Genomic DNA, 40,772 nt, shown 5'->3' with positions numbered 1-40,772 from the left:
TAGTTAATAAAGCTACGAGCGCACTAAGAACAAACGAAATAATAATCAGATTTTTACTTTTACTTGTTGATACTATATAAAGAAGAAGAATTAATAAGTTGGCGGATGCCTGTAAAGAACTCTTAAAAAAACCTGCGTATCGGGTATAGCCACCGCTGCTGCCTATCTGAGATGAAGAAACGTCCATCCCGGCAATTTCATATGATACATTATACCAAGGGTAGTTAAAAAACCCGTTACAAATAACACCAAAGCATGACAATATAAAAATAAATAATATTATACGGCTTGTTTTTTTTTCCTTAATGTTTTCCATGATTATCCTTACCCCGTGATAACCCAGAAACAGAGGAAGAATAGCCCAAACACCGACAAATATTGCTGCCGGTTGGGATGATATCATGCTTATAAAAAGCAAATAGAATATAGTCACTGAAGCAATCATGCCATTTACGGTTATTTTTCTATAATACAAAACTAATATTATTGAGTAAATTTGAGTCAGTAAGATAAAGAGCTTTGGTATGGAAAACAAAAACTCCACGCCAACCATATGAAAGACCATCCTAAGAGGTCCTGCAAAGCATTCAAAAAATATAAAAATTAACAATGTTAGTCCAATGAGATTTTTCTCTACCCCCTTCATTGTCATTTTACACACTCATTTTACCGTTATAAACACAGAGATATTGGTCAGCTATTTCCCTGGGTTTAAAACGTTCTATAAGTGAGGAGTCAATAGCTTTTATTTCAGCAGTTACCATTTTATCGGCGAAGTCACGTTCAATATTATCAGTAATAATGATGTTAGGCAGGAGCATGGATAGCTCTGTCATTGCCCCAACCGGATTAGTGAGAACCAATTTATCAGCCAGTACACATTCAACCACCGTGCGCCCAAAGGGTTCATTCCACTTGATAGGAAGAACGACAGCATCAACCTGATTCAGAAAATCGTCCAGTTTCATAAAGCCCTTCACGGTCACATCAGATTTATTTGCCAGTCCAATTAGTGATTGCTGCTCTTCATTATTGATGAAGTTACCGGCAGCAATAAATGAATACTTTATTTTATTTTCACCCGCTATATTGCAGAAAACATCAAATCCTTTCTCTATTGATAACCTACCGATGAAACCGATTCTTTTAATATCTTTAACTTTACCTGAGTCTATTTTCGAGACAGCATTATAAATAACATGATGACCCGATTTTTTAAAGAAATCGCTATCGTAATGTTGCTTTTGGATAAATTGACTAATACCGACATACTCATCAACATTCCGGCTATATACTCTCTTTATCGCAGACCAAAATACAATGCTTTTATCTTTTGAACTCATCGTCTGGCCATGACTAAATAACGTGCTATTAGGATGAAAAAGATAATAGTCTCTTGAGGTGTGTATGAGTCTGACATTGCATTTTTTCACGGCCTTCCACAAAAGCACTGAGAATCCTGATATATTATTTGTATGAACAATGTCAGGAGAAAATGCTTTAATTTCTCTTAAAGCCTTAAAATACATTTTCACATTCAAATAATCAAACAGATGCCAGATTGCCTTTTTTAAAAAACTTTTATTTTCATTCGAAAATGGCCAATAGATATTAGATAAAGGTAACTTAATAAGCTCTACCCCATTAAGCATAGTAACTTCCCTTTGCCCCCCTTCGGTAAGACTTACGACTCTCACTATATGCCCTTGCAGCGCGAGTTCTTCAGCAAGAAGCTGAACGGAAACCTCAGCACCACCAATTCTGTAGGGGAAATACAATGTGTTGAATATCATTATTTTCATTTTATTTCCCATTCCTTCGAAGGTGCTGCATATTTATTAATCGGTAAATTATTTCATGATGAACATTCCGCATGAGAAAATTATCTCCTAGACGGGGATCAAAAAACCTATTTTCCTTTCTTATCGGCGTAAAAGTAATCATATTGACTATAACCATAACCATAGTAGCTACTCGCCTTTTTCAGCACGCCATTGAGAATGCAGCCTTTTATTTGTATGCCAACTTGCTCAAAACGCCTGATACTGACTTCCACTTCTTTAACCGTATTGGCTCCATAGCGAGCAACTAGCAATGATGTGCCGACGCAACGACCAATTATGGCTGCATCTGTTACGGCTAAAATAGGTGGTGTATCGATAATAACAAAATCATAATTATCTGAAGCCCAATCCAGTATCGAAATTAAGCGTTTTTGCATCAGTAATTCTGAAGGGTTAGGCGGTATTTTCCCTCTTGAGATAAAATCAAAGCCGATCTCCGGCACATGTTTCTCTATCTCGTTTATTTTTATTCTGCCGGAAAGAATATCCGACAACCCTTGCTCTCCTGTAAATCTGAAAAGTTTATGTGAATACCCTCTCCGCATATCTGCATCTATAAACAGTACTTTTTTCCCTGACTGCGAAATGGCCGCTGCCAGGTTACTGGCAATAAATGTTTTACCTGCGTTTTGGCTGGCACCTGAGATCATCAGGATATTATTTCTTGCCTCCATCATGGCAAAATGCAAGCTAGTTCGCAGACTTCGTATGGCTTCAATGGCTAAGTCTGCTGGGTTTTCTACTGCCAGGAATTTCATTTCAGATTGTATCTTCCTTCCCCCTCTCCTTTTTGTACTCCCTGATTTATTTTTCTTATTTAACCACTCAGAAAGTGGAACACTTGCATAAACACTGACCCCAACTTCTTCCAACTGCTCCGGAGATTCAATTCCACGGCGCACAAAAACCTTCAGTAAAACGAGTGCAAAAGAAACAAATAGCCCCGCGACAATACCGATTAAAACAACCAGCGTTTTTCTTGGTTTTACCGGTTTAGGTTGTGTTATTGCGTTGTCGATAATACGAACATTACCGATTGCACTGGATTTGGCGATGCTGAGTTCTTGCTGACGATTGAGCAACTGCATATAAATAGCTCTGCCAGAGTCGACATCTCGACTTAAACTTTCTACTTCTTGTTGAGTTGCCGGCATTGCCGTCACACGTTTATTTAGACTATCTCGCTCATGCCTTAAGGTCTGACGTTTTTCCAGCAAGGCCTTATACGTCGGATGGTTTTTAGTATAAAGTTGCGAAACCTCGGCCTCGCGAAACGTTAGTTCATTAAGCTGGCTGTCTACATTAACGATTTGCTCAAGTACCGATTTCGCTTCAAGCGATAAATCAACTGAATCCTTCTGGCGGCGGTACAGATTAAGTCTATCCTCAGCATCATTCAATTCACTACGTACAAGCGGTAACTGCTGATTCAGAAACTCCAGGCTTTTCGCATCTTGCGCAGCCTGACGGGCAATATTCTGATCCAGATAGTTTTGGCCAATATCATTAAGGACTGACGTTGCCAGCGCCCGGTCATCACTATTGAATGACAGGTTTAGGATTCCCGTATCTTTACCCTGTTCGTCGACAGTAAGCGCACTGGATAAACCGTTGATAGCATCTAATCGCGTTATATAGTTGACCGTGAATTGTGTTCCGGGTTCAGCATCCATACTTTGAACGTTCAGAGCAATGCCATCTTGTGTAATTAAGGTCCCCACTTCTCCATCCAGTTTGAAATTATCGCCTTCGACCCGGAAACGATGTTTATCGATAACGGTCAGCGTAATATTCGGCACATCATTACTGGTTTTAGGTATATACAGACGACTAATGCTCAGTTTTCCCGGGATCTCGCCGGTCATTCTTGCCCAGCCTCGCCCAAATACCGGAAAGTAATTCTGAGTAATCACAGCCTGCAAATTAAGATCATCAACGGTTTTGCCTAAAATCATCCTGGATTGCAACAATGCAATCTCAGGTTCAGAAACAGGCTGAGAATCCGGTAACATCTTGCTGATGCTATCGAGGATAGCATTACCTTTTTTTTGTTCAATCTGTATCATCGCTGTTGCCTGGTAAACAGGTGTGGCGAATAATGCATAGGTTACAGCCACAAGGGTGATAATAATTGTCAGAATAATGATCAGTTTACGGTGATCGAGAATTTCCCCATAAAGGCGTCCCAAATCGATTTCGTCAGAGTCTGGTGTTGCAGTTTTTTTTGAAATAGCTGATGACATGCGATGATTTCCTGAGAGATTAGGCGGTGAACTTCTGTGCCCAGCGTTGACAGGCCTGATCAATAAGCTGATAAACGGATTCAAATGCTTCCTGGCTTTTGCGATAGGGATCCGGAATTTCCCGATGTTCTGACCAGTGCCCCAGTAGCATGATTTTGCCTCTGGCATGGGGGACCATTTCGCTGATTTGTTCCAAGTGGCTATTTTCCATTACCAAAATAAGGCCGAACTCTCCGGCCATCGAAGACCGAAACTGTGTGCCTTTATGTCCCTCTAATGACACACAGTGCCGCCCGGAAACAATCACGGCAGTATCATCAGCCGGTTGATTAACCATTGCCATCAAACCAGCGGAACGGATCTTTTTTTCAGGAAAATATTGCTTCATGATCCGTTCGGCCATTGGCGAGCGACATATATTGCCGGTGCACACAATAAGAACTGAAGAGAACATAGTTAGTTCCACTGGTTGATGTAACGTGTGCCTTCAATCATGTCATGCACACCCGCAATGGTCGGGACGATCTGCGAGATCACACGGTTCCAGCGGACGATTGGTGCCGTGGTGACATAAACAATGTCGTAAGGTTGCAGCTGGAATTCGGTGCTCATCACCATCGAAGCGGCATCCTTCGCATTCAGTTGATAAATGTCCGCGATTTTGCCTTTGTTACTGCCCTTAAGCGGACGAATAACAAATATCCCGGAGGCATCTGCCATACTCTGCGCAATACCGTCGGAATTACCCAGCGCTTCGGCCAGCGTCATCCCGCTGCGGTCCATCTTCAGGGTGCTCTGCTTAGTGACTTCACCCATCACAAACACCTTCAGATCGTCGTTACGCGGTACGAACAAAATGTCACCGGGATACAACAACCGGTTCTGCGTCAGGTCGCCTTTTTGCATCAGGGCATGGAGTGAGATCTGCGTATCCTGGCCGTTGTGATTGAGCACTACGTTACGCCAGTCGGCATCCGGCGCTAATCCCCCGGCCGCATTGATGGCATCTATTACCGTCAGCGGAATGTTAGTAATGGCTTGCTGTCCGGATTTAACGACCTCGCCGGTGGTATAGATTTTTTGCGAACGGAATGCCGCGATGCTGACATCAACCTGCGGACTTTCTATATAAGTTGCCAGCCGCGAGCTGATTTCCTCACGAACCTGGGTGACCGTCTTGCCGGTCACTTTTAATTTTCCGATGTAGGGATAGAAAATCGTTCCGTCAGAATTTACCCAGTTGCCGGTATCGCTGGCACTTCTGTACTGGCCTGCGGGCGTGGTCAGCTCAGGGTGATCCCAGACGGTCACCATGAGGACATCCCCGACGCCAATGTGATATTCGTAATGTTTTAACTGCTCATCTAACTCTGGGTTAGGACGAGCCATGACGGTTGGCGACCTTAAACTGTCTACCAGCCAAGGAGTCAGTGGATAAATATTAACAAGTTTATCAATGTCATAATTATTGTCTGGCTGTTCAACGATTGCCTTTCCGGTGGTATTTAAACTCTGCCCCGGAATTATCGTACATCCACTTAATATCCCAAGTGTGGCTATCATTACAGAAATATTCAAAAAGCTTTTATTCATCATTTTATATCATCTGTAGTTCAGTTAAATATCTGAAATGGACAGGAAATACCTTCCATCAGACGGTGGAAATAATCATTCTGGCGTGACGAAAAATACCAATAAATACAATACCTTTAACGACAGCGAGAATTTCGGCTTACACCGAAACTCAGGTTGAAGATAAAGGGATTAATGAAAACGATGTGTGATTTTTAGAAGGAAAACTGATGCTTTATATAGCCACTACTTTTTCAGATAATTCATCAGTATGAACTAGTAAGCTCCTTCTTTTTTAAGTACAACGTTTACAGTTTTAAATAAAATGACTATGTCATTCCACATTGACCAGTTTTTTACATACCAGGAATCAAGGTATACCCGGGTAGAGTAATCGACCTCACTTCGTCCGCTCACCTGCCAAAGCCCGGTCATTCCCGGTTTACTGAGCAGGTAATACTCCACTTCATCGTAATAACGGTCGAGCTCGGCGGTAATAATCGGCCGCGGCCCCACCAGACTCATTTCGCCTTTCAGGACGTTAAAAAGCTGCGGCAACTCATCAAGGCTGGTCCTGCGCAGGAAATTACCGATGGCAGTAATGCGCGGGTCATATTTCAGTTTGAACGTCAGATCCCACTCCTGCCGCGCCTGTGCATTCGTCGCCAGTAATTCCTCCAGAACTTCCTTAGAATTAATGACCATCGAACGGAATTTCAGGCATTTGAAAGGCTTGCCATTATGGCCAATACGTTCATGGCCATAAATCGCCGGGCCACCGTCTTTTCTCACCTTACGGCTGATATAAAGGAGTAAAGGCGCGAGCAACACGATGATTGCCAGTGAGCCTGCAATATCGAACATTCGTTTGGCAGCGCGTGAAGACCATTTCGCCAGATTCTGATGCACCCTGAAAATCATTACTTCCTGGCTGAAGATGAATGACATATCGGTGTTGTCCAGTGGCATGCCGCGAAGACTCGGAATAACCGAGACAGAACGGTAGCCGTTAATCATAAACACCCGCAGCCAGGCGTTGCGGATACCGCTCTGATGCGACTCAACGGCCACAATAAACTGGGTCTTCTTATTGACGTTTTTGCGTACCCAGTTCTCGTCAGAAGGCATCACAGGTATGCCTTCAATCATATCTCCGGGCTGATCACCGCGTTCGCTGGAAATAAATTTAATGACCCGCAGACCGAGATTCCTGTCACTTTTAATCGCGTTGTATCCTTCCCGCGCATTATTGCCACTGCCAATAATAATCGCATCGCGTTCCCACAGGCCCAGTGAATCAAGTGCATGCTTGGTCATCATTCTTGCAACCGGCACCAGAATAAGAACCAGGGTCCAGGTCAGAACCCAGAGGTAACGGGAAAAATACCACTTAGCAAAAGCGATCACTGCAATTTCAAAGAGCGCAAAGATAAGCAGCGTACGCAGGATTTCTTTCAGCTCAAACCAGAAGGTTTTGCGATAATAATAATGCCGCAGACGCAGGTGGAACCATGCAACACAACAAATAGCCAGCAAGCCGTGAAGGGCAATCCACCCGGAAATCTGTGCAATCGGGATCCGTTGTTCAAAATTCGTCATGACCCCGCTGAGTATCCATTTAGCCAGATACAGAGAAAGAGTGAAGCTAAAAAAATCGGATAAAGCGAGTAATAAACTTGACCAAAGGTTCCTGGTGAGAAATGTCATATACACCTCACAACAATTAAAGATAATAATTCTCCCTCATGCGTTTGCCTGAAGGAATTTATTGATGATGAATAATGTGAAAACTGCATGAGTCAGATATCGAATAGTATAAGAATAAACAAAACGCATTGCGCGTAGAAAGGGCTACAAAGATTTATTTAATAAAAATCGAAATTCATAAAATAGCGGAGACTCACTAAATTTTTGCTATGCTACCGCCCTTGATTTACGGCCACCAATTTGCCAAATTAACTACCCGATAATATTGAACACAGTCAGTCCTCGCCATAACTCATTAAGCGATAGGACTCATATAGATTTAATAAAATTAAAATATAATTAGCAACTCATGCCAATAACACTATTTTAATTAACAAATATAGTTTAGGGAAAGGATTACATAAACGACTCCTGTCCATAGAGTGTCACAACGCTCCTTGCATTGACTTAATTTTTCTCTCTCTTAAATTCTCAATTTTTTGCTCATTTCCACCGCTATCAACGATGAGACCTGTACAATAAGGCCATAAGTGCTCAGTAGTTTTCTTAGTAAAAGGGTTCACTGGTGCTGACAAAACATTCTGTTATTTTCACCCAGATCTCTTGCTGATCACTTTAAGAATGATTTAGATATTTTAAAAATACTCTTTGATTCCATAATCAATAGCTATACATAAAATAAAACCATCAATAATAAATATACTTTCGCTAGTATAAAAACAGAACCAGTTGATCATTAAGTTTTTGTATCTTTTCAATAACATTCAACAAATGATGGCAACACATTGAAAAACAGACAGTTTTTGTTATTGATTTTTCTTAAAAAACTCCAAGCAAAGAATAGACTTAGAGGACGAAATAATAGGCCTATTAATATAACCTGTAAAGCCCCCTCTGCCGGATTCATCTTCTTCCCAGACCTTGCATCACACACATAATGAGTCGCAAACTCATCTGAGTTTAATTAAGAAATAGTGATATTTTATCTGTTAATGCTGCGTCCCACTGCGTGCTTATGCAGGAAAAACAAAGCTGAACTGCTGTTGGCGTCAACGCCTATTTTTCTTAAAGAATTGCACTTATGGACACTTATCGTCTTCACACTCAGTTTCAGAATATTTGATATGCTTGTCACAGACAGGCCGGACATCATCATCACCAAGACCTTCTCTTCCATCTTGGTGATATTATAATTAAAAGACTCCTTGTTAATCGTTATGCCCTGTAGCTGGATAAGCTGCTCCACCGTTGTTACCACTGCAGACAATTCTTTTTTATTTTTAAGAAATTTAAATTCTCTCTTAAGCAGAAGCTCCAGCATCAACATATCGACCGCAGATGACATAACCAGGATCCTTATCGGGTCCAATATATTCAGATTCTCCCGCAAAAACTCATAGCACCGATGGAAGCCGCCGCCTGATGGATCAATGATCAGATAATCCTTTGCATACAAATCCACCTCATCGCCCTGGTCATAAGAGATGACATCGTCAACGTAAGGTAGCTCCTTGGAGATTATTTCTTTCAACGCCAATTTTGTGTACTGGCACTCACTCCAAATTATTACCCGAGGCATTAGGCCGCCTAATTGTGAGGTTTTAAAAACACTGAACCTGCCCTGTCAAACCGGGGAAGAATAAAGCACTCTCATAACGCCATAAGAAAAAAGAATGTTAAAATTCGGTCTGAATCATATTTGAATCTTTTCAGTAACCGTAGGTAGAGTAATACGCAGCGAAAACTCTTCAAATCGTTTTTCTCGCTCATAATCACTCGCAATAATAGGTTTCACCGATCGATTTACATATTCTTATCGTTAATTTCATAGCTATTTTCTAGGCAAATTCTTACGAACATTCCTAATTACCGACGAAAGTGTGAGCTATACTACGCTTTAGCCCAGAATAACGGGCAGGGTCTAAGAATTTTCTCATTAAGGATTAGTCGCATTGATACATTTTTATCAGCACTTCTTTTATCTGAGTATATGTATTAATACAGAACATTAATCTATTTTAATGGATAATTTAGTTTTTATTTTTTACTGAAACTAATCTTAATTTTTCATTAGTGGGTGATTTTCTGAAAATTAAATTACGAAATATAAATTATTGGTTTTTCATGCACATTTATGCGTAGCAATTTGCATTCACAATTCAATTTTGTTTTTTTTAAAAGACCATTCCCAATAACGGGACAAATAGCCTTATTGCTTTAATTTCAGACAAATACTGGTAAGTGTCTGATTTTTATCTGATGGCAATGTATAGAGTATTCTTAAATAAATCCCCCGATTCGCGCCAGCTCTCTGTATGAAATACAGACGCGCTTTCCTTTAACGGTGGGTGGCAATCAGATATCCAGATGAAAATATAAAAAAGCAGGTTCTATATTCTGGAAGGGTTGCAGACAATAAACAGGATTTTCTGGCCAATAAAAACCCCACCTTGTGGCTGGTTTCAGAATGGATTATTTTTTAGCTTTGCTCTGATACCAGAACCGCCATGGTGTCATGGTTCCAGCGCGCGGAGGATGAGTTCAACGTCGGCGGGATACGAAATGTAATCACCAGCGTTCAGTTCGACCGGCGAATCTACGGCGCTGTTTGACGGCCCGCATTTTGGCGGATACGCTTGGGTTATTGGCGTCGGTGCGGCGCTGTTTTTAGCGTGGCGTAAAGCGCCGCAGATTGTGATTATTATTGTGGCAGCCGTCGTTACGGCACTGATGCGCTGGCTGGGTATTCACTAGCAGAAACAAAAATGGCTCCTGCGAAGGAGCCATTTTCAAATCAGCGTGAATTACGCCACGTCTTCGTATTGCGGTACCGGATTGCGGAAACTTTTGGTCATGCAGGCCAGGTAAATAAAGCCGATTGATCCCCAGATAAGCCCCAGCACCATCGAGCCTTCTTCCAGATTAACCCACAATGCGCCGACCGTCAGCGCGCCACACAATGGCAGCAGCAGATAATGGATATGATCCAGCACGGTTTTGTTGCGCTTCTCGCGGATCCAGAACTGCGAAATCACCGACAGGTTCACGAACGTAAACGCCACCAGCGCACCGAAGTTAATCAGCGCCGTTGCGGTGACCAGATCAAAGTTAATCGCCAGCAAAGCAATCGCACCGACCAGAATCACGTTAAAAGAAGGTGTGCGCCATTTCGGATGGATATAGCCGAAGTAACGTTTCGGGAATACGCCGTCGCGCCCCATCACATACATCAGACGGGATACGCCGGCATGTGCCGCCATACCGGAAGCGAGCACGGTGATACTGGAGAAAATCAGCGCGCCAAACTGGAACGCCCTGCCCGCCACCTGCAACATGATTTCCGGTTGTGAAGCGTCCGGGTTTCTAAAGCTGGAGATATCCGGGAAATAGAGTTGCAGGAAATATGTCGCCGCAATGAATATCACGCCGCCAATTAATGCCGTCAGGAATATGGCCCGCGGGATCACACGCTCTGCATCTTTGGTTTCTTCCGACAAGTTACTGATGCCATCAAAACCGGTAAAGGAGAAACACAGAATAGTCGCACCGGTAATCATTGGCACGGTATGCGCATTCTCGCCCCAGAAAGGTTTGGTGCTGGCGAGCGTACCGTAACCGGTGCCGTGATCAACGCCATAAATCACCATGCCGGTGATCACGGTGATCAGCACAATCTGTAAGATCACCACCAGCGTATTAATGTTGGCGACGGTTTTAATACTGCGCAAATTCGACAGCGTCATAAATCCGACCAGCACGACCACAAATATCCACGAGGGAACCGAAGGCACCAGCGCTTCAAAATAGATTTTTGCCAGCAGGATGTTAATCATCGGCGCGAATAAGTAATCGAGCAGCGACGACCAGCCGACCATAAAGCCGACTACCGGATGAATCGCTTTTTGCGCGTAAGTGTAAGCCGAGCCCGCAGAAGGATAGCGGCGCACCAGCTTACCGTAACTCAGCGCGGTAAACAGAACGGCGATCAGCGCAAACGCGTACGCCGTCGGCACATGGCCGTCAGTCAGGCCGGAGACAATACCGAACGTATCGAACAGTGTCATGGGTTGCATATAGGCCAGGCCTATCATGACAACCGGAATCAGCGTAAGAGTCTTACGCAATTCCACGCGGGAGGCGGTACCCGTAACGACGTTATCCGACATGATGTGTAATTCCCATGATAGATAACGCGGCATAGTGAGAGTGCTGCACCATTAATGTTTCCTTGCGACATGACTGTCGGTATCTGAAAGTAAATATCTATCCGGTACTAAGCCCGGCCTCTGTTTTTGAATGTTTTCTTGTACGAAGAATACCTTCGCCAATGAAGAAATAACGGTTAATCCCCGGTTTGCGGGGGCGCATATTTTGCCCTATTACGTAATGAAATGACAAGGCAGGGAAGAATAAACAGAGGCATTAAATAAAATAACCAGCAAAAACTGGCACGTATTGTCAAAACGGGTTTCAGGGAGTTTTAGAAATTGTTCTCAGCATGTGAAACAAACATGAATTACAGGTTATTGCCGTTATTAATATTCGAATTCTGGCGCATAAATATAACCTTCAGGCCTGTTTTGTAACATTCAGACCGTTCCCCGTTCTACTCCAGACGACGGACCCCGCTCAGAACGCACCTATGGGCAAAATCCGAAAAAATCGCCCCCGGAAGTCTTTTTCTATCAGACTGTTTACAACGCCGGATGAGTAACGCTTCGTCTGGAGCCCGCTGGGAGGTCTGCCAGCATGGCAGACAGAGATTGTGCCATGATGAAAGTCATTCGCTGTTGTTGTTTAAAGTTTGTGCTATAAATTTTGCATAAGAAAAAAGTAATGTGAGCTTTCTTTCGCGCAGCAATGATTTATGGGGTGGAACGTGTCTCTTTCTATTTCTGAATGGACGATGGCTAACGACATTGAGTGCTCGCATCTTACCGCGAGTAATTCTTCATTTCCGCGCCATACTCACGATGAATACGTCATCAGTGCCAATCTGACCGGCACGGAAGAAATCTGGTTGCATGGTAAAACCGAGCTGGTGCGCGGCGGCGAGATAACGATTTATAATCCGGCCACCATTCAGTCCTCACTGTTTGGCGAAGATAAAGTCGAATTCCTCAGCGTACATATTCCGCAGTCGTTACTGCGTCAGGTATCGGTCGATCACAATCTGCGTTCAGACCACTGTGCACCGGTACTCAAAGAAGGCGTGCTGAATAATCCGGCGCTGTTTTCCGCGCTGTGCCATTACAAACGCACGCTCAACGACGACGATCAGGAGCAAAATTTACTGTGGCTGCTCGGCGCGTTGCTGGAGGAACCGGCCAGAGAACAGGAACAATCGCAGCGCCCTGTCCAGCTCGCTCTCGATTTTATGCGTGAGCATCTGACGCGGAAAATTCATCTTGATACGCTGGCTCAGGTCAGCGGACTGAGTAAGTTCCATTTTGTCCGCCTGTTCCGCCAGCACATCGGCATGCCGCCGCTGCAATACCATATGCAGCTACGTTTACTCGAAGCCCGCAATCAGCTGCGCAAAAACGACAATGCGCTGGACGTGGCGATCCGCCTGGGTTTTTACGATCAAAGCCATTTCATTAACACGTTCCGCAAGATGATGGGGATCACTCCCCATCATTATTCGCTGTCGCTCAACGCCTCACAGCCCATGAGTCAGGCGCTTACACGATAAATTCGCGATAACCGGTGATCACGACATACAACGCGAAGTAAGAGAAAATCACCGCAGAGGCCATGTAAGAATATCTGAGCATTTTGGTACCCAGCATTTTTCCGCCCAGGCTGCCGACCGAGCAAATCACCACCGTCCAGAATACGCCGGCGATGAAAAAGCCGCCCAGAAACCATGACGCATCTGCCGTCCCGCCCTTTCCCATACGGGAAATCAGCGCCCCGCCGACGGCAGCAAACCACAAAATTGCCGTCGGTGAGGACATCGCCAACACAATGCCGCGTCCGAAATTACGCAACACAGATCGTTGCTGAACGTTGTCCCCCGAACTCAGGTCTTGTGCCGGAGCCAGCGCAGCGCGGATCATTTTGTAGGTAAACCACATCAGCATCAGCGAGCCGCCGACCCACAACACCCAGCGCACGCTCTGGTATTGCAGCAAAATTGTCATCCCTGCCAGCGCCAGAACAGCGTAAATTAAATCGCCGATGCAGGTGCCGATACCCAGCCAGAATCCGTGAAAATAACCGCGTTGCATCGCAAGTGTCATCATGGCGATATTGGCAATCCCGATGTCCAGACACAGCGACAGACTGAGCATAAATCCATTTGAAAACGGCATCATAGCGGGACTCTCTTGATTAGCTGGTTGTATTCGATCATGTCATTGGTCGTGCCCAGACGGGCCATCAGAACCTCAACATCTTCAGGATTGTTATGCGGACAATGTTGCTGCATGAAAGCCTGTGCGCGCTCAGTATCACCGCCCAGCAGCTCTTCGCTCATCAGTCGGGTCAGGCCCGCCATCTGGGTAAAGAACAGCTCAGGATGGAAATCTATTGAACCGGCTTTCAGTTCAATGCAACCGTGCTCCCGCAGATAATTGAACTGGATCCATGCCGCGCCGGCATCGGGATAACTTGACGGGCCGCGGCGCAGATAGCGCAGCATTTCGAGAAAATAAATGCGCGCCAGCACCGTGCGGTCGAGCTGCAATCCGTCCGCAACCTGCGGAGTCAAACACATCAGCAGGCCAAACTGATCCGCCAGCGCTTCCTGCACCATCATTGAACCCCAGCGGTCAATTTTGCTGAGTTTCGGGAAGACGTTTTCATTACGCACCAGCGAATGTCCAAGGTCATGCCCGCGGAACCAGGCAATCAGATAACGCTGACACACCTGACTGTCCGGCAACCATTCTTCTGCCCAGCCCATTTTGGCGGCTTCGGTGCGCGAAAACAGTTCGAACAATTGCTGATAGGTATTGGCAAATACCACGGTGCGTTTCACCGGGGAATATTTCAGCCCTTCGTCTTCTGGGAAGAAATACGCGAAGTGTTTCGGATACGTATTGGCCTCACCCGCAATGCCGAACAAATTGATAATTTTGTACGCACAGCCCGGCATCGCCAGTAAATCCGCAGCGATTTCATTTTGCAGATACAGCAGACTTTCCGGAAACAGACTGTCCATCACATCCGAGATTTCCTGCAATACCGGCGCGGGTTCGCCAAACCAAGAGGAATAAAAACTTTGTTTGGATTTACCGACCCAGGTCGACGTATTCCCGATCCCCAGCACCAGTTGCTGCTCGTTCAGACCGGCGATCTGCGGCAGAACTGTTTTCCACAACTGTCATCCGCGAGGATCTCCGCGCGAAGAAACAGACCGCGGCGTGTGTCCGGATCGTCAAACATCGGCGCCAGACGAAAACACTGAATCGACATCTCCTCACGCAGCGCATCCAGCAAACGGCTTTCACAGGCTGCTTCCAGCTGATTTATCGCCTCTGTCAGGCGCAGGCAATAGTGAATGGTTTGCAGAGCTTTGGGATTTAAATGGTCCGGAGCATCCAGATCCATCATTGAAACCTGGTATGCCGCAGCAGCTGGCCAAAATGACGTAGTAAACATAGTTTCAGACCCTTGAGCGCAATGGAGTAAACCTACTAAATCACTCCGCTGCTAACGGGTATTGGAAGAAATTGCGCATAAGTCTGAACGCGTGATATTGCTCCCAGCGACTACAGTTAACGTATCCGTCTTTTTCTGCCAGGTATTTGACATCATGAGTTTATCTTTGCGCCATTATCTGCACGTGCGTGGCCGTTTACTGATCTCGATAATGGCCGGTCTGATTTGCTTCTTTGCGCTTCCCGCGCATCTGGGGATTTTGCAGCGCCTGATGACCGGCTGGAACGTGCTGGCGTGGATTTACCTGTTTTTCCTGTGGTTTCGCATGCTGCGTACCGAAGCAAAAGATATTCCGCATATCGCGAAAACTCAGGATGAAAGCGCCACCCTGGTACTGACGCTGGTCACACTGACCTGTCTGGTGAGTATTCTGGCGATCCTGATGGAACTCGGTTCTCTCAAAGAGCTGACGGGAACCGCAAAAACTCTGCACATTCTGCTGACCGCGACCACGCTGATTGCCTCCTGGGCGCTGCTGCCGACGTCGTTCGCTATGCATTACGCCCATCACCACTATCTGCGGCGGACGAAAGACGTAACACCGATGATCTTCCCGGAAAAGCCCGCCGAACCCGGCTACTGGGATTTCCTCTATTTCTCCTTCACCATTGCCGTCGCCTCACAAACCGCCGACGTCGCCACCGGCACCACAGATATGCGCCAGATTGCCCTGTTGCAGTCGGTTATTTCCTTTGTCTTTAATCTGGCGATTTTAGGCTTTTCGATTAACGTCGGGGCGGGATTACTGAGCTAGTGATTGAAGTAATGCACTGCTATTCATAGGATTTTCCGCAGAGTTCACTGTAACGGGAAAATAAGTGGGAAAACACCGAATTTAGACTTCTATACGTCTAAAACTTAGTGTAGGTTTTTACAATATTTTCCCAATCTGGTTACGTTTAAGGAACTCCATTTATGCGCACTCCGTTAGTTGCTGTGACACTCCTTGCTGCCACACTGTTTTCTGCTGCCTCTTTTGCCGGTGCGACGCTTGATCGCGTGACCAAAACTGGCGTACTGCGCAATGCCATCGTGAACGACTATCCGCCATTTGGTTTTATTGATGACAATAACCAGCTGGCCGGTTTTGACGTGGATGTGGCGAAAGCCGTGGCGCAGCGCATGGGCGTAAAACTCGAAATCATCGCGCCGGGCTGGGAAACCATTGTCGGTGGAAAATGGCAGGGGCGCTGGGACACCTGTATCTGTTCGATGACGCCAAATACCGAGCGCGCCAAAGTGCTGGATTTCCCGACAGCGTATTACAGCTCACCTGCGGTGCTGGTGGTCAATAAGAAAGATGACCGCATTAAATCGGCAGCCGATCTGAGCAACAAAAAAATTGGTGTCGGCATCGGTTCATCCTACGAAACCTACCTGCAAAAAACGCTGGTGATCCCCGGCAGCAAGCCGATTGTCTTCCCGTTCGATAACGTTCAGGTTATTCCAAGTGATGAAGAAGTGGCCTTCCAGAATCTGGCGCTCGGACCGGGCGTTCGCCTTGATGGCGTGGTATCGGATTTAGCCACGGCTAACGCCCGAATCAAACGTGCACCGGTATTTAAAATTGTCACTGAACTCTACGCAGAACCGAACTGGGTCGCGACCGACAAAGGCGACGCAGAGTGGGATAAGAAAGTGGCGGACACCATTAAATCGCTGCGTGACGACGGCACGCTGGCAAAAATCTCCCAGCACTGGCTGGGTGAAGATATTACGCACGAGGTACCGTGATGCCGCAAATCCCGGACAGCCAGCCGAAAGTGGAAGCCCCGGAGCGCTGGCACCACGCACACGCGTTTAAATTCAAAACCGGGCTGACGTGGCTGATTTTACTCAGTCTGCTGCTCGGCGCGTTCAGCAAAATGGGGCTGGACTGGAGCCTGATCAGCCAGAAACTGCCTTTCCTGCTGGGTCTGCGTCTGTCACCGGACGGCTTTATTCAGGGCGCGGCGCTGACCATTATGATCACCGCCTGCTCGATGTTTTTCTGTCTGCTGATTGGGCTTATTACCGCGCTCGGGCGGATGTCTGAAAATGCGCTGGCCTTTGGCTGTGCGACGTTTTACGCCTCGCTGTTTCGCGGGACGCCGCTGCTGGTCCAGGTGCTGATTATCTATCTGGCGCTGCCTCAGGTAGGTATTGTGCTCGGTGCGCTCAGTTCCGGTATCATTGCATTATCCATGAACTACGGTGCTTATCTGGCGGAAACTATCCGCAGTGGCGTGCTTTCGGTACCGCGTGGTCAGCAGGAAGCCGCACTGGCGCTGGGCGTGTCACGCTGGACGGTAGCCGTTCACGTGACGGCACCACAGGCCCTGCGCATTATTATTCCACCTGCCGGATCGATGTTTATATCGATGCTGAAAGACTCCTCTCTTGTCTCGCTGATGGGGCTGTGGGAGCTGAATTTTCTGGCACAATCGTACGGGCGCAGCACTTACCGTTATATGGAAATGCTGGCGACCGCGGCGGCGATATACTGGATTATGTCGATCGTACTGGAGCTGTTGCAAAGCCGCCTTGAGCGCCGTTTTGCACAAGGGCAGCGCCGATAATGTTATAGTTTTCAATCACTTTTGGATTTTTCATCAACGGGTACGCCATGTCTTTTCCTGAAGATTTTCGTTTAATCAGCTATCTTTCGCGCCTCGAGCACGCCGTCCGTTTTCCGCTGTCGTCGTCTTATCCGGAATCGATGAGCATCGATACCCTGTTTGAGCTTGCGGGAAAACAGCATCGTGCGCCGTTCATGCAAACCATTCTGGATTACCCGCCGCTGCGCGGAACGCCTGAGTTGCTGGACGCCATCGCCTCGACCTATAAAAATGTGACCGCACAGGACGTCATCAGTTTTGCCGGTGCCGACGAAGCGATTTATGCCAGCTTCCAGATGCTGCTCAAATCCGGCGATCACGCGGTGGTGATCACCCCCAACTATCAGTCGCTGGAGAGCGTGCCGTTATCGCGGTGTGAAGTCACCGGCGTGGCACTTGAGGAAGATAACGACTGGGCACTGGATACCGGTAAAGTGCGCGATGCGTTACGGGACAACACCAAAGTGCTGGTGATTAACTTTCCGCACAATCCGACCGGCGCGCTGATCGGCCGCCAACAGCTTAATGATCTGGTTGAGATGTGCCGCGAGCGCGGGATCTGGATCTTCTCCGACGAGGTGTACCGTCTGACGGAGTTCGATCCGGCCGATCGTCTGCCGCAGCTGGCGGATATTTACGAACGCGGGATCTCCCTGAATGTGACCTCCAAGGCTTACGGCTTACCGGGCCTGCGCATCGGCTGGGTGGCGTGTCAGGATAAAGCGTGGATGCTGGAACTTGAGCGCATGAAGCAATACCTGTCGATCTGCAATTCCATGCCCGGCGAGTTTCTCACTACGGTAGCACTCAATGCCCGTGCACCAATACTGGAGCGGGTCATGGAGCGCTCACGCCGTCAGCTCATAACGCTCACCAAATTCCTGGCGAAATACCCGCATCTTTTCCGGCTCTCCGTGCCAAAAGCCGGTGTGCTGGCATTCCCGCGGTATACCGGCACAGAAGGTGCAGAAGCTTTTGCCACGCAGCTGGTGGAAGAAGCCGGTGTGATGGTGATTCCTTCCATCGCCTACGCGTCAGAGCTGAATACCGTGTCTGAAGATTTCCTGCGTATCGGTTTTGGCCGTGAAAATCTCGATGAAGCGCTGGGTGAAATGGGTAAATGGCTGGAGAAACACTGATGCAAAAGCTGAGATTGAAATTGCTCAGCCCAGCACCTGTTTTTCGGTCAGAAAATCGATAAATACCCGCACTTTTGGCAGCATATGGCGGCTGCTCGGCCACACTACCGAGAATTTGCCGCCCTCTTTCAGATACGGTGATAACACCGAAATCAGCTCGCCGGACGTCAGATAATCCCGCACGATAAATTCCGGCACATACGCCAGTCCTAATCCCTGCAACGTCGCCTGTAAAATCGACTCCAGATTATTGCTGCTCAGTGCCAGCGGCAGCTCCGGCGGCGTCAAGCCTGTCATCTCCCATTCCTGCCACTGACCGTTACCCGGAAACCGGTAGCGCAAACAGGCGTGCTGATAAAGGTCATCAGGATTAAGCGGCACCGGATGCTCAGCAAAATAGTGCGCAGCGCCCACTATCGCAAAGCGGAACGGCCCGAGACGCCGCGACATCATCTGCGAACTGCTCAGCTCGCCGCTGCGAATGGCAATATCAAAACCTTCATCAATGACATCCACCATCCGGTCGCTGAAATCCAGATCCAGCTCCACGTCAGGATAACGCTGGCGGAATTCCGGCAGGTGCGGCAGCAGCATGCGGTAACCGATGGCCGGTGCGGTGATACGCAATTTTCCACGCGGTACGGCGGAAATCCGCACCAGTTCCTGCTCGGCATCTTCCAGTTGCGAGACGATATTCTGGCAGCGTTCGAAAAACAGCTGGCCTTCGTCGGTCAGGCTGATACGCCGGGTGCTGCGGTTGAACAGCCTCACACTGAGTTTTTCTTCCAGGCGCGCCACGCTTTTGCCGACCGCCGAGGCAGAAATGCCCATCCGTTCTGCGGCTGCGGCAAAACTCTGACTCTGCGCCGCACGGACGAATGCCAGCAGACCGTTGAGGTTTTCCATTTTCGATTTCCGTTTATTCAAGCGTTTTAGTCCTTAATCATCGGACTTATGGCCTGTTTCCGCAAGATTGCTGACATTTTATCATCGTCATTATCATCAACTGCCGGAAGAAGCCATGAACTCAACAACAATACAGTCAGCGGGCAGCCTGCGGGTTTTATTTACCGTGTGTCTGGCGGCGGTCATTTTGCCGCTCAACTTTGTCAGCGGCGCGGTAGCCACGCCCGCCATTGCCCGTGAACTCGGCGGCAGCGCGCAGGCGCTGAGCTGGATAACCAATTCATTTATGCTGACCTTCGGCTGCTTTCTGATGGCCGCCGGCGCGCTGGCCGATGAACTGGGACGTAAAAAAGTGTTTATCAGCGGCGTCTCGCTGTTTGCATTGCTGTCGTTATTGCAGGCTTTCAGCAGCAGTTTGCTGTGGATCGATCTGCTGCGCGCGGCACAGGGCATTGCCGCCGCTGGCGCACTGGCAGGCGGCGCAGCGGCTCTGGCACAGGAATTCGACGGTGCGGCGCGCACCAGGGCGTTCAGTTTGATGGGCAGCAGTTTTGGCATCGGGCTGGCCTTCGGCCCTTTACTGGCTGGTGTACTTATCGCGAATTTCGGCTGGCGCTCGGTGTTTTTCTCCGCCACGGTAATTGCCGTGCTTTCGCTGATAACAGGCGCGACCCGGATGCGTGAAACCCGCAATCCGCAGGCGACGGGTATTGACTGGCCGGGCACAGTCACCTTTACCGCCATGCTGGCGCTGCTGACTTGGGCGCTGATGGAAATCCCGCAATCCGGTCTGCACAGTCCGCTGGTACTTTCGCTGCTGGCTGCTGCGGCTTTTCTGCTGGCGCTTTTTGTGGTCGTGGAGCGGCGGGTAAAAAACCCGATGCTCGATTTATCGTTGTTCCGCTACATCCGTTTTATCGGTGTGCAGGCGCTGCCGCTGGCCACCGGTTTCTGTTTTGTGGTGCTGCTGGTGATTTTGCCAATGCTGTTTATCGGCGTTGAAAATCTTAGTGAAGAACGCGCCGGACTGATGATGATGGCGCTTTCCGTGCCAATGCTGGTGGTTCCGCTGCTGGCGGCATGGCTGACGCGCTGGGTGTCCGCAGGCCTGTTATGTACATCAGGTTTAGTAATTGCCGCCGCCGGTTTAGGCTGGCTGAGTCAGGCGGTGCTGGCGCAGAATATGACCGCGATGATTGCGCCGATGGTGATCATTGGCATCGGTACCGGTCTGCCGTGGGGGCTGATGGATGGATTGTCGGTGAGCGTGGTTCCCAAAGAGCGCGCGGGCATGGCGACCGGGATTTTCAGCACCACGCGTGTGGCCGGAGAAGGCGTCTCGCTGGCGATCGTCGGAGCCATTCTTTCGGCATTAACGCACAGCGCACTGACGGCGAATTTTACGGCGGGTGACATCAGTCAGGCCGCGCAGCGGCTGGCGACCGGTAATCTCGCCGTGGCACAGCAGCTTATTGCGCAGGCCAGCACGGCGCAGCTTCAGCAGCTTTATGCCGCTGCACTGCACCCGCTGTTGCTGTGTCTGATGGCCATTACGCTGGTTTCGGCGCTGGTGGTACTGCTGGCACTGCGGGGCAATCATCAGGAAGCACCTGACACGGTGCCCGCCGCTTGTCAGAAGGACCTGTCGCCGTAATCCGCTTCCAGCACCGGACGCAGCCGCGCATAGATTTCCTCGATCTCTGCCGGGATCTCCACTTCTGCAATAAAGCCCGCACCCCGCGGGCCATAACCGCCCGGCGCATTGCGCAGACGTGGGATTTCACCGAGCAATAACGACACAAATCGTGGCAGAGACCACAGGCTGTGATTCCCTTCTCCGGCAAAGCGCAGCCCTTCGCCTTCGCGTTCCAGCTGAGGAACCAGCACCGGCCAGTTCAGGAATGTCACTTCAGGACGATCGCGCCAGACATGGCGGAAACTGGCGTCGGTGCGCAGTTGCATCAGCGGATCCTGCACCAGCGTGATGTGGGTGTCGTGGTTATCGACCAGATCCAGCACCCGCCGCGCCTGTAACGCATTGTCGCCGCAGTTAGTTGAGCCGGTTTCCAGCAAGATCTGCTTTTGTGGCACTGCGCAGCACTGCACGGCAATATCGTTGAGCACTTCAGCTTCACTGCGACCCGATGTATGGATGTGCCGGTAGCGCGGATGCGTTTGCACCGCCTGATACAGTAAACCGGTCGAGTGCCCGATCCCTCCGGCAATCAGCAACCGGGAAACTGAACCCTGCACCACCGCCTGAAACGCCGCTTCGGCGGTCGGCAGAATCGCGTTGCCCAGCAGGATAGCCAGAGAAGGTTCACCCACCGGCCCCTTTCCTGAAGTCTGATCAAAAGCCAGAAAATGCGCCAGCCGGTTCATATCGTTAATCACGGACTCAGTAAACATTCCGGTCTCCGGTTAAAAAATTCTGATATCAGAAGAGCTTATGACCACACAAAAAATGGTTAATTAATCTCATCCTTTCCACGTCATAAGACAATCATAAATAAAATTAAACGCAAATTAACAGAGTAAAACTCCGATAATTTTCTGTTAATGGAATTTTTGTCCTTATTGGCGTAAATGCCAAAAAGATCCGCTTAAGGTAAATTTATTAACTTATATTTAACCATAACGGCGTTTTTCATCATGTGGTTAAGGTCAGGGATGTCTTCAGTAGTGACTGAAAAACATAAGTCCCGGCCTGAACGCTGTTTGTTACCCGTATTTCTTGCAGTCTTTTAGCATCGATTACTGACCACCAGAGGATTTCCACATGCAACCTGGTTGCATGAATACACAGCTGTGTACGTTGTTATTGGGAGTCATCATGGGCGATAAAAATTCATTATTACTGGCTGTTCTTGCTGCTGCAACGCTAGCGTTAGCCGCAGGCGCACAGGCCGCCGGAACCTTAACAGGGCAAGTGGGTGTTCAGTTGACCATCAGCACCGGTTGTACTGTCGGTAACGGTACATCAACCGGGGGCACCAACCAGTGGGGTACCCTGAACTTTGGTAATTACGCTGACCTGACCAGCGTCATCAACGGGACAGTATTTGGTGCCAACGGCACGGGTGCGGTCACCATCACCTGTAGCACCGGGCTGACACCGACGCTTTCACTCAATGGCGGGCTGGCGGCAACCGGCGGGCTGCGGACCATGACATCGAGCGGCAACAGCATTCCTTACCGCCTCTATTCTGACACTGCGCGTACGACAGAAATTGCGATCAACACGCCGATTACTCTGACGACGGGCACCACTGCGCAAAATATCCCAATTTATGGTCGTGTGCTGCCTGCTGACCAGACCAGCACTACGCCGGCTGCGGGGACATATAACGATACCGTTGTTGCCACTCTTTCCTGGTAAGGCTTTATTCCATCAGGGTCGGTTTCGCCTCTGACTGGCTTTTGTTTCAAGGAAGGAAAGATCATGGACATCAAGGTACTGCTGCTACTGCCAGCTATCCTGCTGGTGTCGATGCAGTTGCGCATTCCATTCAGTCAGGCGGCAACGATAGGCATCAGCGCCACGTTGCTGCCCGCCTGCAATGCGGGAACCACGACGTCCGGGAGCACCAGCTTCGGTACGCTGAATTTTGGCAATTATGCGTCGCTCACCAGCGCAATTAACGCCACCAGCGCGCAGCTGGCGGGGTCGATTCGCGTGAATTGCGTGAACGGGCTGACGTATAAAATTGTCATGGATGGTGGCAGCAGCGGCATGGTCACCGCCCGCAGGATGGTCAATACCACCAACAGCGCGCTGACCTTGCAGTACAACCTTTACACCACGGCGGCACGCACCACTGTCTGGGATAACGTGACCGGCGTGAGCGGCACCGGCAACGGCGCAGATCAGTGGAGCACGGTTTATGGCCGCGTTCCGGCACAGACCACGCCTGGTGCCGGTGTTTATCAGGATACGGTGAATGTCACCGTATCCTGGTAGAGGTTTTTATGCCTGCCCGTTTGCGGGTGCCGCCGGTGCTGCTCATGGTGCTGCCGCTCATACTGATGCCGGTAATAATGTGCAGCTCAGCGCGTGGCGCCACGGCCACTGCGACATTTACCGTGACGGCCACCCTCACCAATGGCTGCGTTTTCGGCAGCTCGCTTTCCAGCCCGACGACCAATCTCGGCACCATCAACTTCGGCTCGTTTCCTTCCGTTCCCACCAATGTCGATGTGGTCAGCACCTCGGGCGCAGGCTCGGTCGTGGTCACCTGCACGCCGGGCACAACGGTGGCGATTGGCATGGATTACGGCATACACGGCGGCTCCGCCACCCAGCGATATATGGCCAACAGCGGGGCCACCGCGACGCTGGGCTATCAGCTTTATCAGGACGCTGCGCGCACCGTGGTTTGGGGAACCGGCGCGCAGGCGATGACCATCAGCAGTTTCCCCTCGACAACACAAACTTACCCGGTCTATGGCCGGTTGTTTTCTTTCACGACGTCACCCACTGCGGGCACTTACACCGACACGGTAACCGTGACTCTCACTTATTGAATCATCAGGATATGAGCTATGACGACGACGTTCTCACGCATGATTGCTACCACCGCCCTGGCTGCGGCTCTGTTTTCCAGCATGGCGGTTCAGGCCGCCAGTTCGGTGCTGGTGTGGCCGGTCTATCAGATTATCGAATCGGATCAGAACGGATCGGCCCTGTGGCTGGAAAACCGCGGCGCGGATCCGGTGTCTTTACAGGTGCGCGTGCTGGCCTGGAAGCAGGAAAATTTTAATGAGAAGTATGCAGATCAGACCAACGTGGTCGCCAGCCCGCCATTCGCTACCGTGCCGCCGGGCCAGCGCCAACTGATCCGTTTGATCCGCAACACGCCGGTGCCCGCCAATACCGAACAGGCGTACCGCATTATCATCGATGAGATCCCCTCTCCACTCAACAGCGCCGGTGAGGGCAAAGACAAAGCCGTGGTCGGCCTGCAATTGCAGATGCGTTATCTTCTGCCGCTGTTTATGGATGGCGGCAGTTTATGGACCAACGATCGCCCTGATATGAAGCGCGATGCGTCAACGGCAACACGCCCGATCCTCACCTGGCGTTCGGTATCCGAAGGCGGCAAAACGTATTTGCAGGTGCGCAATACCGGCATCGTCCATGCGCGTCTGAGCAATGTGTTCTGGTCATCCGCAGACAACCAGAAGCAGGGCGTTAAAACCATGGTCGGTGGCTTTATGGGGTACGTGTTGCCGGGACAGCAGATGCGCTGGCCGGTACCGGCAGGCGTGACGCCGGGCGCACAGCTCAATGCTCAAATTGCGGATAACACCAAACCTATTGTTATTCCACGCGGCGAATAACAGCAGGAGCCGCAACGGATGCCAAAAAGACGTCTTCCCGGAGCAGGTTATCAGCCTCTGCTGATTTTCCGGGGAAGCCTGTGCCTGTTATACCTCAGTGCCTTTGGCGCGCAGGCACAGGAATACTCTTCACTGCCTGAAGCCCCGAGAGCGGCACCGGTGGTGACCGATGCCATGTTTTATCTGTCGATTGTGGTCAACGGCCAGACGGATAATCAGGTGGTGCCGGTGACGTATCGTAATAACGCGTATTTCGTCGAAGCCGGTGTACTGGCAAAAAATCACATCCACATTAACGGCCAGCAGGGGCTGATCAATGTCGGCGAACTGCCGGACGTGAAAGCGAAATACGATTCAGGCACGCAGCAGCTTATTTTAACGGTGCCGGACGCCTGGCTGCCGAACCAGAAGGTCAGCGGCGATCCGCTGATGAACTACACGCCGTCGCAAAGCAGCACCGGTCTGCTGTTTAACTACGATTCGTACTACACCGATCCACCCGGCGGTTCGAAATCCATCGCCACCTGGATGGAACAACGTTTATTCAGCAGCCTCGGGCTTTTCACCAATACCGGGACTTACCGCTATAACGTCGATAGTTCGGGCAATAACGAAAATGGCGGCAGCACCGCGCAGGACGGCTATCTGCGCTACGACACGTTCTGGCGATTCACGGACGAGAGGAACCTGATCAGCTATCAGGTCGGGGATTTCGTCAGCGATTCCCTGACCTGGAGTAATTCAGCGCGCATGGGTGGCTTGCGTATCAGCCGCAACTTTGCCGTCCGCCCGGATCTGGTGACCTACCCGCTGTTGCAATACAGCGGCACAGCGGCGGTACCGAGCACCGTTGACCTGTTCCTCAACGGCTACAAAGCCAGCAGTAACAATCTGAATTCCGGGCCGTTTACGCTGACCAACGTGCCGTATATCAATGGTGCCGGTGAAGCGACGATTGTCACCACCGATGCGGTCGGACGTCAGATTTCAACCAGGGTGCCGTTCTACGTTTCCAACACTTTACTGCGCAAAAATCTCAGCGATTTCGATTTCTCGCTGGGGGCGGTGCGCAACAATTATGGCGTCACCAACGGCGACTATTCAGATGCCGCATTCAGCGGGATTTACCGTTACGGGCTGAGCGATTATCTGACGCTGTCCGGACATACCGAAATTGTGCAAGGTCTGGCGCTGGGAGGTTTAGGGGCGGATGTCGCGGTGGGAACATGGGGGACGCTGAGCGTGTCCGGCAGCCAGAGTAAGGCCGATCACCCGCCGGTAAGCAGCGATAACCAGATAATTACGCAGGATAATTACAATAACGGGCTGACGCCGGGCATCCCGAATTCCAGCGGCGAAATCGACAATCCGCTGGGTGAGAATATCACTGATAAAAAGGATGGCAGTCAGTACACGCTGGGGTATTCCTACTATTCGACGATTTTCAGCCTTTCGGCGCTGCGCTCAAAACGCACGGTGGGATATCAGGATCTGACGTCATACACCAGCGACACGCGGCTCAGCCGTCAGGCCGATCAGGTGACGTTCAGCACCTCACCGTTCGGGTCTTCGAACGGCACGATGGGCATCGGGTATTACGACGTCGAAGCCTATGACAATTCACATACGCGGCTGGTGAATTTTTCCTACAGCCGCTCGCTGTGGGGGCAAAGCAGCATGTTTTTATCGCTCAATAAAACGCTGGGCGATAACGGCTACAGCGCGCAGCTGCAATTCATCATTCCGATTGGCACCAATATCAACATGAACGCAGGCGTACAGCGTGACAGCGCGGGCAATTATCAGGAGCAAATCGGCGCCAGCAAAGCCACGCCCACCGACGGCGGCCTCGGCTGGGATCTGGCCTACAGCGGCGGCAACGACCCCTATCAGCAGGCCGATGCCACCTGGAAATCCCGCTACGCCACCCTTCAGGGCGGGTTCTACGGCAATCAGGGGGATTACACCAACTGGGCTGATCTCAGCGGTTCAGTTGTGTTTATGGCCAATGACTGGTTCCTTTCTGACAAGATTAATGACGCCTTTATCGTGGTCGATACCGACCATTACGCCGACGTTCCGGTACTTTTCGAGAATCAGAAAATGGGCAAAACCGATAAGAACGGTCATCTGCTGATCCCGACCGTCAGCTCGTATTATCCGGCCAAAGTAGAAATCGACACCCTGCCGCTGCCCGCCGATGTGGTCGCTAATAACGTCAATGACCGAATAGCGGTGAAACAAGGCAGCGGCGTAGTGGTGAAATTCAACGTGGAGAAAGTGCTTTCGGCCAATATCACGCTGCATAACGCCGCCGGACAACCGCTGAAACCGGGCACGCTGGTCACAGAACAGAATACGCAGCAAACCACTGTGACCGGTTACGACGGGCTGGTGTACTTCTCGCATTTAAAGGAAAACAACGTGCTGAATATCCAGCAGGAAGACCATTCGGTATGCCGGGTCAGTTTCACGCTCAACCCTGATCTGCACAGCATTGAGCAGGTCGGGCCGCTGGCATGCCCTGGTAACACCACGGGCACAACAGCGGGCAGCCCGGCGAACGCAAAGCCAGGAGATCAATCATGAGAATATTCAGGCGATGGATCGGTCGCGTGTTAGTGCTGATGCTGTTTCTGGGCGCGTCATCGCAGGCTTTTGCCGGTTGTACCACGGCGGCCTCTACCATTACGCTGGGCACCCAGAACTCGTTTGCGGTCAGCACATCACCGCTGGTGACTGCGGGCGGCAGCGGATTAACCTGCACAGGACCGTTGCTGAGTATCGGCGGTACCAACACCATTACCGCCACCATTGGCGCCACACTGCATCCGAGCAGCACGCAGCCCCGCCTTTACAGCGCGGCGACCACCCAGTTTCTGCCTTACAACCTGTGCAAAGACAGCGGCTGCGCCACGGTGTATAACCAGGGCGATGTGATTAGCTGGAGCAGTACCACCGCACTGGGGTTACTGGGGCTGTTTTCCGGGCCGAACGGCACATTGCCGCTGTATGTGATGCCTAAAACGTTGTCCAATCTGGCGGCCGGCACCTACACCGACACCGTGCCTATTGCCTGGACGTGGAACATCTGCTCGGTGGCCATCGGGACATTGCTGTGTATTGCCGATACCGGCAACGTCAGTGGCACCGTCAACCTGACGCTCAACGTCACCAACTTTTGCTACATCGACAGCGCGCCAAATGTCGGTTTTGGCAGCGCCGCCCTGCCTTCCGGCCTGACGACCGTTGTCGCCAATACCATCAGCGTACGTTGTACGCTCAATGCCAGCTATTCCGTGAATCTTTCCAGCAGCGTACTGGCTTCCGGCGTGTACCGGCAGATGGCTTCTACCGTGGGCAACACCACCAGTTACCTGCAATATCAGATATTTAAAGGCGACAGCACGGTGTGGACGGCGGCAACCAACAGCAGCGCGACCGGCACCGGTACATCACAATCATTTCCGTATACCGCTTCGGTGAATTTGTCGCAAAGCAATCAGCCCGCCGGGAATTACAGCGATACAGTGACCGTCACAGTGACCTATTAATGATGGGAAAAACAGAACCGGTGCAGCGAATGCGCACCGGTTTAGGAGCAGAAAATCTTACAGCGCTTTCAGCGTCTTGATGGTCGCATCGACATCAATTTCATCTTCGGTGAACACATACGTGCTGTTCTGGAAGGTAGTGATCAGCAGCTTTTTCATGGTGCGGGTTTCCGCTTTTTTCTCTTCTTCCTGCGGGCGGATGCGGTTCATCAGCAGGCCCACGGACAGCACGGCGTTTTCTTTGTCGATCTTCGCTTCACCCGGCACTTCTTCGTTAAAGGCCAGGAAAGATTTGATGCTGGTGATTTTGATACGCTCACCAGCAATAAAGATGTATTTACTCTCTGGCTCGACTTTCACCGCAAAGGCGGAAAGGCCTTTGTTATTGGTGGTCGGCTCAAAAGTGACTGCCGCGTCTTTCTTAATCAGCTCAGGGTTTGCAACTTTAATCACGTGGAAATAACGGTTATCGCCGTTTTCATCTTTGATAAAACCGAAACCTTTATCTTCAAACCAGGTTGTGATTACGCCGTTCATCGCTTACCGCCTAAGTAATTATCTATTCAACATGTCAGTTTTTGCAGGGCGGCAGTGTAAAGCAGAATGAGGATAAAGTCCTGTGCTTTACTGCCTGATGCCCTCAGTTTATATCGCTTTTCGGAACGTCAGATTAAATCTGTAGGATCCGGTTAGCGGATGTTCGCCCGCTTTCAGCGGCAATACGCCGTGATACCGCAGCCGCGACGGGCCGCCCCACACCACAATATCGCCATGTGTCAGCGGCACGCGCTGCGTTTTATCGCTGCGCTCCATACCGCCAAACTGAAAAACAGCCGGTAAGCCCAGCGAGACAGAAACGATCGGCTGGCCGAAATCATGCTCGTCTTTGTCCTGATGCAGGCTCATTTTAGCACCGGGCTGATAACGGTTGATAAGACACGCATCCGGCTCGAATCCGGGGAATCCCGCCTGTTCTGCCGCTCTCACCGCAATCTGTCGAAACAGTTCCGGCATCGGCGGCCATTGCTGCTGGCTTTCCGGCGACGTCGCCTGATAACGGTAACCGGCTTTATCTGTCACCCAGCCGACATCCCCGCAGTTAGTCATCGCCACCGACATCGCGTAACCGCCGGGTGTGGCCCGGTACTGAAAAGGGACCAGTCCGGCGATACGGTCAATCTCCGCCAGCAGTGCCGCATCCTCTTCCAGCGCGGCACCGCGCAAAACCACCGCACCGGGACAGAGATCTTCACGCCAGTTCGGGTGAAAATCCGGATGATCGAAAAGATCTAAATTCATAACCGCCTCCGCTTATGCGTATCCACTAAGTATAACGGATGTCGCCTGAACGTCATTTGCACTGCCAGCGCGCGGCCAGAAAGTCGAGGAACGCCTTCGCCGCCGGGCCCATGTGCCGGTTCGGACGCACGCAATACACGCCGGTCTCCCGCCCCGTCCATTGTGGCAGGATCTGCACCAGATCCCCGGCGGTAATCGCCGCCGCCATAGTGACTGCAGAGTGAAAAGCGATGCCCTGGCCGTCGATACACAATCGTCGTGCGGCATCGGCGTTATCGACTTTGACCGATCCTTTTGGTGCCAGCGTACGTTCTTCAGCGTTCGGCTCTTCTACCTTCAGCTCTTCTACCTTAAAAAACAGCCGCCACAGTACGCCGTCATGGCTGGCAGAAGAGACAATGCAATCGTGCTGATGAAGATCTTCCGGTGCCGAAGGCGTGCCGTGTTCTTCCAGATAAGACGGGGCTGCCACCAGGATCCGCCGGTTATCCAGCATCTTATGGGCAATCAGAGAAGAATCCTTCATGCGGCCAATCCGAAACGCCAGCATGATGCCCTCAGTAACCAGATCTGCGTAGTCATCCGTCAGACGCAGATCCAGCTGCACCTGCGGACAGACCGCCAGAAACCCGCGAAGATGCGGCACGATATGAGTATGGCCAAACGCCACCGGCGCGCTCACGACCAGCGGCCCGGAGGGAAGCGTCTGCTCATCACGTACCCTGACGGCAGCTTGGTTGAGCTGCAACAGCGCCTGATGGCATTCGACATAATAGCGCTTGCCGGTTTCTGTCAGCGACATCGCCCGCGTAGTCCGGTTAAGCAGCGTGGTGCCCAGCGCCTGTTCCAGCGTTTTGATAAAGCGACTGACGGAAGAAGGTGTGATGCCCAGCGCGCTGGCGGCACGGGCAAAACTATGATGCTCAACCACCGCGACAAAGGTTTGTACCAGATGCAGGGACGGCGCTTTCATTATTGCTCTCAGAGAATGAATGAATGTTATTTCCGGCTATTATCAGGAAAATTCAGCATGATTAGAATGATTCTTTTCCTGAGGAGCCATTCTATGAAAACGCCATCTGCCAGCCTGTTTCGCGAACTGCATCTGCAAGATAGCCCGCTGAAATTACCCAACGCCTGGGACGCAGGCAGCGCGCGCCAGATTGAACGTCTGGGGGCAACTGCGATTGCGACCACCAGCGCGGGCGTCGCCTGGTCTCTGGGCTATCGCGACGGTAATCAACTGCCGGTAGAGGAATATGTTGCCCGCGCAGCCTCGATTTTTCGGATAATTTCAGTACCGCTTTCTGCCGATATCGAAGGCGGTTACAGCGAGGTTCCGGCCACGGTGGCGTTATCCGTCTCACGGTTTATAGATGCGGGCGTAGTGGGTATCAACATTGAGGACGGCGCAGGCTTACCGCATGTGTTGTGTCGCAAAATTGAAGCCATAAGAGCCGCCAGCGTCCGACTTGGAGTGGATCTTTATATCAACGTGCGCACCGATGTTTACGCGCGTAATTTGGTTCCTGCTGCCGGAAAACCGTCTGAAGTCATCACGCGGGCGCAGGCTTACCGCAAGGCCGGTGCCGACGGCATTTTTGTTCTCGGGCTGGCGGATGCCGCAGAAATGCGCGCCATTGCTGACGGCACGGATTTGCTGCTCAACGTAGCGGTCTGGCCGGGATTGCCACCGCTCAGCGAACTCGCAGACCTGGGTGTACGCCGCCTCAGTGCCGGTTCCTGGCTACCGCAAAGTTTATGGGCGCAGAATGCACGCTTAGTCAGCGGGTTCCTGCAGGAAGATAACGCGCAAGCCATGATCGCCGACGCTGCGCCCTACTCTGCCATCAACGCGCTGTTTTAATTCACCGCCCCGAATCCACAGAAATGAGACCACGGGCGGTACGGGAAGATTGTAGGGTTGTATCGTTTCAGCTAAGGTTCATTGAGACTAAATGCCCCTATCAGGAGAACGAAATGAGTCGGGAAATTAATAAAGATACGCAATTGTGTATGTCCCTTTCCGGTCGTCCGGGAAATTTCGGCACGCGTTTTCATAATTACCTCTATCAGGCGTTAGACCTGAATTTTGTCTACAAAGCTTTCTCTACCAAAGATATCGAAGCCGCGGTGAAAGGCGTGCGCGCGCTGGGCATCCGTGGCTGCGCGGTGTCGATGCCGTTCAAGGAAGCCTGCATTCCTTTCCTCGATGAACTGGATCCTTCCGCTACCGCCATTCAGTCCGTGAACACCATCGTCAACGACGACGGTTTCCTGCGTGCGTATAACACCGACTATATTGCCGTCGCTAAATTGCTCGACAGCCATCAGGTACCACGTGACGCCGTCTTCGCCCTGCGCGGCAGCGGCGGTATGGGTAAAGCCGTGGTCGCCGCCATTCGTGACGCCGGATTCAAAAAGGGTTTCATCATTGCCCGCAATGAAGCCAATGGCCGTGCGCTGGCAGAAGAATATGGCTATGAATGGAAAGCCGAAGTGGGTGATTTACCGGTAGATATGGTGGTGAACGTCACGCCAATCGGTATGCCCGGTGCCCAGGAAGCCGATTCTCTGGCGTTTGAAAAGCAGGTGATTGACCGCGCCAGCACCGTGTTTGACGTGGTGGTTGCGCCGGGCGGAACACCGCTTATCCGCTATGGCCGCGAACAGGGCAAAAAAATCATCACCGGCGAAGAAGTCGCGGCATTACAGGCCGTCGAGCAGTTTGTGCTGTACACAGGCAAACGTCCGTCAGACGAACTGATCGGGAAGGCTGCGGAGCACGCACGGGGTTAAGTACCCTGCCAGAAAGTAAAAGCCTCTCACAAGAGAGGCTTTTTGATTTACGCCGGTGGATCACCGCACCAGGCACGGCCTTTTCGGATCAAACTTCCAGTCCGGCACAAGGAACTGCATCCCCTGCGCGTCGTCGCGTGCGCCGAGTCCCATACCTTTATACAGTTCATGGGCTTTCATCACCTGATCCATATCCAGCTCTACGCCCAGACCCGGCTGTTCCGGCACGCGCACTTTGCCGCCTTTGATCTGCAACGGTTCTTTGGTCAGGCGCTGATTGCCTTCCTGCCAGATCCAGTGCGTGTCGATAGCGGTGATTTTGCCCGGTGCCGCAGCGGCCACCTGAGTAAACATCGCCAGCGAAATATCGAAGTGGTTATTTGAGTGCGAGCCCCAGGTCAGGCCCCATTCGTGGCACATCTGCGCCACGCGTACTGAACCCTGCATGGTCCAGAAATGCGGATCCGCCAGCGGGATATCCACGGATTTCAGCTGGATGGTATGCCCCATCTGACGCCAGTCGGTGGCAATCATATTCGTCGCCGTCGGCAAACCGGTCGCCTGACGGAACTCCGCCATCACCTCACGGCCGGAGAAACCCTGCTCCGCGCCACACGGGTCTTCCGCATAGGCCAGCACGCCGCGCAGTTGTTTACCCAGCGCGATCGCTTCATTCAGCGACCAGGCACCGTTCGGATCGAGAGTGATGCGCGCCTGCGGGAATCGCTGCGCCAGCGCGGTCACGGCTTCAGCTTCTTCACTGCCCGCCAGCACGCCGCCTTTGAGTTTGAAATCATTGAAGCCGTATTTCTCATAAGCCGCTTCCGCCAGACGCACCACCGCCGCCGGTGTCAGCGCTTCTTCGTGGCGCAGCCGGTACCAGTCACAGCTGTCGCCCGGCTGGCTCTGATAGCCCAGCGAAGTCTTGTTGCGGTCACCGACATAGAACAGATAGCCGAGCATTTCGACTTCATCGCGCTGCTGGCCATCACCCAGAAGGGATGCCACGGTCACGCCCAGATGCTTACCGAGCAAATCCAGCATCGCCGCTTCAATGGCGGTGACAACGTGGATGGTGGTGCGTAAATCGAAAGTCTGTAATCCGCGTCCTGAAGCATCGCGGTCGGCGAACTTTTCGCGCACAGCAGTCATCACGTTTTTGTATTCACCCAGCGTTTTGCCAATCACCAGCAGCGCAGAATCCTCCAGCGTCTGGCGGATCTTCTCGCCGCCCGGCACTTCGCCGACGCCGGTATTACCGCTGCTGTCTTTGAGGATCAGAATATTACGGGTGAAAAACGGCGCGTGTGCACCGCTGAGATTGAGCAACATGCTGTCGTGTCCGGCAACCGGGACAACCTGCATGGAAACAATTTTTGGTGTAGATGAAGCACTCATACTCACTCCTTATTGATTCAGATTCCGTAATCAGCGGCCCATGGCCGGGCGCTTACGATCGAATGTCCAGCCGGGGATCAGGTACTGCATGGCGATGGCATCATTGCGCGCACCGGACGGCAGTTTCTTGTGCAGTTCATGCGCGCGGCGGATCTGATCCATATCGATCTCCACACCCAGCCCCGGTTTTTCAGGTACTTTTATTTTTCCGTTCACAATTTGCAGCGGTTCTTTAGTCAGACGCTGATTGCCTTCCTGCCAGATCCAGTGCGTATCAATGGCCGTCGGTTTACCCGGCACCGCCGCGCCAACGTGGGTAAACATCGCCAGCGAAATATCGAAATGGTTATTGGAATGGCAACCCCACATCAGGCCCCATTCATCACAAAGTTGCGCCACGCGCACCGCGCCGTGCATGGTCCAGAAATGCGGATCGGCCAGCGGAATATCCACCGACTGCAACATCACCGCATGCTGCATCTCACGCCAGTTGGTGGCGATCATGTTGGTCGCCACCGGCAGACCGGTCGCACGGCGGAATTCCGCCATCACTTCGCGGCCTGAAAACCCCTGCTCTGCACCACACGGATCTTCGGCATAACTGAGGATCCCGTGCAGGTCTTTGCACAGGTCGACTGCTTCATCGAGCAGCCACGCGCCATTCGGATCGACGGTAATGCGCGCATCCGGGAAACGTTTTGCCAGCGCTTTTACCGCGTCGATTTCCTGCTCGCCCGGCAGCACGCCGCCTTTGAGTTTGAAATCTTTAAAACCGTAGCGGTCCTGCGCGGCTTCCGCCAGTCGCACCACCGCCTCACTGTTCATCGCTTCCTGATGACGCAGGTGATACCAGTCGTGAACGCCGCGCGCACCTTCCTGATACGGCAAATCGGTTTTCTGCCGGTCGCCGACGTAGAACAGATATCCCAGCACCGTCACTTCATCACGCTGTTTACCCGGCCCGAGGAGTTCGCACACCGGAACGCCGAGGAATTTTCCCATCAGATCTAACAGCGCCGCTTCCAGTGCCGCGACGGCGTTGACGCGCAGTTCAAACGTCCACGCGCCTTTGCCAAAGGAGTCAAAATCCGAAGACTGATTACCGACATGGATCTGGTGCACCAGCCGGTTCATGCGCGCCACTTCCTGGCCTTTTACCCGGGGAATAGCTTCCACCAGCGTGTTGTAAATCACCTCTCCGCCCGGTGCTTCACCCACGCCGGTGTTCCCGGCGCTGTCGGTCAGAATAACGATATTGCGGGTAAAATAAGCGCCATGCGCGCCGCCGATGTTCATCAGCATGCTGTCATGCCCCGCCACCGGAATGACCTGCATGTCAGTGATCACCGGTGAGGATTGCGTATTCATCATGATTCTCCTTGGGCTCAGAAGGCGCGTAACTGGATACGTTCGATTTTACCGACGATAAACACGTAGCTGACGACCGCCAATAACGCGTGGACTCCGACATAAATCAGCGCGCCGTTGAATGATCCTGTGCTGCCGATAATGTAGCCGATAGCAATTGGCGTGATGATGCCGGAGACGTTACCGAACATGTTGAACAGCCCGCCGCTCAGCCCGCTGATCTCTTTCGGTGCGGTATCGGCCATGACTGCCCAGCCCAGCGCCCCCAGCCCTTTGCCAAAGAAGGCAAACGCCATAATGCCCACCACCATCCATTCGGTATCAACGTAGTTGCAGAAGATCATCGATATCGACAACAACATGCCGACCACAATCGGCACTTTACGCGACAGCGTAAGGTTGCCGGTTCTGCGCAGCAGCCAGTCGGAAATAATCCCGCCCAGTACGCCACCGAGGAATCCGCAAATCGCAGGCACGGAGGCCACCATCCCGGCTTTCAGGATTGACATGCCGCGCGCCTGCACCAGATATACCGGGAACCAGGTGATGAAAAAGTAGGTCAGCGCATTGATGCAGTACTGGCCGATGTAGATGCCAATCATCATGCGCGATTTCATTAACTGTTTAATCTGGAAAAGCCTTTCACCTTTGACTGCCGCTTTTTTGGTGGTTTTCTGATCCATATTGATCAGCGCGCCACCGGCTTCCATGTAATCAAGTTCGGCCTGATTCACACCCGGATGATCTTTGGGATCGTGGATCACTTTCAGCCAGATGAAACTCAGCACGATCCCGAGTCCGCCCATGAAGAAGAACACATGCGACCAGCCGACTTCATGTGTCAGCCAGCCCATGATCGGGGCGAAAATCACGGTCGCAAAATACTGGGCGGAGTTAAAAATCGACACGGCGGTACCGCGTTCCTGCGCCGGGAACCACGCAGCGACGATACGGCTGTTGCCCGGAAAAGAGGGTGCTTCAGCCAACCAGACCAGAAAGCGTAACGCGAACAGCGAGACCACAATGCCAAAGCCGCTGAACACATCGACAAAGCCTTGCAGCAAGGTAAATAAAGACCAGATGAAAATACTGTAGAAATAAACTTTTTTAGACCCGAATTTATCCAGCAACCAGCCGCCGGGTATTTGTCCGATGACATAGGCCCATGAAAATGCCGAAAAAATATATCCCATCCCGACAGAATCCAGCCCGATATCTTTCGCCATTGCCGAACCGGCAATAGAGAGTGTGGCACGATCGCCATAATTAAATGAGGTGACAATAAATAACATCACCACTATCCAGTAGCGCGCGTTAGTTCTTTTTTTATGGCACTGGCTGCTGAAGCGGTAGTTTCCATGGTGTTCTCCAAAATTAATGACAACGCCTCTAAACAGAGATAAAAGTCAATCCATTCACAGAACTGTAGGGTTCAGAGAGGAAGGAGCGCAGCCAGTATAAGAACAACACTTGAGCAACTCATTAGGCAAAGCACCAAGCATCAGCGCGGCTTTGCATTTATCTTAAGGCGAATGCCCAGCGTCATGCGAGTCAGTTCACGAAAAATGAAACAGCTGTGATGAGCATCACGCAATCATGAATTAAAGGAAAGGACTCGCGGCAAGACTTATAAATACATTCAGAGAGAGAATAATTAACTTTAAAAAACCTTTAATATCATATTTCATATCTTAAATTTACCGGCGTAAAGTGGTGCCTGTCATTTTATTTTCTAAAGTAAAGTTAAAGGACATCATAATATGGCAAAGGGATTTTTTCTCAGAATAGGTGATAAGACGACCTGCTGCGGAGATATCCTCAGCGGCAGCTCAACATTACGCTTTCATGGTGTTCCCTGCGCACGGGTGGGAGATAAGGTCACCTGCGGTAAATTCCCGGGTATATTTGCAATCGTCGGAGGTTTGCCCAAAAGACGTAATGAAGGTTTGCTGCTGGCGGGGACGTTACACAGCGTCAGTTCCTGCCCTTGCCGGGCAACCTTTATTCACACCATTGAAAACGGGTATCAAAAAAGAACCGCCATCATTCCTGACGTCCCCGGTCTTGATGGCCTGCAGCCCGACATCCTTAATGATGATGGACAACCTGAGCAGCATGCCCAATCAGCTACGCCATTCCAAACTCCCGGATAAGGCTCCGCTTATAGCGCCTGACTTATCTCCTGAGCAGTCCACCCCATCTGAAGAAGAGCCAAAACGTGAAATCACGATCACATTGGGTGTATTTTTCGATGGCACCGGAAATAACGCGGTCAATACCGAAAATATGCTTAAAGCCTGCTCCAGTGAGCATTTCAATCTGAGCGATGCGGACGCACAGTCGGTGCCGGTTCAATGCGGGCAAAAACAAATGGGGTTATCGGGGTTTGAAGCCAGCAGCTATACCGGGTATTACACCAATGTGCATTGGCTGTATACGTTGTATAAGGTCGATCTCCCGGTGGAGTCTGGGGCCGCTCAGCAGGCAATATATGTAGAGGGAATTGGCACAAGAGCAGGCAGCCCCGATAGTCCTGTTGGTTTGGGGTTGGGTATTTCTGATACCGGCAGACACTTGCTGAACGGGAGATGTTAAGTCTGGCCCCCACCATCGCGCCGGTGATGCGCACAAACAATATCGTGCCTGAAACATGGTATGACGACCGGATGCCACAGGATCGCTATGGCAGCTTTCAAAAGCGAAGCTTTGCGGCGCTGCTGCTGAAAGACCGGATAGTAAAAATGACTGGTCCAAGGTAGTACTGCGAGTGATGCTTGATGCGGCACAGGAGGCGGGGGCTGTTTTTAATCTTATAGACCCATTAAATCCGGACATGAAACTCCCTCAGGAACTGTCCTCCTTTTGTACTAAAGCTATTGCACTGGGTAAAGCAACGCGTGCAGCCCCAACCACCCAAGGCTTCACCACAGATGAGATAGACCAGATAGCCAGAGATTACATTCATTGTTCGGCAAACTGGAACGCAGTAGTCACAGATACTCGTGGAAGTATTAAAGGTGGCACATCCCCCGCTGAAATGATTAGTTTCACCGGGCGCCCTGATGAGAACTGGCGACGCTCTGAATACAACATGGACGGTAAAAAACTATGATGATTAAACACGCTCAGGGTCTGATGTTGATATTAAGCCTGGCTGCCTGTCAGCCGGCGCCATCACATCACGGACGATCAGCACCCGTCGCCGGGGGAGACTGGACTCTGCCCTACGGTAAATGGGAGTTTGCCTTCTTCACCCCCAAGGCACTCCCCGCGATCGTGACACACGTACGCATTGTCGATACCGCCGGTTACCTCGACACGTTTAATACGCTGGATGGAACCCAGGATAATCCTTCCAGCGTCGAGAGGTGGAGCGATAAAGTTAGAAGAAGCTCGATCCATTTCAATAAAGCCAGCCATCCCCCGCAGTATATGATTTTCTGCTGGGACTCCATTATTGATATGAAGACTTACGAAACCAGTCTGTTTTTTCCGCAAGAGGTCTGGCAGAAAATGAAAACACCTGCCAGCTATAAGGCACTTTCTGGCAGCACCGTCTGGTATAAAACTATGCTATTTGGCCTGGCTCCGGAAGGGAAAGTCAGAGTCTGGCTGCAGGACGTGGGTAATCATCCTAATTATCCGGTACCTGTTACAGACCTTACCACCGTATCGGGGGATAAACTGACTGTTTGTAAAGGGATTACTCGGCATACCAAAGGATATGGATATACCCAAACGACACAGGAATTTATCAAAGGAAAAACCTACCCCTACGGCGAATGGTGAATGGTGAATGGTGAATGGTGAATGGTGAATGGTGAATGGTGAATGGTGAATGGTGAATGGTGAATGGTGAATATTCTCCGGCAGTTCAAGATGTTTATTCATCACTTATCCATGATCATTATCTAATTGCAGGGCCACATACAGCAGCAGGCGATCGTCGAAATTACCCAGATCTAATCCGGTTAATTCGGAAATTCTGTTCAGACGATATTCCAGTGTATTACGGTGAATATATAACGCTTTCGACGTGGCTGTCGGCTGGACGTTATTATGGAACCACGACGCCAGGGTACGCCGGAGTAAACCGTTGTTGTCGGTGGCTTTTAAACGCGCCAGCGGTCGCACCAGTTCGTCGGCCTGCCAGCCGCCGCGCAGACTGTCGAGCAGTACCGGCAGGATCAGATCCTGATAGAAGTAACAGCGCTGCTCCGGCATCCGCTGTTTACCGACGGTCATGGTAGTACGCGCGGTGCGGTACGAGCGGGCAATGCTGCCGGGGCCGGTGAAAAAGTTGCCCAGCGAAATGCGCACACGCAGACGACCTGTTTCAGTCATACGGGAAAGCAGGTGATCGATACGCTGACGGTGGCCGTCTGCATCCCAGCGGTCGTAGCTGTTCAGCGCCGGTTTTAGCACCACCATTTCGGTAAGGGATACAATGGCGATCAGATTGTCGCGCTCCGGAGTCGTCAGCAACGTTTGCAGCTGTTGCAGTTCGGCCATCGCGGAATCAACGCCGAGCTGGCCGCTGTCGACCTCGACCACGGCCGCCACACGAGGGCGGTTCAGATCTATGCCCAGACGTTGCGCCCATTCCATCAGCGCCGGAGAAAGTTCGTCTACGCGGATAAGATTGAGCACCAGTTCTTCACGCAGACGGCTGTCCTGTGCCAGCATATGCAGCAAACGCGCCTGTTCCAGCATCATTTCGGCGGTCATACACACCAGCTCGCCATATTGCCGTAACTGAGCCGGATTGCCGGTCAGGCCGATTACGCCGACGATCAGCCCGTCGATGCGCAGCGGCAGGTTGATCCCCGGACGCACACCGTGCAGATGCCTTGCTACGCCTTCGTCGATATCGACAATACGTTCCTGTGAAATTGCCAGCAAAGCACCTTCGTGCAATTCGCCAAGACGCTGATCGTCACCACTGCCGATAATTCTTCCGCGTCCATCCATGACATTCACATTACTATCAATAATTTGCATGGTGCGGGCAACAATCTGTTGCGCCAGCTTTGCATCGAGATGATACGCCGACATGGATCCCCTGCCTTGGCTTATTGTTTTGTTGTTCAGAGAGCATACCCAGCCGTTTGCTGCCATACATTATGCAAATGCCCAAAGAGCGGAAGCACCTATTGAAGTTGCGGGTAAAGTCACATTTTTAAGCAAATGCCCAACTGGCATCAGGAATTGTCATAAAACACTTTCATATAAGACGGGCATAAAAAAGGCACGCCGGAGCGTAATGCCGATCGTTTAAGGATCAGTTGACCGATCCGGTGGCTCGTGTAAAAAGGGTTCATGCTCAACATGGACCCTT

37 protein-coding genes and 3 pseudogenes are annotated in these 40,772 nt (G+C 51.1%); 19 read left to right on the top strand and 21 right to left on the bottom strand.

Annotated elements, in window-relative coordinates:
* The 8 genes and pseudogenes from D6C13_RS23095 to D6C13_RS25975 all read right to left on the bottom strand — a co-directional run.
* A partial coding sequence (locus tag D6C13_RS23095) for a hypothetical protein (protein ID WP_147408200.1) occupies nucleotides 1–652 on the bottom strand: 652 nt, incomplete at its 3' end.
* Between the two features lies 1 nt (nucleotide 653).
* Nucleotides 654–1,802: a glycosyltransferase family 4 protein gene (locus D6C13_RS23090; protein ID WP_120135002.1), complete on the bottom strand. Its 1,149-nt coding sequence runs from the start codon at nucleotides 1,800–1,802 to the stop codon at nucleotides 654–656.
* Nucleotides 1,803–1,909: 107 nt separating this feature from the next.
* Entirely contained in the window at nucleotides 1,910–4,087 is a 2,178-nt protein-coding gene (locus D6C13_RS23085) for a polysaccharide biosynthesis tyrosine autokinase (protein ID WP_120135001.1), read from the bottom strand.
* A 19-nt stretch (nucleotides 4,088–4,106) separates the two neighbouring features.
* Nucleotides 4,107–4,541 (bottom strand): arsenate reductase/protein-tyrosine-phosphatase family protein, encoded by a 435-nt coding sequence (locus tag D6C13_RS23080; protein WP_120135000.1) that lies wholly within the window; start codon nucleotides 4,539–4,541, stop codon nucleotides 4,107–4,109.
* Between the two features lie 2 nt (nucleotides 4,542–4,543).
* Entirely contained in the window at nucleotides 4,544–5,683 is a 1,140-nt protein-coding gene (locus D6C13_RS23075; protein ID WP_482822414.1) for a polysaccharide export protein, read from the bottom strand.
* 252 nt (nucleotides 5,684–5,935) lie between these two features.
* Nucleotides 5,936–7,366, bottom strand: coding sequence for an undecaprenyl-phosphate galactose phosphotransferase WbaP (wbaP, locus tag D6C13_RS23070; RefSeq protein WP_120134999.1), 1,431 nt, complete (start codon nucleotides 7,364–7,366; stop codon nucleotides 5,936–5,938).
* Between the two features lie 982 nt (nucleotides 7,367–8,348).
* The gene (locus D6C13_RS23065) at nucleotides 8,349–8,903 is read right to left on the bottom strand and encodes a helix-turn-helix domain-containing protein (protein WP_244212768.1); all 555 of its coding nucleotides are present in this window, start codon (nucleotides 8,901–8,903) and stop codon (nucleotides 8,349–8,351) included.
* A gap of 942 nt (nucleotides 8,904–9,845) precedes the next feature.
* Nucleotides 9,846–9,966 (bottom strand): annotated as a pseudogene (locus D6C13_RS25975) (transcriptional regulator); the annotation flags it as partial.
* A gap of 13 nt (nucleotides 9,967–9,979) precedes the next feature.
* Between D6C13_RS25975 and D6C13_RS25970 the strand changes: the two are divergent.
* Nucleotides 9,980–10,120 (top strand): annotated as a pseudogene (locus D6C13_RS25970) (AzlD domain-containing protein); the annotation flags it as partial.
* A 50-nt stretch (nucleotides 10,121–10,170) separates the two neighbouring features.
* Here D6C13_RS25970 and D6C13_RS23055 read toward each other — a convergent pair.
* On the bottom strand, nucleotides 10,171–11,532 hold the full coding sequence (locus D6C13_RS23055; RefSeq protein ID WP_120135006.1) for an APC family permease: 1,362 nt from the start codon (nucleotides 11,530–11,532) through the stop codon (nucleotides 10,171–10,173).
* 713 nt (nucleotides 11,533–12,245) lie between these two features.
* Here D6C13_RS23055 and D6C13_RS23050 point away from each other — a divergent pair.
* Complete coding sequence (locus D6C13_RS23050; protein WP_120135005.1) at nucleotides 12,246–13,061, top strand: helix-turn-helix domain-containing protein; 816 nt, start codon at nucleotides 12,246–12,248, stop codon at nucleotides 13,059–13,061.
* Here D6C13_RS23050 and D6C13_RS23045 read toward each other — a convergent pair.
* Genes D6C13_RS23045 through D6C13_RS25965 form a run of 3 tightly spaced genes read right to left on the bottom strand, consistent with a single transcriptional unit; the run spans nucleotide 13,051 to nucleotide 14,974 of the window.
* The gene (locus D6C13_RS23045; RefSeq protein ID WP_120134997.1) at nucleotides 13,051–13,686 is read right to left on the bottom strand and encodes a LysE family translocator; all 636 of its coding nucleotides are present in this window, start codon (nucleotides 13,684–13,686) and stop codon (nucleotides 13,051–13,053) included. The genes D6C13_RS23050 and D6C13_RS23045 overlap by 11 nt on opposite strands.
* Nucleotides 13,683–14,693 carry a hypothetical protein gene (locus D6C13_RS23040; RefSeq protein WP_244212766.1) on the bottom strand — a complete coding sequence of 337 codons (1,011 nt, stop codon included), beginning with the start codon at nucleotides 14,691–14,693 and terminating at the stop codon, nucleotides 13,683–13,685. The genes D6C13_RS23045 and D6C13_RS23040 overlap by 4 nt, the downstream gene beginning before the upstream one ends.
* Complete coding sequence (locus D6C13_RS25965) at nucleotides 14,657–14,974, bottom strand: hypothetical protein (protein ID WP_244212765.1); 318 nt, start codon at nucleotides 14,972–14,974, stop codon at nucleotides 14,657–14,659. Before D6C13_RS25965 ends, D6C13_RS23040 begins: the two co-directional genes overlap by 37 nt.
* Nucleotides 14,975–15,128: 154 nt before the next feature.
* Here D6C13_RS25965 and D6C13_RS23035 point away from each other — a divergent pair, with 154 nt between their 5' ends.
* The 4 genes from D6C13_RS23035 (at nucleotide 15,129) to D6C13_RS23020 (ending at nucleotide 18,770) form a co-directional block, all read left to right on the top strand.
* Nucleotides 15,129–15,788, top strand: coding sequence for a DUF1345 domain-containing protein (locus D6C13_RS23035; protein ID WP_120134996.1), 660 nt, complete (start codon nucleotides 15,129–15,131; stop codon nucleotides 15,786–15,788).
* Nucleotides 15,789–15,949: 161 nt separating this feature from the next.
* Nucleotides 15,950–16,768: a transporter substrate-binding domain-containing protein gene (locus D6C13_RS23030; RefSeq protein WP_120134995.1), complete on the top strand. Its 819-nt coding sequence runs from the start codon at nucleotides 15,950–15,952 to the stop codon at nucleotides 16,766–16,768.
* Complete coding sequence (locus D6C13_RS23025) at nucleotides 16,768–17,592, top strand: amino acid ABC transporter permease (RefSeq protein WP_120134994.1); 825 nt, start codon at nucleotides 16,768–16,770, stop codon at nucleotides 17,590–17,592. The genes D6C13_RS23030 and D6C13_RS23025 overlap by 1 nt, the downstream gene beginning before the upstream one ends.
* Before the next feature lie 47 nt (nucleotides 17,593–17,639).
* A complete protein-coding gene (locus D6C13_RS23020) occupies nucleotides 17,640–18,770 on the top strand; it encodes an aminotransferase class I/II-fold pyridoxal phosphate-dependent enzyme (RefSeq protein ID WP_120134993.1) in 1,131 nt (376 codons plus the stop codon).
* A 24-nt stretch (nucleotides 18,771–18,794) separates the two neighbouring features.
* Here D6C13_RS23020 and D6C13_RS23015 read toward each other — a convergent pair whose 3' ends face one another.
* Nucleotides 18,795–19,676 (bottom strand): LysR substrate-binding domain-containing protein, encoded by an 882-nt coding sequence (locus D6C13_RS23015; RefSeq protein WP_120134992.1) that lies wholly within the window; start codon nucleotides 19,674–19,676, stop codon nucleotides 18,795–18,797.
* A gap of 115 nt (nucleotides 19,677–19,791) precedes the next feature.
* On the opposite strand from D6C13_RS23015, the gene D6C13_RS23010 reads away from it, so the two are divergent.
* Nucleotides 19,792–21,330 carry an MFS transporter gene (locus D6C13_RS23010; protein WP_120134991.1) on the top strand — a complete coding sequence of 513 codons (1,539 nt, stop codon included), beginning with the start codon at nucleotides 19,792–19,794 and terminating at the stop codon, nucleotides 21,328–21,330.
* On the opposite strand, the gene D6C13_RS23005 is transcribed toward D6C13_RS23010, so the two are convergent.
* Nucleotides 21,309–22,085, bottom strand: coding sequence for a YdcF family protein (locus D6C13_RS23005; RefSeq protein ID WP_120134990.1), 777 nt, complete (start codon nucleotides 22,083–22,085; stop codon nucleotides 21,309–21,311). The two genes, D6C13_RS23010 and D6C13_RS23005, sit on opposite strands and share 22 nt — an antisense overlap.
* 424 nt (nucleotides 22,086–22,509) lie before the next feature.
* On the opposite strand from D6C13_RS23005, the gene D6C13_RS23000 reads away from it, so the two are divergent.
* The 6 genes from D6C13_RS23000 (at nucleotide 22,510) to D6C13_RS22975 (ending at nucleotide 28,570) form a co-directional block, all read left to right on the top strand.
* The gene (locus D6C13_RS23000) at nucleotides 22,510–23,055 is read left to right on the top strand and encodes a Csu type fimbrial protein (RefSeq protein WP_120135004.1); all 546 of its coding nucleotides are present in this window, start codon (nucleotides 22,510–22,512) and stop codon (nucleotides 23,053–23,055) included.
* Between the two features lie 63 nt (nucleotides 23,056–23,118).
* Nucleotides 23,119–23,637, top strand: coding sequence for a Csu type fimbrial protein (locus D6C13_RS22995; protein ID WP_120134989.1), 519 nt, complete (start codon nucleotides 23,119–23,121; stop codon nucleotides 23,635–23,637).
* Nucleotides 23,638–23,681: 44 nt separating this feature from the next.
* Nucleotides 23,682–24,200 carry a Csu type fimbrial protein gene (locus D6C13_RS22990; protein ID WP_208642935.1) on the top strand — a complete coding sequence of 173 codons (519 nt, stop codon included), beginning with the start codon at nucleotides 23,682–23,684 and terminating at the stop codon, nucleotides 24,198–24,200.
* 18 nt (nucleotides 24,201–24,218) lie between these two features.
* Nucleotides 24,219–25,016, top strand: a complete 798-nt coding sequence (locus D6C13_RS22985; RefSeq protein ID WP_244212762.1) for a fimbrial biogenesis chaperone — start codon at nucleotides 24,219–24,221, stop codon at nucleotides 25,014–25,016.
* An 18-nt stretch (nucleotides 25,017–25,034) separates the two neighbouring features.
* Complete coding sequence (locus D6C13_RS22980) at nucleotides 25,035–27,605, top strand: fimbria/pilus outer membrane usher protein (protein ID WP_120134987.1); 2,571 nt, start codon at nucleotides 25,035–25,037, stop codon at nucleotides 27,603–27,605.
* Nucleotides 27,602–28,570, top strand: coding sequence for a Csu type fimbrial protein (locus D6C13_RS22975; RefSeq protein WP_120134986.1), 969 nt, complete (start codon nucleotides 27,602–27,604; stop codon nucleotides 28,568–28,570). The genes D6C13_RS22980 and D6C13_RS22975 overlap by 4 nt, the downstream gene beginning before the upstream one ends.
* 57 nt (nucleotides 28,571–28,627) lie before the next feature.
* Here D6C13_RS22975 and D6C13_RS22970 read toward each other — a convergent pair whose 3' ends face one another.
* The 3 genes from D6C13_RS22970 to D6C13_RS22960 form a co-directional block, all read right to left on the bottom strand.
* Complete coding sequence (locus D6C13_RS22970; RefSeq protein WP_120134985.1) at nucleotides 28,628–29,107, bottom strand: cold-shock protein; 480 nt, start codon at nucleotides 29,105–29,107, stop codon at nucleotides 28,628–28,630.
* A 108-nt stretch (nucleotides 29,108–29,215) separates the two neighbouring features.
* Complete coding sequence (alkB, locus tag D6C13_RS22965) at nucleotides 29,216–29,869, bottom strand: DNA oxidative demethylase AlkB (protein WP_120134984.1); 654 nt, start codon at nucleotides 29,867–29,869, stop codon at nucleotides 29,216–29,218.
* A gap of 52 nt (nucleotides 29,870–29,921) precedes the next feature.
* Complete coding sequence (locus D6C13_RS22960) at nucleotides 29,922–30,842, bottom strand: LysR family transcriptional regulator (protein WP_120134983.1); 921 nt, start codon at nucleotides 30,840–30,842, stop codon at nucleotides 29,922–29,924.
* A gap of 93 nt (nucleotides 30,843–30,935) precedes the next feature.
* Here D6C13_RS22960 and D6C13_RS22955 point away from each other — a divergent pair, with 93 nt between their 5' ends.
* Together D6C13_RS22955 and D6C13_RS22950 are read left to right on the top strand one after the other, a co-directional pair.
* A complete protein-coding gene (locus tag D6C13_RS22955; RefSeq protein WP_120134982.1) occupies nucleotides 30,936–31,736 on the top strand; it encodes an isocitrate lyase/PEP mutase family protein in 801 nt (266 codons plus the stop codon).
* Nucleotides 31,737–31,849: 113 nt separating this feature from the next.
* On the top strand, nucleotides 31,850–32,668 hold the full coding sequence (locus D6C13_RS22950; protein WP_120134981.1) for a shikimate 5-dehydrogenase: 819 nt from the start codon (nucleotides 31,850–31,852) through the stop codon (nucleotides 32,666–32,668).
* A gap of 60 nt (nucleotides 32,669–32,728) precedes the next feature.
* Here D6C13_RS22950 and gudD read toward each other — a convergent pair whose 3' ends face one another.
* The 3 genes and pseudogenes from gudD to D6C13_RS22935 form a co-directional block, all read right to left on the bottom strand.
* Nucleotides 32,729–34,066 carry a glucarate dehydratase gene (gudD, locus tag D6C13_RS22945; RefSeq protein ID WP_120134980.1) on the bottom strand — a complete coding sequence of 446 codons (1,338 nt, stop codon included), beginning with the start codon at nucleotides 34,064–34,066 and terminating at the stop codon, nucleotides 32,729–32,731.
* Nucleotides 34,067–34,096: 30 nt separating this feature from the next.
* Nucleotides 34,097–35,437, bottom strand: a complete 1,341-nt coding sequence (locus tag D6C13_RS22940; protein ID WP_208642934.1) for an enolase C-terminal domain-like protein — start codon at nucleotides 35,435–35,437, stop codon at nucleotides 34,097–34,099.
* A 14-nt stretch (nucleotides 35,438–35,451) separates the two neighbouring features.
* A pseudogene (locus tag D6C13_RS22935) lies at nucleotides 35,452–36,794 on the bottom strand (MFS transporter).
* Nucleotides 36,795–37,194: 400 nt separating this feature from the next.
* On the opposite strand from D6C13_RS22935, the gene D6C13_RS25960 reads away from it, so the two are divergent.
* The 4 genes from D6C13_RS25960 (at nucleotide 37,195) to D6C13_RS22925 (ending at nucleotide 39,223) form a co-directional block, all read left to right on the top strand.
* Nucleotides 37,195–37,587 carry a PAAR domain-containing protein gene (locus D6C13_RS25960; protein WP_244212760.1) on the top strand — a complete coding sequence of 131 codons (393 nt, stop codon included), beginning with the start codon at nucleotides 37,195–37,197 and terminating at the stop codon, nucleotides 37,585–37,587.
* A complete protein-coding gene (locus D6C13_RS25955) occupies nucleotides 37,526–38,029 on the top strand; it encodes a hypothetical protein (RefSeq protein ID WP_244212758.1) in 504 nt (167 codons plus the stop codon). The genes D6C13_RS25960 and D6C13_RS25955 overlap by 62 nt, the downstream gene beginning before the upstream one ends.
* A gap of 172 nt (nucleotides 38,030–38,201) precedes the next feature.
* Nucleotides 38,202–38,546 carry a hypothetical protein gene (locus D6C13_RS25950; protein ID WP_244212756.1) on the top strand — a complete coding sequence of 115 codons (345 nt, stop codon included), beginning with the start codon at nucleotides 38,202–38,204 and terminating at the stop codon, nucleotides 38,544–38,546.
* Complete coding sequence (locus D6C13_RS22925) at nucleotides 38,543–39,223, top strand: DUF2931 family protein (RefSeq protein ID WP_120134978.1); 681 nt, start codon at nucleotides 38,543–38,545, stop codon at nucleotides 39,221–39,223. The genes D6C13_RS25950 and D6C13_RS22925 overlap by 4 nt, the downstream gene beginning before the upstream one ends.
* A 105-nt stretch (nucleotides 39,224–39,328) precedes the next feature.
* On the opposite strand, the gene D6C13_RS22920 is transcribed toward D6C13_RS22925, so the two are convergent.
* On the bottom strand, nucleotides 39,329–40,489 hold the full coding sequence (locus D6C13_RS22920) for a CdaR family transcriptional regulator (protein WP_120134977.1): 1,161 nt from the start codon (nucleotides 40,487–40,489) through the stop codon (nucleotides 39,329–39,331).
* Nucleotides 40,490–40,772 lie beyond the last annotated feature (283 nt).

The organism is Rahnella woolbedingensis (assembly GCF_003602095.1).
Lineage (GTDB): Bacteria > Pseudomonadota > Gammaproteobacteria > Enterobacterales > Enterobacteriaceae > Rahnella > Rahnella woolbedingensis.
Note: the sequence above shows the minus strand (reverse complement) of the source record. Positions and strands in the feature narration are given on the sequence as shown.

What these genes read in the sequence shown, in the direction of transcription:
- D6C13_RS23090 (WP_120135002.1), bottom strand. Translation starts at nt 1,802, where the DNA reads ATGAAAATAATGATATTCAACACATTGTATTTCCCCTACAGAATTGGT.
- D6C13_RS23085 (WP_120135001.1), bottom strand. Translation starts at nt 4,087, where the DNA reads ATGTCATCAGCTATTTCAAAAAAAACTGCAACACCAGACTCTGACGAA.
- D6C13_RS23080 (WP_120135000.1), bottom strand. Translation starts at nt 4,541, where the DNA reads ATGTTCTCTTCAGTTCTTATTGTGTGCACCGGCAATATATGTCGCTCG.
- D6C13_RS23075 (WP_482822414.1), bottom strand. Translation starts at nt 5,683, where the DNA reads ATGATGAATAAAAGCTTTTTGAATATTTCTGTAATGATAGCCACACTT.
- wbaP (WP_120134999.1), bottom strand. Translation starts at nt 7,366, where the DNA reads ATGACATTTCTCACCAGGAACCTTTGGTCAAGTTTATTACTCGCTTTA.
- D6C13_RS23055 (WP_120135006.1), bottom strand. Translation starts at nt 11,532, where the DNA reads ATGTCGGATAACGTCGTTACGGGTACCGCCTCCCGCGTGGAATTGCGT.
- D6C13_RS23045 (WP_120134997.1), bottom strand. Translation starts at nt 13,686, where the DNA reads ATGATGCCGTTTTCAAATGGATTTATGCTCAGTCTGTCGCTGTGTCTG.
- D6C13_RS25965 (WP_244212765.1), bottom strand. Translation starts at nt 14,974, where the DNA reads ATGTTTACTACGTCATTTTGGCCAGCTGCTGCGGCATACCAGGTTTCA.
- D6C13_RS23035 (WP_120134996.1), top strand. Translation starts at nt 15,129, where the DNA reads ATGAGTTTATCTTTGCGCCATTATCTGCACGTGCGTGGCCGTTTACTG.
- D6C13_RS23030 (WP_120134995.1), top strand. Translation starts at nt 15,950, where the DNA reads ATGCGCACTCCGTTAGTTGCTGTGACACTCCTTGCTGCCACACTGTTT.
- D6C13_RS23025 (WP_120134994.1), top strand. Translation starts at nt 16,768, where the DNA reads ATGCCGCAAATCCCGGACAGCCAGCCGAAAGTGGAAGCCCCGGAGCGC.
- D6C13_RS23020 (WP_120134993.1), top strand. Translation starts at nt 17,640, where the DNA reads ATGTCTTTTCCTGAAGATTTTCGTTTAATCAGCTATCTTTCGCGCCTC.
- D6C13_RS23015 (WP_120134992.1), bottom strand. Translation starts at nt 19,676, where the DNA reads ATGGAAAACCTCAACGGTCTGCTGGCATTCGTCCGTGCGGCGCAGAGT.
- D6C13_RS23010 (WP_120134991.1), top strand. Translation starts at nt 19,792, where the DNA reads ATGAACTCAACAACAATACAGTCAGCGGGCAGCCTGCGGGTTTTATTT.
- D6C13_RS23005 (WP_120134990.1), bottom strand. Translation starts at nt 22,085, where the DNA reads ATGTTTACTGAGTCCGTGATTAACGATATGAACCGGCTGGCGCATTTT.
- D6C13_RS23000 (WP_120135004.1), top strand. Translation starts at nt 22,510, where the DNA reads ATGGGCGATAAAAATTCATTATTACTGGCTGTTCTTGCTGCTGCAACG.
- D6C13_RS22995 (WP_120134989.1), top strand. Translation starts at nt 23,119, where the DNA reads ATGGACATCAAGGTACTGCTGCTACTGCCAGCTATCCTGCTGGTGTCG.
- D6C13_RS22990 (WP_208642935.1), top strand. Translation starts at nt 23,682, where the DNA reads ATGGTGCTGCCGCTCATACTGATGCCGGTAATAATGTGCAGCTCAGCG.
- D6C13_RS22985 (WP_244212762.1), top strand. Translation starts at nt 24,219, where the DNA reads ATGACGACGACGTTCTCACGCATGATTGCTACCACCGCCCTGGCTGCG.
- D6C13_RS22980 (WP_120134987.1), top strand. Translation starts at nt 25,035, where the DNA reads ATGCCAAAAAGACGTCTTCCCGGAGCAGGTTATCAGCCTCTGCTGATT.
- D6C13_RS22975 (WP_120134986.1), top strand. Translation starts at nt 27,602, where the DNA reads ATGAGAATATTCAGGCGATGGATCGGTCGCGTGTTAGTGCTGATGCTG.
- D6C13_RS22970 (WP_120134985.1), bottom strand. Translation starts at nt 29,107, where the DNA reads ATGAACGGCGTAATCACAACCTGGTTTGAAGATAAAGGTTTCGGTTTT.
- alkB (WP_120134984.1), bottom strand. Translation starts at nt 29,869, where the DNA reads ATGAATTTAGATCTTTTCGATCATCCGGATTTTCACCCGAACTGGCGT.
- D6C13_RS22960 (WP_120134983.1), bottom strand. Translation starts at nt 30,842, where the DNA reads ATGAAAGCGCCGTCCCTGCATCTGGTACAAACCTTTGTCGCGGTGGTT.
- D6C13_RS22955 (WP_120134982.1), top strand. Translation starts at nt 30,936, where the DNA reads ATGAAAACGCCATCTGCCAGCCTGTTTCGCGAACTGCATCTGCAAGAT.
- D6C13_RS22950 (WP_120134981.1), top strand. Translation starts at nt 31,850, where the DNA reads ATGAGTCGGGAAATTAATAAAGATACGCAATTGTGTATGTCCCTTTCC.
- gudD (WP_120134980.1), bottom strand. Translation starts at nt 34,066, where the DNA reads ATGAGTGCTTCATCTACACCAAAAATTGTTTCCATGCAGGTTGTCCCG.
- D6C13_RS22940 (WP_208642934.1), bottom strand. Translation starts at nt 35,437, where the DNA reads ATGATGAATACGCAATCCTCACCGGTGATCACTGACATGCAGGTCATT.
- D6C13_RS25960 (WP_244212760.1), top strand. Translation starts at nt 37,195, where the DNA reads ATGGCAAAGGGATTTTTTCTCAGAATAGGTGATAAGACGACCTGCTGC.
- D6C13_RS25955 (WP_244212758.1), top strand. Translation starts at nt 37,526, where the DNA reads ATGATGATGGACAACCTGAGCAGCATGCCCAATCAGCTACGCCATTCC.
- D6C13_RS22925 (WP_120134978.1), top strand. Translation starts at nt 38,543, where the DNA reads ATGATGATTAAACACGCTCAGGGTCTGATGTTGATATTAAGCCTGGCT.
- D6C13_RS22920 (WP_120134977.1), bottom strand. Translation starts at nt 40,489, where the DNA reads ATGTCGGCGTATCATCTCGATGCAAAGCTGGCGCAACAGATTGTTGCC.